The 56,764-nt window shown below is 60.3% G+C and carries 52 protein-coding genes and 1 tRNA gene (2 of these 53 cut by a window edge); 27 read left to right on the plus strand and 26 right to left on the minus strand.

Annotated features, from left to right (window positions below):
- From U5L73_RS04875 to U5L73_RS04940, 14 genes are all read left to right on the plus strand, one after another.
- Positions 1-1,465, plus strand: the 3' portion of a protein-coding gene (locus tag U5L73_RS04875; RefSeq protein WP_322561287.1) for a UDP-N-acetylmuramoyl-L-alanyl-D-glutamate--2,6-diaminopimelate ligase. It extends 35 nt beyond the left edge of the window; only the last 1,465 of its 1,500 coding nucleotides appear in the window; its start codon lies beyond the left edge, outside the window; the stop codon is at positions 1,463-1,465.
- Entirely contained in the window at positions 1,462-2,877 is a 1,416-nt protein-coding gene (locus U5L73_RS04880; RefSeq protein ID WP_322561288.1) for a UDP-N-acetylmuramoyl-tripeptide--D-alanyl-D-alanine ligase, read from the plus strand. The genes U5L73_RS04875 and U5L73_RS04880 overlap by 4 nt, the downstream gene beginning before the upstream one ends.
- Before the next feature lie 18 nt (positions 2,878-2,895).
- Positions 2,896-4,074, plus strand: a complete 1,179-nt coding sequence (gene mraY / locus U5L73_RS04885) for a phospho-N-acetylmuramoyl-pentapeptide-transferase (protein ID WP_322561289.1) — start codon at positions 2,896-2,898, stop codon at positions 4,072-4,074.
- On the plus strand, positions 4,071-5,951 hold the full coding sequence (gene murD / locus U5L73_RS04890) for a UDP-N-acetylmuramoyl-L-alanine--D-glutamate ligase (protein WP_416221260.1): 1,881 nt from the start codon (positions 4,071-4,073) through the stop codon (positions 5,949-5,951). Before mraY ends, murD begins: the two co-directional genes overlap by 4 nt.
- A gap of 5 nt (positions 5,952-5,956) precedes the next feature.
- Positions 5,957-7,198 (plus strand): putative lipid II flippase FtsW, encoded by a 1,242-nt coding sequence (gene ftsW, locus U5L73_RS04895; protein WP_322561929.1) that lies wholly within the window; start codon positions 5,957-5,959, stop codon positions 7,196-7,198.
- Entirely contained in the window at positions 7,195-8,259 is a 1,065-nt protein-coding gene (gene murG, locus U5L73_RS04900) for an undecaprenyldiphospho-muramoylpentapeptide beta-N-acetylglucosaminyltransferase (protein WP_322561290.1), read from the plus strand. Before ftsW ends, murG begins: the two co-directional genes overlap by 4 nt.
- On the plus strand, positions 8,256-9,707 hold the full coding sequence (murC, locus tag U5L73_RS04905) for a UDP-N-acetylmuramate--L-alanine ligase (protein ID WP_322561291.1): 1,452 nt from the start codon (positions 8,256-8,258) through the stop codon (positions 9,705-9,707). The genes murG and murC overlap by 4 nt, the downstream gene beginning before the upstream one ends.
- On the plus strand, positions 9,704-10,657 hold the full coding sequence (locus U5L73_RS04910) for a D-alanine--D-alanine ligase (RefSeq protein ID WP_322561292.1): 954 nt from the start codon (positions 9,704-9,706) through the stop codon (positions 10,655-10,657). The genes murC and U5L73_RS04910 overlap by 4 nt, the downstream gene beginning before the upstream one ends.
- A complete protein-coding gene (locus tag U5L73_RS04915) occupies positions 10,654-11,442 on the plus strand; it encodes a cell division protein FtsQ/DivIB (protein ID WP_322561293.1) in 789 nt (262 codons plus the stop codon). The genes U5L73_RS04910 and U5L73_RS04915 overlap by 4 nt, the downstream gene beginning before the upstream one ends.
- A gap of 23 nt (positions 11,443-11,465) precedes the next feature.
- Positions 11,466-12,695 carry a cell division protein FtsA gene (gene ftsA / locus U5L73_RS04920; RefSeq protein WP_313881704.1) on the plus strand — a complete coding sequence of 410 codons (1,230 nt, stop codon included), beginning with the start codon at positions 11,466-11,468 and terminating at the stop codon, positions 12,693-12,695.
- Positions 12,696-12,876: 181 nt separating this feature from the next.
- On the plus strand, positions 12,877-13,200 hold the full coding sequence (locus U5L73_RS04925; RefSeq protein WP_322561294.1) for a flagellar transcriptional regulator FlhD: 324 nt from the start codon (positions 12,877-12,879) through the stop codon (positions 13,198-13,200).
- A 57-nt stretch (positions 13,201-13,257) separates the two neighbouring features.
- Positions 13,258-14,499 (plus strand): cell division protein FtsZ, encoded by a 1,242-nt coding sequence (ftsZ, locus tag U5L73_RS04930; protein WP_322561295.1) that lies wholly within the window; start codon positions 13,258-13,260, stop codon positions 14,497-14,499.
- Between the two features lie 152 nt (positions 14,500-14,651).
- The gene (gene lpxC, locus U5L73_RS04935) at positions 14,652-15,575 is read left to right on the plus strand and encodes a UDP-3-O-acyl-N-acetylglucosamine deacetylase (RefSeq protein ID WP_322561296.1); all 924 of its coding nucleotides are present in this window, start codon (positions 14,652-14,654) and stop codon (positions 15,573-15,575) included.
- A 95-nt stretch (positions 15,576-15,670) separates the two neighbouring features.
- Positions 15,671-15,970 carry a flagellar basal body protein gene (locus U5L73_RS04940; RefSeq protein WP_322561297.1) on the plus strand — a complete coding sequence of 100 codons (300 nt, stop codon included), beginning with the start codon at positions 15,671-15,673 and terminating at the stop codon, positions 15,968-15,970.
- 18 nt (positions 15,971-15,988) lie between these two features.
- Here the strand turns inward: U5L73_RS04940 and U5L73_RS04945 are convergent, their stop codons facing one another.
- The 8 genes from U5L73_RS04945 to U5L73_RS04980 all read right to left on the minus strand — a co-directional run bounded on the left by U5L73_RS04945 (position 15,989) and on the right by U5L73_RS04980 (position 23,654).
- Positions 15,989-16,726, minus strand: a complete 738-nt coding sequence (locus U5L73_RS04945; protein ID WP_322561298.1) for a substrate-binding periplasmic protein — start codon at positions 16,724-16,726, stop codon at positions 15,989-15,991.
- Positions 16,727-16,739: 13 nt separating this feature from the next.
- Positions 16,740-17,288: a crossover junction endodeoxyribonuclease RuvC gene (ruvC, locus tag U5L73_RS04950; RefSeq protein WP_322561299.1), complete on the minus strand. Its 549-nt coding sequence runs from the start codon at positions 17,286-17,288 to the stop codon at positions 16,740-16,742.
- Positions 17,289-17,328: 40 nt separating this feature from the next.
- Positions 17,329-18,318, minus strand: a complete 990-nt coding sequence (locus tag U5L73_RS04955) for a phosphatidate cytidylyltransferase (RefSeq protein ID WP_322561300.1) — start codon at positions 18,316-18,318, stop codon at positions 17,329-17,331.
- Between the two features lie 9 nt (positions 18,319-18,327).
- Positions 18,328-18,939 (minus strand): lysophospholipid acyltransferase family protein, encoded by a 612-nt coding sequence (locus U5L73_RS04960; protein WP_322561301.1) that lies wholly within the window; start codon positions 18,937-18,939, stop codon positions 18,328-18,330.
- A 356-nt stretch (positions 18,940-19,295) separates the two neighbouring features.
- Complete coding sequence (mtgA, locus tag U5L73_RS04965; protein WP_322561302.1) at positions 19,296-20,027, minus strand: monofunctional biosynthetic peptidoglycan transglycosylase; 732 nt, start codon at positions 20,025-20,027, stop codon at positions 19,296-19,298.
- Positions 20,024-20,890 (minus strand): TonB family protein, encoded by an 867-nt coding sequence (locus tag U5L73_RS04970; RefSeq protein ID WP_322561303.1) that lies wholly within the window; start codon positions 20,888-20,890, stop codon positions 20,024-20,026. Before U5L73_RS04970 ends, mtgA begins: the two co-directional genes overlap by 4 nt.
- On the minus strand, positions 20,887-22,938 hold the full coding sequence (locus tag U5L73_RS04975; RefSeq protein WP_322561304.1) for a ribonuclease catalytic domain-containing protein: 2,052 nt from the start codon (positions 22,936-22,938) through the stop codon (positions 20,887-20,889). Before U5L73_RS04975 ends, U5L73_RS04970 begins: the two co-directional genes overlap by 4 nt.
- 71 nt (positions 22,939-23,009) lie before the next feature.
- The gene (locus tag U5L73_RS04980) at positions 23,010-23,654 is read right to left on the minus strand and encodes a YqiA/YcfP family alpha/beta fold hydrolase (RefSeq protein ID WP_322561305.1); all 645 of its coding nucleotides are present in this window, start codon (positions 23,652-23,654) and stop codon (positions 23,010-23,012) included.
- Positions 23,655-23,658: 4 nt separating this feature from the next.
- On the opposite strand from U5L73_RS04980, the gene rodA reads away from it, so the two are divergent.
- The 4 genes from rodA (at position 23,659) to U5L73_RS05000 (ending at position 28,583) form a co-directional block, all read left to right on the plus strand.
- Positions 23,659-24,813 carry a rod shape-determining protein RodA gene (gene rodA, locus U5L73_RS04985; RefSeq protein ID WP_322561306.1) on the plus strand — a complete coding sequence of 385 codons (1,155 nt, stop codon included), beginning with the start codon at positions 23,659-23,661 and terminating at the stop codon, positions 24,811-24,813.
- 1 nt (position 24,814) lies between these two features.
- Positions 24,815-25,687, plus strand: coding sequence for an NAD(P)-dependent oxidoreductase (locus U5L73_RS04990; RefSeq protein WP_322561307.1), 873 nt, complete (start codon positions 24,815-24,817; stop codon positions 25,685-25,687).
- Positions 25,688-25,766: 79 nt separating this feature from the next.
- Positions 25,767-27,227 (plus strand): metalloprotease TldD, encoded by a 1,461-nt coding sequence (gene tldD / locus U5L73_RS04995; RefSeq protein WP_322561308.1) that lies wholly within the window; start codon positions 25,767-25,769, stop codon positions 27,225-27,227.
- A gap of 228 nt (positions 27,228-27,455) precedes the next feature.
- Complete coding sequence (locus U5L73_RS05000) at positions 27,456-28,583, plus strand: 3-deoxy-7-phosphoheptulonate synthase (RefSeq protein WP_322561309.1); 1,128 nt, start codon at positions 27,456-27,458, stop codon at positions 28,581-28,583.
- 87 nt (positions 28,584-28,670) lie between these two features.
- Here U5L73_RS05000 and U5L73_RS05005 read toward each other — a convergent pair whose 3' ends face one another.
- Together U5L73_RS05005 and mpl are read right to left on the minus strand one after the other, a co-directional pair.
- Positions 28,671-28,946: a hypothetical protein gene (locus tag U5L73_RS05005; RefSeq protein WP_322561310.1), complete on the minus strand. Its 276-nt coding sequence runs from the start codon at positions 28,944-28,946 to the stop codon at positions 28,671-28,673.
- Positions 28,947-28,997: 51 nt separating this feature from the next.
- Positions 28,998-30,491, minus strand: coding sequence for a UDP-N-acetylmuramate:L-alanyl-gamma-D-glutamyl-meso-diaminopimelate ligase (mpl, locus tag U5L73_RS05010; RefSeq protein WP_322561311.1), 1,494 nt, complete (start codon positions 30,489-30,491; stop codon positions 28,998-29,000).
- Positions 30,492-30,635: 144 nt separating this feature from the next.
- Between mpl and U5L73_RS05015 the strand changes: the two genes are divergently transcribed.
- The 6 genes from U5L73_RS05015 (at position 30,636) to U5L73_RS05040 (ending at position 35,716) form a co-directional block, all read left to right on the plus strand.
- A complete protein-coding gene (locus tag U5L73_RS05015) occupies positions 30,636-31,235 on the plus strand; it encodes a hypothetical protein (protein ID WP_322561312.1) in 600 nt (199 codons plus the stop codon).
- Positions 31,222-31,779: a TlpA disulfide reductase family protein gene (locus U5L73_RS05020; protein WP_322561313.1), complete on the plus strand. Its 558-nt coding sequence runs from the start codon at positions 31,222-31,224 to the stop codon at positions 31,777-31,779. Before U5L73_RS05015 ends, U5L73_RS05020 begins: the two co-directional genes overlap by 14 nt.
- A 170-nt stretch (positions 31,780-31,949) precedes the next feature.
- The gene (accB, locus tag U5L73_RS05025; RefSeq protein ID WP_322561314.1) at positions 31,950-32,408 is read left to right on the plus strand and encodes an acetyl-CoA carboxylase biotin carboxyl carrier protein; all 459 of its coding nucleotides are present in this window, start codon (positions 31,950-31,952) and stop codon (positions 32,406-32,408) included.
- A 12-nt stretch (positions 32,409-32,420) separates the two neighbouring features.
- A complete protein-coding gene (accC, locus tag U5L73_RS05030) occupies positions 32,421-33,770 on the plus strand; it encodes an acetyl-CoA carboxylase biotin carboxylase subunit (protein WP_322561315.1) in 1,350 nt (449 codons plus the stop codon).
- An 8-nt stretch (positions 33,771-33,778) separates the two neighbouring features.
- Positions 33,779-34,657, plus strand: coding sequence for a 50S ribosomal protein L11 methyltransferase (gene prmA / locus U5L73_RS05035; RefSeq protein ID WP_322561316.1), 879 nt, complete (start codon positions 33,779-33,781; stop codon positions 34,655-34,657).
- Positions 34,658-34,690: 33 nt separating this feature from the next.
- A complete protein-coding gene (locus U5L73_RS05040) occupies positions 34,691-35,716 on the plus strand; it encodes a zinc-ribbon and DUF3426 domain-containing protein (protein WP_322561317.1) in 1,026 nt (341 codons plus the stop codon).
- Between the two features lie 67 nt (positions 35,717-35,783).
- Here U5L73_RS05040 and U5L73_RS05045 read toward each other — a convergent pair whose 3' ends face one another.
- From U5L73_RS05045 to U5L73_RS05080, 8 genes are all read right to left on the minus strand, one after another.
- Entirely contained in the window at positions 35,784-36,377 is a 594-nt protein-coding gene (locus U5L73_RS05045) for a histone (RefSeq protein WP_322561318.1), read from the minus strand.
- A gap of 171 nt (positions 36,378-36,548) precedes the next feature.
- Positions 36,549-37,736 (minus strand): ribonucleotide-diphosphate reductase subunit beta, encoded by a 1,188-nt coding sequence (locus tag U5L73_RS05050; RefSeq protein ID WP_322561319.1) that lies wholly within the window; start codon positions 37,734-37,736, stop codon positions 36,549-36,551.
- Between the two features lie 119 nt (positions 37,737-37,855).
- Positions 37,856-40,774 carry a ribonucleoside-diphosphate reductase subunit alpha gene (locus U5L73_RS05055; protein ID WP_322561320.1) on the minus strand — a complete coding sequence of 973 codons (2,919 nt, stop codon included), beginning with the start codon at positions 40,772-40,774 and terminating at the stop codon, positions 37,856-37,858.
- 369 nt (positions 40,775-41,143) lie between these two features.
- Entirely contained in the window at positions 41,144-41,761 is a 618-nt protein-coding gene (gene ampD, locus U5L73_RS05060) for a 1,6-anhydro-N-acetylmuramyl-L-alanine amidase AmpD (protein ID WP_416221279.1), read from the minus strand.
- Entirely contained in the window at positions 41,745-43,211 is a 1,467-nt protein-coding gene (locus U5L73_RS05065; protein ID WP_322561322.1) for a sigma-54 dependent transcriptional regulator, read from the minus strand. The genes ampD and U5L73_RS05065 overlap by 17 nt, the downstream gene beginning before the upstream one ends.
- Positions 43,190-44,929 (minus strand): sensor histidine kinase, encoded by a 1,740-nt coding sequence (locus U5L73_RS05070; RefSeq protein WP_322561323.1) that lies wholly within the window; start codon positions 44,927-44,929, stop codon positions 43,190-43,192. The genes U5L73_RS05065 and U5L73_RS05070 overlap by 22 nt, the downstream gene beginning before the upstream one ends.
- A complete protein-coding gene (locus U5L73_RS05075; RefSeq protein ID WP_322561324.1) occupies positions 44,926-45,159 on the minus strand; it encodes a PP0621 family protein in 234 nt (77 codons plus the stop codon). Before U5L73_RS05075 ends, U5L73_RS05070 begins: the two co-directional genes overlap by 4 nt.
- Entirely contained in the window at positions 45,156-45,959 is an 804-nt protein-coding gene (locus tag U5L73_RS05080) for a cytochrome C assembly family protein (protein WP_322561325.1), read from the minus strand. The genes U5L73_RS05075 and U5L73_RS05080 overlap by 4 nt, the downstream gene beginning before the upstream one ends.
- A gap of 78 nt (positions 45,960-46,037) precedes the next feature.
- On the opposite strand from U5L73_RS05080, the gene ffh reads away from it, so the two are divergent.
- The 3 genes from ffh to U5L73_RS05095 all read left to right on the plus strand — a co-directional run bounded on the left by ffh (position 46,038) and on the right by U5L73_RS05095 (position 49,065).
- Complete coding sequence (ffh, locus tag U5L73_RS05085) at positions 46,038-47,402, plus strand: signal recognition particle protein (RefSeq protein WP_322561326.1); 1,365 nt, start codon at positions 46,038-46,040, stop codon at positions 47,400-47,402.
- Complete coding sequence (locus tag U5L73_RS05090; protein WP_322561327.1) at positions 47,402-48,301, plus strand: DMT family transporter; 900 nt, start codon at positions 47,402-47,404, stop codon at positions 48,299-48,301. The genes ffh and U5L73_RS05090 overlap by 1 nt, the downstream gene beginning before the upstream one ends.
- Positions 48,302-48,564: 263 nt before the next feature.
- Positions 48,565-49,065: a hypothetical protein gene (locus U5L73_RS05095; RefSeq protein WP_322561328.1), complete on the plus strand. Its 501-nt coding sequence runs from the start codon at positions 48,565-48,567 to the stop codon at positions 49,063-49,065.
- Between the two features lie 276 nt (positions 49,066-49,341).
- Here U5L73_RS05095 and U5L73_RS05100 read toward each other — a convergent pair whose 3' ends face one another.
- The 8 genes from U5L73_RS05100 to U5L73_RS05135 form a co-directional block, all read right to left on the minus strand.
- Positions 49,342-50,856 carry an acetyl-CoA hydrolase/transferase family protein gene (locus U5L73_RS05100; RefSeq protein ID WP_322561329.1) on the minus strand — a complete coding sequence of 505 codons (1,515 nt, stop codon included), beginning with the start codon at positions 50,854-50,856 and terminating at the stop codon, positions 49,342-49,344.
- Positions 50,857-51,019: 163 nt separating this feature from the next.
- Positions 51,020-52,357, minus strand: coding sequence for a tRNA (N6-isopentenyl adenosine(37)-C2)-methylthiotransferase MiaB (gene miaB, locus U5L73_RS05105; RefSeq protein ID WP_322561330.1), 1,338 nt, complete (start codon positions 52,355-52,357; stop codon positions 51,020-51,022).
- Positions 52,358-52,452: 95 nt separating this feature from the next.
- A complete protein-coding gene (locus U5L73_RS05110) occupies positions 52,453-52,842 on the minus strand; it encodes a hypothetical protein (protein WP_322561331.1) in 390 nt (129 codons plus the stop codon).
- A gap of 57 nt (positions 52,843-52,899) precedes the next feature.
- Positions 52,900-53,838: a hypothetical protein gene (locus U5L73_RS05115; protein ID WP_322561332.1), complete on the minus strand. Its 939-nt coding sequence runs from the start codon at positions 53,836-53,838 to the stop codon at positions 52,900-52,902.
- Positions 53,839-53,841: 3 nt separating this feature from the next.
- The gene (locus U5L73_RS05120) at positions 53,842-54,108 is read right to left on the minus strand and encodes a hypothetical protein (protein WP_322561333.1); all 267 of its coding nucleotides are present in this window, start codon (positions 54,106-54,108) and stop codon (positions 53,842-53,844) included.
- 161 nt (positions 54,109-54,269) lie between these two features.
- A tRNA-Met gene (locus U5L73_RS05125) sits at positions 54,270-54,346 on the minus strand.
- Between the two features lie 23 nt (positions 54,347-54,369).
- Entirely contained in the window at positions 54,370-55,149 is a 780-nt protein-coding gene (locus U5L73_RS05130; protein ID WP_322561334.1) for an enoyl-CoA hydratase, read from the minus strand.
- A gap of 88 nt (positions 55,150-55,237) precedes the next feature.
- On the minus strand, positions 55,238-56,764 hold the 3' portion of the coding sequence (locus U5L73_RS05135; RefSeq protein ID WP_322561335.1) for a peptidase M61. It continues 333 nt past the right edge of the window; 1,527 of the gene's 1,860 nt are visible here — the last part of the coding sequence; its start codon lies off the right edge, out of view; the stop codon is at positions 55,238-55,240.

Here is a 56,764-nt window from a genome sequence, read left to right on the forward strand (position 1 = left end):
TTGGTTGCGCGCACGTGGCGTGCAAGGGCTGACGACTGACAACCGCACCCTCAACGCTACAGATGCCTTCATTGCCTGGCCCGGCGTGGCGACTGATCCTCGCCGCTTCGTGTCAGCGGCGCTTAAGCAGGGCGCATTGGCCTGCGTGGTCGACCAAGACGGGGCCGATGCTTTTGGTTTTGATGCTGAAAAAGTAGCGCCATACGCCAACCTGAAGGCCGACTCCGGCCTGATCGCCGCCGAGTTCTATGGTGCGCCATCCCGCGAGCTGGCGCTGTTAGCGGTGACGGGTACCAATGGTAAAACCAGCACGGCTTGGTGGCTTGCGCAAGCATTAGGTCAAGTCGAGGGCGCACATGCCAAGGCCTGCGGTGTGATTGGCACCTTAGGAGTTGGCCGCCCGCCCTCGCTGACGGCGACCGGTTTCACCACGCCGGATCCAGTGCTGTTGCAAAAGACACTGCGCAGCTTTGTGGATCAAGGGCTTACGGCCTCTGCAATCGAGGCCTCGTCCATCGGCATTGAAGAAATGCGGATGACAGGCACCGTGATTCATACCGCCATCTTCACCAACTTCACCCAAGACCACTTGGACTACCACGGCAGCATGGCCGCCTACTGGGCAGCAAAGCGTTCGCTGTTTGCTTGGGAGGGCTTGCGGGCCGCGGTAATTAATGTGGATGACGACAAGGGCCTAGAGCTGGCCGCTGAGCTGGCGAGCTCCGGCTTGGATTTGTGGACCGTCGGCGTGAACCGGCCAGCTCGATTGCAGGCGCGTTATGTGTCCCATACCGCTAAAGGCCTCGCGTTCGATGTGGTGGAAGGCGCGCAAATCATTCGTATGCAGTCGCACGTCATCGGCAGCTACAACGTTTCCAACTTGCTGGGCGTGCTGGCTACTTTGCGTGCGCAGGGTATTGCATTGGCGGAGGCGGTAGCAGCGTGCTCCACTTTGCTGCCTGTTCCGGGGCGCATGGAGTGCGTGGGGGGTGATGCTGCGCCATTGGTGGCCGTGGACTACGCCCACACCCCGGACGCTCTGGACCAGGCGCTGCGCGCCTTGCAGCCTGTGGCGCGCAGCCGCGGCGGGCGCTTGTGGTGCGTGTTTGGCTGCGGCGGGGACCGCGATGCCACCAAGCGCCCCTTGATGGGCGCAGTGGCCGCTGCGCAGTCGGACCGCGTCGTGGTGACGAGCGACAACCCCCGCAGCGAAAGGCCTGAGTCCATCGTAGCGCAAATTCTTTTGGGCATGGTGGAGTGCCCGCACGTGGACGTGCAAGTGGACCGCGGCGCAGCCATCGCCCAAGTGATTGCCCAGGCGGCAGCACAAGATGTGGTCTTGCTCGCCGGCAAAGGCCACGAAGAGACCCAAGAAGTGGCCGGCACCAAGACGCCTTTTTCTGACATGGCGTATGCCAAAGCGGCGCTGTCACAGCGGCAGCCCACCCCTGGAGTTGTTGCATGAGCCTGTTCATGACGGTGGCGGATGCCGCGCGCCTATTGCCCGGTGCCCGCTTGGTAGGCGACAGCACAGTGGGTATTGCCCGGGTCCATACCGATACCCGCACCATTGAGCCGGGCGATCTGTTCGTCGCGCTCAAGGGCGAGCGTTTTGACGCTAACGCCATGTTGCACGAAGCGCAGACCAAAGGCGCTGCCGCCGTGTTGTGCCATGCCGGCTTGCTTGCGTTGGCCTACCCCGTAGGGCTTCCGCGACTCGAAGTGTCTGACACCAAGCAGGCATTGGGCGCACTCGCTGCTGCATGGCGCGCGCAGTTTCAGATTCCCCTGATCGCAGTCACCGGCAGTAACGGGAAAACCACTGTGACCCAGATGGTCGCGAGCATCTTGCATGCCTATGCGCCGGACGGCGCCGCATTGGCCACGGTGGGCAATTTCAATAATGACATCGGAGTCCCTCTGACCCTGATGCGCTTGCGCGCCACCCACCGCATTGCCGTGGTCGAGTTGGGCATGAACCATCCCGGTGAAATTGCAGGGCTTGCAGCAATGGCTTGCCCAACGGTGGCGCTGGTCAACAACGCGCAGCGGGAGCACCTGGAGTTCATGCACACCATCGAAGCCGTTGCGCGCGAGAACGGCAGTGTGCTGTCCGCCTTGCCGGCCGACGGCGTTGCCGTGTTTCCTGCAGATGACGAATTTGCTCCCCTGTGGCGTGGGCTGGCCGCAGGCCGCTCCGTTACCGATTTTTCCGCCGCGTCCACCGGCGCGGAGGTGATGCTGCAACATGCCAGCTGGCAACACGGTGCATGGCAAGTACAGGCCTTGAGTCCGCAGGGAGCGCTGCAGTTCCGCTTGGCGATAGCCGGTCGTCATAACGTAAAGAACTCGCTGGCTGCCGCAGCCTGTGCGTTGTCCGCAGGCGTGCCGGTCGCGTCGGTTCAACAAGGCTTGGAGGCCTTCTTGCCGGTCAAGGGTCGCTGCCGCGCACTGCAGGTCCGGCATGGTGCCAGCGATTTCACCTTGGTAGACGACACCTACAACGCCAACCCCGATTCCATGCGGGCCGCCATTGATGTGCTGGCCGATTTGCCCGGTCCCCGTTTGCTGGTGATCGGCGATATGGGCGAGGTCGGTGAACAAGGCCCGGCTTTTCATGCCGAGGCAGGCCGCTACGCGCGGGCTGCAGGCATAGAGCATGTACTGGCTTTGGGCGAGGCCAGTGCCTTTGCGGTGCAAGAGCTGCCCTCGGCGCGCCATTTCGCGACGGTGGAAGGATTACTCCAAGCCGCGCACGCATTGGCGCCGGGCGTGGCCAGCGTATTGGTTAAAGGCTCGCGCTTTATGCGCATGGAGCGTGTGGTGGAGGCTTTGTCGGCCCCATCTGCGCCGGAGGTGGTATCCGATGCCGCTTGATTTGTTTGGAGAATTTACATGTTGCTGAGCCTGGCCCAATGGCTGCAAGGTTTGTCCCCGGAGCTCGGGTTCTTCCGGGTGTTTCAGTACCTGACGTTCCGGGCCGTCATGGCTGCGCTCACCGCATTGCTCATCGGCCTGGTGGCCGGGCCTGTGGTGATCCGCCGTTTGCGCGCTCTGAAAATCGGCCAGCCAATTCGTGGCTATGGAATGGAAACCCACCTCGCCAAAAGCGGAACGCCCACCATGGGCGGGGTGTTGATCTTGCTATGCATCGCGATTGCGACCTTGCTGTGGGCGGATCTCTCCAACCGTTTTGTGTGGATTGTGCTGGTCGTGGCGCTGGGTTTTGGTGCGATTGGCTGGGTCGATGACTGGCGCAAAGTGGTGCACAAAGATCCGGAAGGCATGCATTCCCGGGAAAAGTACTTCTGGCAGAGCCTGATCGGCTTGTTGGCCGCGCTCTACCTGGTCTTCAGCATCTCTGAAAGCTCTAACCTCCGGGTCTTGGAGCTGTTTTTCAATTGGGTGGCTTCGGGCTTCGACGTCAACCTTCCGCCCAAAGCGGGCTTGTTTTTGCCCTTCTTCAAGGAGGTGAGCTACCCCTTGGGCGTGCTCGGCTTTGTGGTCATGACCTACCTGGTCATCGTCGGCTCCAGCAATGCGGTCAACCTGACGGATGGCCTCGACGGACTGGCCATCATGCCTGTGGTCATGGTGGGTTCGGCTTTGGGAGTCTTCGCCTATGTGACCGGGAGCTCGGTGTTTTCCAAGTACCTGCTTTTCCCGTACATCCCCGGTTCGGGTGAGCTTTTGATCTTCTGCTCGGCATTGGCAGGTGCCGGGTTGGCGTTTTTGTGGTTCAACACCCACCCCGCGCAAGTCTTCATGGGCGATGTCGGAGCGCTGGCCCTGGGCGGTGCCTTGGGCACGATTGCTGTGATTGTTCGCCAGGAAATTGTGCTGGCCATCATGGGCGGCATCTTTGTGGCTGAAGCAGTGTCAGTGATGCTGCAAGTCACCTACTTCAAATACACCAAGCGCCGTTTCGGCGAGGGCCGCCGCCTGCTCAAGATGGCGCCGCTCCACCACCACTTTGAAAAGTCCGGCTGGAAAGAGACCCAGGTCGTGGTCCGCTTCTGGATCATCACCATGTTGCTTTGCCTGGTCGGCCTCTCCACCCTGAAACTGCGATGAACACCCCCGAGCAGCCACATCCCGCAGACAGCCCCGTCACGCCGGTCGACACGACAGGCGGGCTCGCGCACGACCCTGCCCTGAGCGCTGCGACCGTGGATTTGCCGGCTGACGAACCGCTGGCAGACGCAATGACGCCCGCCGATGTGCCTGTAGTTTCAGCGCCAGCTCCGGCTCCCATCGCTTTGCCCGTGACACTGACTGCTGCCAAAGATGCCGCCGAGTTTGTGGCCCGCATTTTTGCGGATACCCAGGCGGACAGCGCCGACGCCAAAGAGTCTGAGGTCGCAGCACTTGCTTCCGAGGCGGTTGCGCAAGAGACGGTGTCCACCGATGCGCCCGCTGAGCCCATGGTGTTTGCACCCCTCGCGGGCCAGCAAGTGCTGATCCTTGGTTTGGGCGCTTCTGGTCTTGCAATGGCGCGCTGGTGTGTGCGCGCTGGCGCGACCAGCGTGACAGTGGCCGACACCCGTGACACTCCGCCTCAACTGGCGGTGTTGCAACACGAACTGCCTCAGGTCCGCTTTGTTGCGGGTCCTTTTGATGCCAGCCTGGTCGAAGGACAAGGCTTGCAGGCGGTATACCGCTCGCCGGGTCTGAGTCCAGCAGACATTGCTCCTGTTTTAGGAGCTGCTTGCGCAAGCTCTATCTGGGTTGGCGGCGAGTTAAGCCTGTATTCGCAGGGGCTGGATACCTTGCGGGTCCAGCGCGCTTACGCCCCCGCTGTTCTGGCGATCACCGGCACCAATGGCAAAACGACGGTCACCTCACTGACCGGTCAACTGATCGCCCATGCGGGCAAAACGGTGGCGGTTGCCGGCAACATTGGCCCGACCTTGTTGGACACCTTGACCCAGCACCTCGTGGCGGACACGCTGCCCGAAGTTTGGGTGCTGGAACTCTCCAGCTTCCAGTTGGATGCCGCAGGCAGTTTCGAGCCGACCGCCGCGGTTGTGCTCAACATCAGCCAGGATCACCTCGACTGGCACGGCAGCATGCAAGCCTATGCCGGTGCCAAGGCCCGTATCTTTGGCCAGCACGGCATGCTGGTGCTGAACCGCGAAGACGCGGTCGTCATGGCCATGCGACCTGAGCCGGTGCGGGTACGCCTGCAGCGGCCGCAAGAGCGGGCGTACATCACCTTCGGCACCACCATGCCGCAACGCCCCGGCGACTTCGGCATCGAGGAAGTAAACGGCATGGTCTGGCTGGTGCGCGCCCTCGAGGCCGACGAGACCCGCAAACGCCGCAAGGATGAAGAGCAAGAGATCCATATCCAACGCATGATGCCAGCGGACGCCTTGCGCATCCGCGGCCGCCACAACGCGAGCAATGCGCTGGCCGCTTTGGCTTTGTGCGCTTCCGCCGGCTGCTCATTGGCAGCGGTGCTGTACGGCCTGCGGGAGTACCGTGGTGAGCCGCACCGTGTCGAGCCGATTGGCGTGCTCAACGACGTGGAGTTCTTTGACGACAGCAAAGGCACGAATGTAGGCGCGACTGTGGCTGCCTTGCAAGGGCTGGGCGCGGACCGCCGGATCGTCGTGATCCTCGGGGGCGATGGCAAGGGGCAGGACTTTGCCCCGCTCGCAGGTCCGGTCGAACGCTATGCACGCGCGGCGGTGCTGATCGGGCGAGATGCCCCTCTGATCCGTGCCGCCCTCGAGCACACCGGTGTGCCGGTGTTGGATGCGGAGTCCATGGCCGCTGCCGTCACACTGGCCAATGCCAAGGCCCATGCAGGCGATGCGGTGCTGATGTCGCCCGCCTGCGCGAGTTTCGATATGTTCAAGAACTATGAGCACCGTGCCCAGGTGTTTTGCGAGGCCGTGAAGGAACTGGCCTTGGCCAATGGCACTGAATTGGAGCAGCTCCTATGAAGCTGATGCCCCGCGCGCTGGCTGGCTGGTTTGCACCCAAGGAGGCCGAGGCCACCGGTGCACTGCCAGTGCGCTTGGGCGGGCGTGGGTCTTTCTCTGCCAGTACCACGCCAGCGCAAGTCAAGGGCTTTGACCAACCCTTGGTCTGGGTCACGGTGGCGCTGCTGCTGTGGGGCTTGGTGATGGTGTATTCCGCATCCATCGCTATGCCGGACAACCCCAAATTCACCTTCTACAGCCATACCCACTTTGCAGTGCGCCACGCCATGTCGCTGATGGTGGCCTTCGTCGCAGCGCTAATTGCTTTTCAGATCCCGCTGCAGACGTGGGAGCGCCTGGCCCCGTGGTTGTTTGTGGTGTCGTTGATTTTGCTGATTCTGGTGCTCGGTGTGGGCCGTGGCGTGAATGGCGCCAAGCGATGGATCTCGCTGGGCGTCATGAATTTTCAGCCCTCCGAGCTTGCCAAATTCGCGGTGCTTTTGTACGCGTCGGACTACATGGTCCGCAAAATGGAAGTCAAAGAGCATTTCTTCCGCGCGGTTGCACCGATGGCGGTGGCGGTAGCGGTGATCGGCCTGCTACTCTTGGCCGAGCCTGACATGGGTGCCTTCATGGTGATTGCCGTGATTGCGATGGGCATTTTGTTCCTGGGCGGCGTCAATGCCCGCATGTTCTTTCTGATTGCTGCGGTGATGGTGCTGTTGTTTGCACTCATGATCGCCACTTCCGAGTGGCGGCGCGAACGCATTTTTGCGTACCTCGACCCGTGGAACGAAAAGCATGCCTTGGGCAAGGGCTATCAGCTCTCGCACTCCTTGATCGCGATCGGTCGGGGTGAGATTTTTGGTGTCGGCTTGGGCGGCAGTGTGGAAAAGCTGCACTGGCTGCCAGAGGCCCACACCGACTTTTTGTTGGCGGTAATCGGGGAAGAGTTTGGTCTGGTCGGCGTGGTCCTGGTGATTGGCCTGTTCTTGTGGCTGACTCGCCGCATCATGCACATCGGCCGACAGGCGATTGCCTTGGACCGCGTGTTCTCGGGGCTGGTGGCCCAAGGCGTGGGCGTGTGGATGGGCTTTCAGGCTTTCATCAACATGGGGGTGAACCTGGGTGCCTTGCCCACCAAGGGTCTGACCCTGCCGCTGCTGAGTTACGGCGGCTCTGCGATTCTGATCAATCTCGTGGCCATTGCGGTGGTTCTGAGGGTGGACTACGAGAACCGCCAGTTGATGCATGGGGGGCGGGTATGAAGCAGAAAGTCGCTCTCATCATGGCTGGCGGTACAGGCGGCCACATATTCCCGGGCTTGGCGGTGGCGCAGGCGCTGATCGACAAAGGGTGGCGTGTCCACTGGCTCGGAGCCCCCGGCAGCATGGAAAGCCGTATCGTGCCCAGCCGCGGCATTCCACTGGAGTTGGTGAACTTCGGCGGTGTACGTGGCAAGGGCTTGAAGACCCTGGCTTTTTTGCCATTCAAACTGTTGCGCGCTTTCTGGGAAAGCCTGCAAGTGGTGCGGCGCGTGCGCCCTGATGTGGTGGTGGGCCTCGGCGGCTACATCACCTTCCCGGGCGGCATGATGGGCGTGCTGTGTGGCAAGCCTTTGGTATTGCACGAGCAGAACTCGGTGGCCGGCTTGGCAAACAAGGTGCTCGCCGGTGTGGCGGATCGGGTGTTTTCAGCGTTCCCGGGCGTGATGCCCAAGGCCGAGTGGATCGGCAACCCCTTGCGTGCCGAGTTCTTGAATCTGCCCACTCCTGAGCAGCGCTTTGCCGGCCGCTGTGGCCCCCTCAAGGTGCTGGTGGTGGGTGGCAGTTTGGGCGCTCGTGCCCTCAACACGGTGGTGCCGCAAGCACTTGCCCTGATTCCTGAGGGGCAGCGCCCCATCGTGACCCATCAGGCGGGCGAGAAACAAATTGACGAACTGCGCGCCAACTACGCCGCCGCAGGGGTGCAAGCCCTTTTGACTCCGTTTATCGACAACACCGCCTTGGCATTTGCCGATGCGGACCTGGTGATCTGCCGCGCTGGAGCCAGCACCGTGACCGAATTGGCCGCCGTGGGTGCGCCAGCGGCTTTCGTGCCTTTCCCGTCCGCGGTGGACGATCACCAGACGTTCAACGCCCGATTCCTGGTCGAGCAAGGGGGCGGCTGGCTGATGCCGCAAGCCACGCTGACGCCCGAATCCTTGGCAGCAATGCTACAAAAAACAGAGCGACCTGCGCTGATGCAGCAGGCGCTGGGAGCTAAAAAGATGCAAAAACTACATGCCACCGATGCGGTGGTCGCCGCCTGCGAGGAGCTGGCTACATGAAACACGCTGTCAAGCACATTCACTTTGTGGGTATTGGTGGTTCCGGCATGTCCGGCATTGCTGAAGTGCTCAGCAATCTCGGCTACGAAATTTCGGGCTCCGACCTCGCCGACAACGCTACTACCCGTCGCTTGGCCGCACTGGGTATCAAGACCTATGTGGGCCATGCGGCCGGTCACGTGAGTGGTGCCGATGCCGTGGTCACCTCCACGGCGGTGCAGTCCGACAACCCCGAAGTCATCCGCGCCCGCGAAATGAAAATCCCCATCGTGCCCCGCGCGCTGATGCTGGCCGAGCTCATGCGCCTGAAGCAAGGCATTGCGATTGCCGGTACCCACGGCAAAACCACCACCACCAGCCTGGTGGCCAGCGTGTTGGCGGAAGCGGGCTTGGACCCAACCTTTGTGATCGGCGGCCGCCTGAACAGCGCCGGCGCCAATGCGCGCTTGGGCAGTGGTGACCACATCGTGGTCGAGGCCGATGAATCGGACGCGTCTTTCTTGAACCTGCTGCCCGTGATGGCGGTGGTGACTAACATCGACGCCGACCACATGGAGACCTATGGGCACGACTTCGGCAAGCTCAAGAAAGCGTTTGTCGACTTCCTGCATCGCATGCCTTTTTATGGCACTGCCATTCTCTGCACCGACGACGCTGCGGTGCGCGACATCTGCGAGCAGGTGACCTGTCCGATCACCAGCTACGGCTTCAACGAAGACGCTGAAGTCCGCGCCGTGAATGTGCGCGCCATGAGCGGCCAGATGCACTTCACCGTGCAACGCCGCAACGGTGTGGTGCTGCCCGACATGGAAGTGGTGTTGAACCTGCCCGGTCTGCACAACGTGCTCAACGCCCTGTCGGCGATTGCAGTGGCAGTGGAGCTGAACATTCCGGATGCAGCCGTCATCAAGGCGCTGGCCGAGTTCAAGGGCGTGGGCCGCCGCTTCCAGCGCTATGGCGACCTCGCTCTGCCCGCCAAAGAGGGCGAATCCGGTGGAGTCGTCACGGTGATTGACGACTACGGCCATCACCCCGTCGAAATGGCGGCCACCCTGGCTGCTGCGCGGGGGGCATTCCCCGGTCGTCGTCTGGTGTTGGCTTTCCAGCCGCACCGTTACACCCGCACGCGGGATTGCTTTGAAGACTTTGTGAAGGTCATTGGTGCCGGTGCCGATGCGGTGCTGCTGGCTGAGGTGTATGCCGCCGGTGAGGCGCCGATTGTGGCCGCTGATGGCCGCTCTCTAGCCCGCGCGCTGCGGGTGGGCGGCAAGGTGGAGCCTCTGTTTGTGGACGACATCGCCGCCATGCCGCAGGCCGCCATCGACAACGCACGCGACGGCGATGTGTTGATCTGCATGGGTGCCGGCTCTATTGGAGCCGTACCCGGAAAAATTGTTGATTTGCTACAAAATAAGGAGCTGCTCGCGCAGCAGGGACGAGCGCTATGAGCCAAAATAATCTAAATCTCGGCAAGGTGGCCGTGCTGATGGGCGGCGCCTCGGCGGAGCGCGAGGTGTCGCTGATGTCGGGCACCGGCGTGCTCAAGGCGCTGCGTTCGCAAGGCGTGGACGCCCACGCCTTCGACCCCTCAGAACGAGCGCTGGATGAACTCAAGCGCGAGGGTTTTGATCGCTGCTTTATCGCGCTGCACGGCCGCTTCGGTGAAGACGGCACGGTACAAGGCGCACTCGAATTGCTGGGCATCCCCTACACCGGTTCCGGCGTGATGGCCTCCAGCATCTCCATGGACAAGGTCATGACCAAGCGCATCTGGCGCTTTGAAGGCTTGTCGACACCCGCATGGCAACAGGTCAAGAGCGCCGCTGAAACCCACGCTGCGTTTGCAGCGCTCGGTGCGCCCATGATCGTCAAGCCCGCACGCGAGGGCTCGTCCATCGGTTTCACCAAGGTGATGACAGCCGACCAGTGCGATGCTGCTTACGCGCTGGCTTCCCAGCACGACAGCCATGTGCTGTGTGAGCAGTTCGTTGCCGGCGACGAAGTCACCTGCCCGATCTGGGGCCCGACTTCCGGGCCTGAAGCGCTGCCTGTTATTCGCATCGTCGCGCCTGAGGGCAACTACGATTACCAGAACAAGTATTTCACTGACACCACCCAATACCTGGTCCCCGCTGGCTTGCCTGCTGGCGAAGAGGAAGCCATCCAGGCGCTGGTGTGCAAGGCCTACCAGGTGCTGGGTTGCCGCGGCTGGGCCCGGGCAGATGTGATGATTGACGCCAAGACCCGCGCGCCTTACCTGCTGGAGATCAACACCTCGCCGGGCATGACTGGTCACTCGTTGGTGCCCATGTCTGCCCGAGCCGCAGGCATCAGCTACGAAGACTTGTGTGTGCGCCTGCTGCAAAGCACCGCCACCGACGGGAAGGCCGACGCGTGAGTTCTGCTGCCGACACACCGCTGGACGTCAAGCTAATGAACGGGACCGCTGCGCTCCTGTTCGTGGGCTTTGTGGTCCTTGCGGTCGTTGCCGGTGGCAAATGGTTAGGTCGGTTGCAGGTGTTTGCCATTCAGGGCATCACCGTGGCGGGGGATATGAGTCACAACAGCCCTCTAACGCTGCGCGCCAATGTAGCGCCCGGCTTGAGTGGAACCTTTTTCTCGGTAGATCTGGCCCGTGTGCGTGCTGCCTTCGAGGCGGTGCCATGGGTACGGCATGCGGTCGTGCGGCGCGAGTTTCCGAACCGTTTGCGGGTTGAATTGCAAGAGCATGTCGCCGTTGCCTACTGGGGCGATGGGCCTGAACTCCGCTTGCTCAATAGCTTTGGCGAAGTTTTTGAGGCCAACGTAGGTGAGGTTGAGCAAGAAGAGCTGCCCCAGTTGAGCGGCCCCGATGGCGAAAGCGACGAGGTATTGCAGATGTACCGCACGCTCGCGCCTTACTTTGCAGGTATGGAACTGCAGGTCGAGCAACTCGCGCTGTCTAACCGCGGTAGTTGGCAGGTACGGCTGGACGGCGGCGCCGTGATTGAACTCGGCCGCGGTGGGCCGGAGGTCGTGGCGGAGCGACTCCAACAATTTTTGAAAACGTTGACGCAAGTGACTTCACTCTACGGGCGCGGCCCCGGATCGCTGGAGTCTGCAGACCTGCGTCACGTCAACGGATATGCCGTCAAGTTACGTGGCGTCACCACGCTGGCAGCGGCTGATAGCGGCAAGAAATAGCGCAAACGGAGCAGGGCAACACAATGGCAAAAGAATACAAAGATCTCGTCGTCGGCCTCGACATCGGCACGGCCAAAGTCATGGCGGTGGTGGCCGAGGTCATGCCTGGAGGTGAGCTCAAACTCGCCGGTTTCGGTGTGGCACCTACCAATGGACTCAAGCGCGGTGTGGTGGTCAATATCGATGCGACGGTGGCCAGCATTCAGCAGGCGCTCAAAGAAGCCGAGCTGATGGCCGACTGCAAGATTACCCGTGTGTACACCGGCATCACCGGCAGCCATATCCGTGGCATCAACAGCAGCGGCATGGTGGCGGTGAAAGACCGCGAAGTCACCCAGGCCGACGTGGCCCGTGTGGTCGAAACCGCCAAGGCCATCAATATCTCGACCGACCAGCGCTTGCTGCTGGTGGAGCCGCAAGAGTTCATCATCGATGGCCAGGATGTGCGTGAGCCCATCGGCATGAGCGGCATCCGCTTGGAGGCCAAAGTGCACATCGTGACCGGTGCGCAGAGCGCGGCAGAAAACATCATCAAGTGCGTGCGCCGTTGTGGCCTGGAAGTAGAGCAGCTGATGCTGAACCCGCTGGCCAGCAGCCTGTCGGTGCTCACCGAAGACGAGCGCGAACTCGGCGTGGCGCTGGTGGACATTGGCGCCGGTACCACCGATGTCGCCATCTTCACCAACGGCGCTATCCGCCACACGGCCGTCATCCCGATTGCTGGTGACCTGATCACCAGCGACATCGCCATGGCCCTGCGCACGCCCACCAAAGATGCGGAAGACATCAAGGTTGAGTCGGGCCACGCCAAGCAGTTGTTGGTGGATCCTGAAACCCAGGTTGAGGTGCCGGGTCTGGGCGATCGCGGCCCCCGCATGCTGAGCCGTCAGGCACTGGCGGGCGTGATCGAGCCTCGGGTCGAGGAAATTTTTACCCTGGTAAATCAGGTGATGCGCGAGTCCGGCTATGAAGAGGTGCTCTCCAGTGGCATCGTGCTCACCGGCGGCAGTTGCATCATGCCGGGCATGGTAGAGCTGGGTGAAGACATCTTCCTCAAGCCGGTGCGCAGAGGCATCCCCAAATACAACAGTGCCTTGGCCGACATGGTGGCGCAGCCCCGTGCGGCCACGGTGATGGGCCTGCTCGAAGAGGCCCGCATTGCCCGCTTGCGTGGTTACAAGGTCGCCCAGAAATCCGGCACGATGAAATCAGCCTTCAGTTCTGTGAAGGACTGGTTTGTGGGGAACTTTTAACCATGTCTACACCGCTCACCAACGTGTTCGTGGTTCACCTATTTCCCCGCCATTGCTGGGGACTGGTTCGTGTGCTGGTCCATCGAGGGCAGGACCCGCCTTCGTAAAGCGCCACCGTGTTTGCACTCAGTCGTTGGAAAAAAAATCGTCGAAAAATATTGAATCCCAGGAGATGACAAATATGAAAGCCCAAATCAAGGCCGAAATTCGCGATGCAAATATGGCTTATTTGAATATGGCCCAGAGTTTTATCCAGAAGGACCTCCAGTCCGCTGTGAAAATACTGGGTATGTCGCAAGACGCTGCAGAAATTATCAAAACGTTGTCAGAAAGTCAGAAAACCAGCATTGCCGATAGCGACATTTTGTTGTGCCGCTTCGGTGTCAGCGATGACGTGGTGTGGACGCTCCTCACCAGCCATCCCGCTCCCAAGCCGGAGGCCGAGCATGCCAAGCGCTTGCTCGCCGACATCTTGTTGGCAGGCCGTTTGGTCGTCCCTGCTTGAGTTCTGCCTGACAACCGGTTTCAACCCATTCAATATTGCAATTCAAGGAGTAACAACATGAGCATCGAAATGATCGAAGAAGAAGCTTTTAACCAAGGTACACAAATCAAAGTCATTGGCGTAGGCGGCGGCGGTGGTAATGCGGTGGAGCACATGATCTCGACATCGGTGGGGGGCGTGGAATTCATTTGCGCCAATACCGATGCTCAGGCGCTGAGCCGCAGTTCGGCCCACAAGACCATCCAGCTCGGCGGTACTGGCTTGGGTGCCGGAAGCAAGCCTGACAAAGGCCGCGAAGCGGCTGAGCAGGCAGAGGCCGACATCCGCCAAGCCATCGAAGGCGCGCACATGTTGTTCATCACCGCCGGCATGGGCGGAGGCACCGGTACCGGCGCTGCACCCGTGATTGCCAAGGTCGCCAAAGAAATGGGCATTCTGACCGTGGGTGTGGTCACCAAGCCTTTCGATTTCGAAGGCGGCCGCCGCATGAGCAATGCCGACACCGGCTTGGCCGAGCTTGAAGCCAATGTGGACTCCCTGATCGTGGTGCTCAACGAGAAGTTGCTTGAAGTACTCGATGAAGATGTGTCACAGGACGAAGCCTTTGCACACGCCAACGACGTCCTGAAGAACGCGGTTGGCGGTATCGCGGAGATCATCAATGTGAAGGGCGAGATCAACGCCGACTTCGAAGACGTGCGCACCGTGATGGGCGAGCCCGGCAAAGCCATGATGGGAACGGCCACTGCCAGCGGTCCCGATCGCGCCCGGATTGCCGCAGAACAAGCCGTGGCCTGCCCGCTCCTGGAAGGTGTTGACCTGTCGGGCGCCAAGGGCGTGCTTGTGCTGATTTCCGCCTGCAAGGGTTCTTTGAAGCTCAAAGAATCCAAGATGGCGATGGAAACTATCCGCGCTTGCGCTTCCGCCGATGCCCACGTGATCTACGGCACCGCCAACGACGAAAAACTGGGCGATGAAATCCGCGTGACTGTGATCGCCACAGGCTTGAGCCGTCAAGGCGCGCGCCGCACCGCCCCTCCGCTGCAAGTGCTGCGCACCGGTACCGATAACGTGCCTTTCCATTTGCCCACGCTGAACACAGTGGCAAGCACAGGAAGCGCAAGCCCCGCAATGGGCAGCGTGGGATCGTCGGTGAGCCAGCCTGACTACGGCAGCATGTCCACACCCAGCGTGTGGCGTACAAACCGCACCCAGGCAGCGGCCAAGGTTGACGCACTGTCGAGCGGCGGCATGGACGACTACGAAATCCCCGCATTCCTGCGTAAGCAGGCGGACTAGCCTTTTACCTACCCCCCGGCTTGCGCACTGCGTGTGGCCGCTTTCCCCCTTGCAGGGGGCAACACCAGTGGTCCGGCTGAGCCGGATCCACCGTGTTTCAGGGCAAAGGCATCCGCTCCGGAGGCGTATTACGCTACTTTTACAATAGATCTGTGCTGAAACAACGAACTCTCAAATCCCTGACCCGCGCCGTTGGCGTGGGCCTGCATAGCGGCCAGCGTGTCGAGATCACGTTGCGCCCGGCGGCGCCGGATACAGGGATCGTGTTCCGGCGGGTCGACTTGGCCAATGCTCCGGACATCGTGGTGTCGGCCGAGTCGGTGACAGACACCCGCTTGGCCTCCACGTTGTCCTGCGGAAATGCCAAGGTCCACACCGTGGAACACTTGATGTCCGCTTGCGCCGGTTTGGGCGTGGACAACTTGTTTGTGGACATCACGGCCGAAGAGGTGCCGATTCTGGATGGTTCCGCCGCCTCGTTCGTGTTTCTGTTGCAAAGCGCAGGCATTGAGTTGCAAAACGCGCCGCGTCGATTTATCCGCCTGATCAAGCCGGTGGAAGTGCGGGAAGGCGAAGGCGCCAACGAAAAGTGGGCCCGTCTCGACCCGTACCACGGCTACAAACTCAGCTTCGAGATTGATTTCAACCATCCTGCGGTGGACTCCACCGGTCAAAAAGTCGAATTCGATCTGAGTACCGGCAGCTATTCCCGCGACATTGCGCGTGCCCGTACTTTCGGTTTCACCAAAGACGTCGAGATGATGCGTGCCAATGGCTTGGCCTTGGGTGGGGGGCTGGACAACGCCATCGTGATGGATGACTACAAGGTCCTGAATGCCGATGGCTTGCGCTATGACGACGAGTTCGTGAAGCACAAGATTCTGGATGCCATCGGCGACTTGTATATCGTCGGTAAACCTCTGTTGGCCGCCTACAGTGCCCGCCGGTCAGGTCACGCCATGAACAACAAACTGTTGCGAGAGCTTCAAGCCCATCCCGAGGCTTGGGAAGTGGTGACCTTTGAAGACGTCAAGCAGGCACCACAGGGCTTTGCCCAGCCAGTTCGGGCCTGGTAACGGCCGCTTATCCAGCGGGTGCTTGTCATGGTGCTGCCGCTGTTGATAATGGAACGGTCTGCGATGTGCAGACGGTACCGTAAGGCTCACCTTCCATGAACTCCATTTCCTCGATTGCTCTTTCCGGAATGAACGCGGCGCAAACCCGCCTGGGAGCCAGCGCCAACAACGTGGCCAATCTGGCGACTGAAGGGTACAAGCGCCAGGACACGGTGCAAACCGCCCAAGCGGGAGGCGGGGTCAGCACATCGGTGCGCGAATCCTCGCAGGTGGGGACTGCTTTGGAGCAGGACGTGGTGAGCCAGTTGCAGGCGAAAAACAGCTTCATCGCCAATTTGTCGGTTTTCAAAACCGCCGACAAAATGGCCGGCGCCTTGTTAGACACCCGGGCTTGAGCGGGCTCAGATCTTGATTCAGGATTGGGTGTAACGACGCACCAAGGCGTCCACCCGACCTTGGCGCTTCAATTTGTCGATGGCAGCCTGCAAACGGCCCACGACTTCGGGATTCGATTTGAGATTGAACGCGTAGAAATACGCTCCTTCGTCTGCAAGCTTGCTGTGCTTAATCACTGTGCTTGCGTCGAGGCTGCTGCTGCGCAGTGCCCAAGCCATCGCGACCTCGGTATCCACCATAGCATCGACCACGCCAGACAACAGCAGCCGCAAGATGCTGGCGTTGGAGCTGTCTTCGACCATCGAGGTCGGCACAACCCCGGCGTTTAGCAGGTCCTGGTAAGCCGCCTCACCTCGCACAACCCCGAAGCGCAGTTTGTTGAACTCTCGTGTGCCGGCTGCATCTGCAGGATGGGGTCGAGCAAACACCCAGGTGCTGCGCGACTGAATTGGCCCCACCCACAAGAAGTGGTCTTCGCGCTCGGGCTTGCGGGCGGTGGTGAACAGCACCGTATCCGGTGTATTGCGGACAATTTTGTAGCCCCGCGCCCACGGCACCATTTCCACTCGGCAGTTCAAGCGCGCGTCTTTGCAAGCCTCCCGCAGCAAGTCGGTGGCGATGCCTTTGACATCCCGGCCGTCTTGAAAGTTATAGGGTGCCCACTCTTCGGTATATGCGGTGAGTGTTTGCGCTCGGGGCATCGCTGCCGCACACAAAGCCAAAAGGATTCCAACGTAAATTTTGATGGCCTGCATGTCAAAACCGCATTCATTGGCTACGTCCGTCACGATAGCGGATTTTCCCGTTACCGCCCACGCCATTGCTCCCGGCGAGCATGGCCATGGACTTGCCAGCATGGGCATGGGTGATCGCGAGGCCCAAGGCGTCGGCCGCATCGGGGCCGGGCAAGCCGGGCAGGCGCAGCAGGCGCTTCACCATCTCTTGCACTTGGTCTTTGTGAGCGCGGCCATGGCCTGCTACTGCCTGTTTCATTTGAAGCGCGGTGTACTCCGCCACCGGCAGGTTGGCGCACACCAGTGCTGTGACCAGCGCTCCGCGGGCCTGACCCAGTAGCAGGGTGGACTGCGGGTTCACGTTCACAAACACAATTTCTACCGAGGCGCAGGTGGGCTGATAGCGCGCTACGACCTCTCCAATCCCGTCGAACAAGACCTTGAGCCGCGCCGGCAGGGCCCGGGTGTCAAGGTGCTCGGTGCGGATCGTGCCACTGGCCACATAGCGCACATCCGCGCCCACGACATCTACCAAGCCGAAGCCGGTAGTACGCAAGCCGGGGTCAATGCCAAGAATTCGCATGCTATAAATTTAGGAGCTGCTTGCGCAATATCTACGGGAGCTACAGGTCAAAATACCACCGAGCAGAGTGAAAAAACACCGGGGCCGCAAAGCACAGGGCGTCCACCCGGTCCAGCAAGCCGCCGGCACCGGTGACTGCGCGCATATTGCCCCCCCAGCTCGGGATGCCCCGGTCGCGCTTGAGCGCTTTCATGACAAAGTGGCCCATCGTGCCTGCAACGCAGGCGATAAAAGAAAACGCAAACGCGGTACCCGGCACCCAGGGGGTGATACCGGCGAGCAAGGCGCCGAACAGGCTGGCCGAAAACACGCCGATCCACCAGCTCGGCCAATTGAAGCTCATGCTGATGGCAGGGGCTGCCGGTGGCAGTTTGAGCTTGCGGGACACTAGGTGCTGCACCGCCATGCAGAACTGCACTACCAGCACCAGGAAGAACACCATGAACGCGTTCCGGTGGTCGTAGCCCGGAAACTTCAGCATCAAGAGCGCGGGTACGTGGCTCATGCCGTAGATGCACACCATGATGCCCCACTGCAGCTTCGCATTGCGCTCCAAAAAGCGCTGCGGGTCATTCGCCAGCGCGCTCGCTACCGGCAAGGCCAAGAACACATACACCGGGATGAACACCGCAAACATGTCGAAGTGCTCGGTGGCGACCAGCCAGTACTGCAAGGGCAGCACCACGAAAAATGCCAGCACTAGGCTGCGGTGGTCGCCCAGCCGGGTGGGCGACAGGGTCATGAATTCACGCAGCGCAAAAAATGACAGGCCGCCGAACAAGCTCAGGGCGACCAAGGGGCCGCTCAACCACCCCACCCAAAACACAAACACCATCAGCCAACTGGTGCGGATGATGCCGTCCAAGTTCTTCAGCTCTGCGCGCTTGCGGTCGCCGGTTTCATCGTCGCCGTGCTCCCGCAAAGACATGAGAAACGCCACAATGCTGGAGAGCAGCAAGAGGCCAAACACGATGATGAACAGCACACCCACTTGTTGGGTCGGGCCTAGATCTTTCAGGTAGTGGTACATCGGATTGCCTTACACGTCCCGCAGGGCCACGACCGCATTGCGCGCTCGGTCGAGGAACGTCCGGCGCTCCTCGCCCTCAGCCACTTGCATGGGGGCGCCGAAGGTCACAGAACACAGCACCGGGACGGGCACCACTTCGCCCTTGGGGAGTACGTGCTGGACATTGTTGATCCAAGCGGGCACCAGCACCACGTTGGGAAAGCGGGTGGCCAGGTTGTAGAGGCCGGCCTTGAAAGCCTGTGGCTCACCGGTGTGTCCGCGTGTGCCTTCGGGAAACAGAATGATCGAGTCCCCGTTGGCCAGCGCTTCGATCAGCGGTTCCAGCGGATCTTCTTCGGAAGTGCGGTCACGCGAGACGTAGATTACATGGAACACCTCTGTCGTGAGCCATTGTTTGAAGGGAGACTTAGTCCAATAGTCTTTGGCGGCAATGGCGCGGGTGATGTGGCGCAGCTCCTTGGGCAAGGCTGCCCAGATCATCACCAGATCGGCGTGGCTCTGGTGGTTGGCAAAGTAGATCCGCTGTTCTGCTTTGGGCGGGCAGCCGTGCCAGCGCGCTTGCGCACCGGTGAGAAAGCGGATCAGGCCCAACAGAAAGTAACTCATCAACTTGGCAAGCATGGCGGGGATGATACAGAGCGGATGTGTCTGCTCTGGGGCTTTGTGTCGCTCTAGCGGCGCCAGCCTTTTTATGGGCGCTGGAAGCGGTGTCCGGGGTGCTCTGCACCGTTCGTGTCCCCCGCCCGCTGTGCGGGCTCCTCCTTGACCTCACTATGCAGAACACCCCGACCACCGCTTCCAGTGGTGCTGTTACGCGAAGTCAAAAATGCGGGAAAGCAGCTTATTCCAGCAGTGAAGCAGGCGTGAGTCCCAAAGCGAGGTCAAGGAGGAGGCCGAAGGCCGGGGGACACGAGCGGCGGGACTCATGCCTGCTCCGCTGCAGGCAACAGCCAAAGCAGCCCGAAGCCAAAATGAACTCAGGGCAGCTGCGCGTCCGCCATCCGCGCCACGATGGTGCCAGCGCGGCTGTTCAGGTAGCCCGAGTTAGGCGTTTTCTCAAAAAACTTGGGCCGCGGCAACATCACGGCCAAACGGGCCGCCTCGTAGGCGCTGAGCTTGCTGGCGGGTTTGCGGAAATAGTGTTGAGCCGCGGCCTCCGCGCCGAACACACCTTCGCCCCATTCCACGCTATTGAGGTAAATCTCCAGAATGCGTTGCTTGCTCAGCAACTGCTCCAGCAGCAAGGTCAGCACAAACTCTTGGCCCTTGCGCAGCAAGGTGCGCTCGCCCGACAAAAACAGGTTCTTGGCCAATTGCTGCGTAATGGTGGAGCCGCCCACGATCTTCGGGGGCTTGGTGCTGGCCTTGCCTTGGCTGAGGCGCTGCTCGGCGCGCTGCTCTGCTTTGGCGTTTTTGGCCCATGTCTTCTCCAGGGCTTCCCAGTCCACCCCGTCGTGTTGGCGGAAGCTATCGTCTTCCGAGGCAATCACGGCGCGTTTCAGGTTGTCTGAAATCCGCTCGTAAGGCACCCACTCCTGGCGCCAGCGGAAGATGTCGCGCTCCCGGGCGACTCGCCATGCCTCGGAGCGTTCAAAGGCGGTGGACTGCGGGTCGACTACCGCCATGGCAGCAATCCGGCCCACAAAATACAGCTGCAGCGAGACAAACGCTACGCCACACAGCAGCACCCAACGCAACAGCGATCTCATCGGGCCGTGGAAGACGAGACCTTGGCTTCCAATGTCTCGTCACGGGTGAACTTGAAGCGGGACACCACCAGAATCTGGTCTGCCTGGCGCCGCATGGCGGCATTGAAGTTGCCGAATGGGCCTGCCGAGCGGGCAATCGCTTGGGCGCGCTTGTCGAGCACCGGGTTGCCCGAGCTCTGCACCACCTCCGCGTCGATGACCCGGCCATCAAAGTTGATGGTGACGATCATGGTCAGCTCGCCATACAGCTTCTTGCCGCCGCTTTGGGGGAAGTTGTCGGTGCCTTTTTCCTCGATACGCTGGCGCAGCTGGTCGTAATAGACCGCATACACCTCTTCACGCACAGAGGGGCTCACATAGCGCTTTTTCGGGCGCGCGTTCTCCATGTTGATGCGCCGCTCGATTTCGGCCAGCAACTTCATCAGCTGCCGGCGCTTTTCCTCGCGCTCGGCCCGGTCTGACTTGTCTGCCAGTTTATTGGGGTCGGGCGGGGGTAGGGCGGCCAGTTGGCTCTTGACTTGCGCGAGCAACAGGTTTTGCTGCTCCTGCAGGCTTTGCAGTTTGCGTGCGCTCTCTTCTTCGAGGGTGTCGCCGATGTCGGTAAACGCCGAGGGCGGCAAGGGGCTGGTGGCCCGGCCTTTTTCCACATCGCCGCCACCGGCCAAATTGGTTTGGGCAATCGCCTGGGCCTTCTCCGGTTTTTCTTTGCTCTTGGCGTTCACCAGAATGACTTCCAGTGGCTGGTCCTCGAACACCCGGTTAAAGGCCTCAGGGTCGACAAAACGCACGGTCAACAGCGCCGCGTGTACCGCGATGGATACACCCAGAGCCCATTGGAGCGTGGTCAGTTTGGGGAGCGTCACGGGGTGGGATTATCACCGCCGGCATCCGGCGCTTCGTTCACGTCCACTGCAATCGCGATCGGGCCTGCCACATCGTCTTCGCTGTCGTCCTCGTCTTCGGTGGCCTCTGTCTCGACTGGTGCGTCCAGGCGTTCCAGCACCGTGCCATGTACATCCAGGGTGATGAGGTCCATCTCCCCCAGCTTGACGCGCACCTTGGCGTGGCGGGGCAGGCCTTGGGCACCCAGGACCGGAAGCACCAGCGGAATGTCGTCGGCGCGCACCATGCCGTCTTTGAACAGGCTGGCGGTGAGCTCGGTGATGCCGTGCTGCTGGGCGTAACGCATGGTCCAGAAGCGCTCCATGGCGCCCTGGTAACCGTTGTAAGCGCTGTAAGCCGCGTCAAACGAGGAGATGATGGCGAACAGCTCCGCATCCTTGGGCTTGAAGGGCGCGACGAGCGCCGCCGTCTTGCCGTGGCGGGCACAGGCAATGATCTGCCACTGGTTCACCAGGTCGGTGTAGCGGCGCAGCGGCGAGGTCGCCCACGAATACGCTTTGACGCCGATACCCGCATGCGGCAGGGCCTTGGTACCCATGCGCACTTTGACGCCGGGCGCCAGCGATGCCTGGCTGCGGTAGATGCCGGGCACACCCATCTCTGCGAGCCAGCTGCCCCAGGTGCTGTTGGCCAGAATCATGGCCTCGGCCACGATCAGGTCCAGCGGGGCACCGCGCTGGCGGATGCTGATGAGCACTGTCTCGTCGCCCTGAGGCTCCGCGCCGTCGTTGCCTTGCAGGCGGAAGTTGTAGTCCGGGCGGTTGAAGGTCTCGGGCTTGCCGCGCACGATCTCGCGCTTGGCCTTCAGATCGCGGGCTAGTCGGTGCAAAAATGATAGCTGCTCGCGCAGACCTGCTGCGGGCTGGGTGTCATTTTCATGGTTAAACGAGGCATCAGTTAGCCACTGCTCGGTGACCACGCTGTCGAGCTGGTCGTGGCGCAGGTTGTGGGCAATCGGCACCCGCTCTAGCTTGGTCTCGCTGCTCTGGATTTCCAGCGTCTCTTCATTGACGGTGACATAGAGCGAAACGGACGGGCAATCGCGCCCCTCCATCAGCGTGTAGGTCTGCACCACCTCGTCGGGCAGCATCGTGACCTTGTGGCCGGGCATGTACACCGTGGACAGGCGGGCGCGGCCCAGCACGTCCACCGGGCTGCCGGGCTGCACGGCCAGGCCGGGCGCGGCGATGTGGATACCCACCGTCACGGTGCCTGACCCTAGGCCCTGCACGCTCAGGGCGTCGTCGATTTCGGTGGTTTGCGAATCGTCAATCGAAAAGGCCTGCACCGCCGCCACCGGCAACTCGTCTGCAATGGCCGGTGCGGCAATCGCGGGAAAGCCGGTGCCCTTGGGAAAGTTCTCCAGCAAAAAACGCTTCCAGTGGAACAGGTAGGGCGAGGCAATCGCACCGGCCTTTTGCAGCAGCTCCAGCGGCGCAATATGGGTGGCGCGGCTGGCCTCGACCACGGCTTTGTACTCGGGGGCGTTTTTGTCCGGCTTGAACAGGATTTTGTACAGCTGGTCCTTGATAGCCTGCGGGCAGGTGCCATCCGCCAGCTCTTGAGCCCACTGATTGATCTGCTCGGCAATCAGGCGCTTTTTCTCAATGGCGGCCAACGCCTGCGCAATGATGTCGGCGGGCGCCTTCTTGAAGCGGCCCTTGCCGGCGCGGCGGAAATAGTGCGGCGTGTCAAACAACTTGAACAGCATGCCGGCTTGCTCGGCCTGGCTGGCCTGCGCCGAGAAATAGTCTTTGGCGAGATCGGCAAAGCCGAACTCTTCGTCGGGGGCAAATTCGTAGGCCATGTCCAGCTCAATGCCTGCGGCCTGCGCCTGGGCTGCGGCTACAAAATCAGCAGGGGCGGGCTTTTCGAACTTGATCAGCACGTGGGCCGACTTGACCTTGACGCGCTTGCCGGAATCCAACTCCACCTGTGCAGAGGCTTCTGCCTCGGACAGGACGCGACCGGCCATGAACTTTCCGGCTTCTTCAAACAGTACAAACATAGGGGGTGGATTGTCCCCGCAAAACGGGTCGTCCCGAACCCGCCGGTTCAGGCCTCTGGAACCGAAGGGTTTTAGGCACTAGTGCCGGTGTCGCCCATCAGGCCCATGAAGGCGGCCAAGTCAGGCAAAAAGGCCTCGAAACCCGTGAGCGCATGGTCGCCCCCTTCCAGCAAGGTGAGCCGGGTGTAGGCGTAGCGGGCGTGCATTTCGCGCCAATCGAGCACCTCGTCGCCCTTGGCCAGGATGGTGCGGTAGCGCGCGGGGTGTTGCAAGGCGCCCACCTCCAGGCTGCGCAGTTCATCTACGTACTCGGGCAAAAAGTAGAAACTTTCCTCGGGCGCGTGCCATTGGCGGTTTTCGCCGATGTACTTGCCCAGATCGCGCGCCGGATCGACCGCGGGGTTGATCAGCAAGGCGAGGCAGCCCGTCGCTTCGGCGATGTGGGTCGCGTAAAAGCCGCCGAGCGACGAGCCCACTACCGCCATGTGCGCTGTGGGCCAGTCGGCTATGCCCCGCATCATCAGGGCCATGGCAGCGCGAGGGGAGGGCGGCAGTTGGGGGCACCACCACTGAACTTGCGGAAAGTGGCTGCCCGTATAAGCCGCCATGGCTTGCGCCTTGTGAGAATGCGGGGAAGAGCGAAAACCGTGAAGGTAAAGCAAGTGGGTGATGGCCATGTCAGGATGGTAATCGGCGGTGGCTTGGGGATAATCCATGGCTATGTCGTACCAATTCGGAAAAGTCTCCCTGCGTCAGCGCATTGCACCCTGGTTTTCGGGGTTTGACGGGCCCTTGGCCTTTGCGGTGTTCATGCTGGCGTGCGCCGGCTTGCTCATCATGTATTCATCGGGTTTCGACCACGGCACCCGGTTTGAGGACCATGGCCGCAACATGCTGATTGCGGCCACCATCATGTTTGTGGTGGCCCAAGTCCCCCCGCAGCGTTTGATGCTGGTGGCCGTGCCGCTCTACACCGTGGGGGTGGCGCTATTGATCGCGGTGGCGATTTTCGGTATCACTAAGAAAGGGGCCAAGCGCTGGGTCAATATTGGGGTGGTGATCCAACCCAGTGAGATCATGAAGATCGCCATGCCGCTGATGCTGGCTTGGTGGTTCCAGAAGCGCGAGGGGCAGTTGCGCCCCCTCGACTTCGTGGTGGCCGGTGGTTTACTGGCCGTCCCGGTCGGCTTGATCATGAAGCAACCCGATCTCGGCACCTCGCTATTGGTCATGGCCGCCGGTTTGGCCGTGATTTTTTTCGCGGGGATGAGTTGGAAACTGGTGATTCCGCCTGTCGTAGTCGCGGTGGTCGGCATTGTGTTGCTGGTCGCGTTTGAGCCGCAGCTCTGTGCGGAAGGTGTGCGCTGGTCGGTACTGCACGACTACCAGCAGCAGCGAATTTGTACCCTGCTGGATCCGACCAAAGACCCGTTGGGTAAAGGTTTTCACATCATCCAAGGAATGATTGCGATTGGTTCCGGTGGCATTACCGGCATGGGCTTCATGCAGGGGACCCAAACGCACCTCGAGTTCATTCCTGAGCGCACCACTGATTTTATTTTTGCAGCCTACTCTGAGGAGTTCGGGTTGATCGGCAATGTGTTTTTGCTCTGTGCATTTGTCTTCTTGATCCTGCGCGGACTGGCAATTGCGCTGGAGGCGCCGACGCTTTTCTCCCGCCTCTTGGCCGGCGCTGCCACGATGATCTTTTTTACCTACGCCTTTGTGAACATGGGCATGGTCAGCGGTATCTTGCCGGTGGTGGGGGTGCCCTTGCCGTTTATCAGCTACGGCGGGACTGCTATGGTGACCCTGGGGCTGGCGCTTGGCATTTTGATGTCGATTGCCAACTCCAAACGCCTGGTGCAAAGCTAAGGTGGCAGGGTTCGCTGTCACGCTAATCGGGGTGGGCAACATGGGCGGCGCCATGGCGCAGCGCCTGGCCCAGCCGGGGTGGGCCCCAGCCATCCATGATCTGGATCGGGGCAAAGTAGAGGCTTTGTTGCCTTTTGGTGCTCTAGCGCCCGAAGATATTGCGCACAATGCTTCTAAAAGCATAGCAACTATTCTGTGTGTGGTCGATGCGGCCCAAGTCCGTGATGTGCTTTTTGGCACCGGGGGATTGGCCCGGCACCTGCCCGCAGGCCATGTGGTCATGCTGTGCCCGACCATTGCCCCGCACGATGTGGAGTCGATTGCCACGCAGCTACTCGCTCAAGGGGTCTGGACCCTGGATGCCCCCATGTCCGGCGGCCCCGCGCGTGCGCTGGACGGCAGCATGAGCTTTATGGTGGCTGGGCCTGGTGCCGCGCGGTCGATATGTCGCCCTTTGCTGGAAGCCTTGTCTAGCAAGGTGTTTGATATCAGCGATCGGCCCGGCGACGGCGCACGCACCAAGCTGGTCAATAACCTGCTGGCGGGTATCAATTTGGTGGGAGCCGCAGAGGCGATGGCGCTGGCCGACCGCTTGGGGCTGGATGCCAGCCGCACGCTGGACGTAATTGCCCAGAGCAGTGGCCAGAGCTGGATCGGGTCTGACCGTATGCGCCGTGCCGTGGCCGGAGATTTCGCGCCACGCGCTCACATGACCTTGCTGGCCAAAGACACCCGTTTGGCTCTGGATGCGGCACAGGCTGCCGGTTTTGCCGGGCCCTTGGGTGAAGCGGTCAGCACGGTGTTCGCACAGGCGGTGCGGGCTGGCCTGGCCGGAATGGACGACGCGGCATTGCTGGAATTTTTGAAGCGCTGAGCAGCCATACCCCTGTGGCAGGCCCCGACTCTGGCGACACAGCCACTGCGCCGGCCGTGCAGAGGCCTAAAATGGCCGCATGATCTCCCGCGAACCCACCATCGAACGCTTGGCCACGGCCAAATCCCTGTTGCTGACGCCCTTCGGGCTGGATGAGAGCCATCTCACCCGCGCGCTGAACGAAATCAAGGCGCACCAGGTGGACGAGGCGGACCTGTACTTCCAATACACCCGCTCTGAGGGCTGGAGCCTCGAAGAAGGCATCGTCAAAACCGGTTCCTTCAGCATCGACCAAGGCGTGGGCGTTCGCGCGGTGAGCGGCGAGAAAACTGCCTTCGCGTATTCCGACGACATTTCTGAAGCTTCGCTGCTGGATGCAGCTCGCACCGTGCGCACCATTTCGGCTGCAGCCCAGAACAAACGTGCGAAGACTGCTACCCAAAAGATAGCGGGTGGCCGCAAGCTCTACGCCGGGCTGGATCCGATTGCCACGCTGGACAGCACCGCCAAGGTGGAGTTGCTAGGCAAGGTGGAGAAACTGGCGCGCGCCAAAGACCCGCGCATCATTCAGGTGATGGCCGGCTTGGCCGCCGAATACGACGTGGTGATGGTCGCCCGTGCTGACGGTACGCTGGCCGCCGACGTGCGTCCGCTGGTGCGCCTGAGCGTGACCGTGATTGCCGAGCAAAAAGGCCGCCGCGAGGTAGGCTCCAGCGGCGGCGGTGGCCGCTTCGGGCTGGCGTACTTCACCGATGCGCAAATTGAGGACTACGTGGACCAAGCGGTGCACGCCGCGCTGACCAACCTGGATGCCCGCCCAGCGCCTGCCGGTGAGATGACCGTGGTGCTGGGCGCCGGTTGGCCCGGCATCCTGTTGCACGAAGCTATCGGCCACGGGCTAGAAGGCGACTTCAACCGCAAGGGCAGCAGCGCCTTCAGTGGTCGCATCGGCCAGCGCGTGGCGGCAAAGGGCGTGACCGTGCTGGACGACGGCACCATTGCCGACCGCCGTGGCTCGCTCAACGTGGATGACGAAGGCAACCCCAGCCAGCGCAACGTGTTGATTGAAGACGGCATCTTGAAGGGCTATATCCAGGACAGCATGAACGCACGCCTGATGGGCGTAAAGCCCACCGGCAACGGCCGCCGCGAGAGCTACGCCCACCTGCCCATGCCTCGCATGACCAACACCTACATGCTGGGTGGCGACAAGGCGCCGGAAGAAATCATCGCCAGCATCAAGAAAGGCCTATATGCCCCCAACTTCGGTGGCGGCCAGGTCGACATCACCAGCGGCAAATTTGTGTTCTCTGCCAGCGAAGCTTATTGGGTGGAAAACGGCAAGATCCAATACCCCGTCAAGGGCGCGACGCTGGTGGGTAGCGGCCCCGAGTGCCTGAAGCGCGTCTCCATGATCGGTAACGACATGAAGCTGGACCCTGGTGTAGGCACCTGCGGCAAAGAGGGCCAAAGCGTGCCGGTGGGTGTGGGCCAGCCCACGCTGCGCATCGACGGTTTGACCGTAGGTGGAACTGCCTAACCAGTGGCGTAAGCCGCTGTCAGAAACCTGTGCTACATTGAGCTTTATGCATTTCGCACGTTTCTTTTTTAGCTACTTTTGGTTCTCACGCGCATCCGGCGGTCGAGAGATCTGAACGTACCCAAAAGAAACGTCCTGAATCTTCCCAAAAACCGCCGGCACCCCCGGCGGTTTTTTTATGCCTTTTTCAACCTGTTCTATTTGTAACTTGGACTCTGGAGACCTGACATGAACGCTAAAGCCTCTGCAACCGGTGAGTGGTACGGACAAGCCCAGCCCGCCGACCGCACCAGTAAAACCGACGACGAACGCATCAAGGACATCACCGTGTTGCCCCCTCCAGAGCACCTCATCCGCTTTTTCCCGATTCGCGGCAGCGCGACCGAAACCCTGATTTCGGACACCCGTGCCACGATCCAGAACATCATGGCCGGCAAAGATGACCGTCTGCTGGTCATCATTGGCCCCTGCTCCATCCACGACCCCGCCGCAGCGCTGGACTACGCCCGTCGCCTGAAAGTGGAGCGCGAGAAGTACAAAGACACGCTGGAAATCGTGATGCGCGTCTACTTCGAGAAGCCCCGCACCACCGTGGGCTGGAAGGGCCTGATCAACGACCCCTACCTCGACGAGAGCTACCGCATCGACGAAGGCCTGCGCATCGCGCGCCAGCTGCTGATCGAGATCAACCGCTTGGGCATGCCCGCGGGCAGCGAGTTCCTGGACGTGATTTCGCCCCAGTACCTCGGTGACTTGATCTCCTGGGGCGCCATTGGCGCACGCACGACCGAAAGCCAAGTGCACCGCGAGTTGGCCTCCGGCATCTCGGCGCCCATCGGCTTCAAGAACGGCACCGATGGCAACATCAAGATCGCGACTGACGCTATTCAAGCTGCCGCGGGTGGCCACCACTTCTTGTCGGTGCACAAAAACGGCCAGGTCGCGATTGTGCAAACCAACGGCAACCCGGACTGCCACGTGATTCTGCGCGGCGGCAAGGCGCCCAACTACGACGCAGCCAACGTGGCCGCGGCTTGTGCGGACCTTGCCAAGGCCAAGCTGCCTCAGACCCTGATGGTGGACTGCAGCCACGCCAACAGCAGCAAGCAGCACGAGAAGCAGCTCGATGTGGCCAAAGACATTGCCGGTCAGATCAGTGGTGGCTCGCGCAGCGTGTTCGGCGTGATGGTGGAAAGCCACCTGAACGCCGGCGCCCAGAAGTTCACCCCCGGCAAGGACGATGCAACTGCCTTGGAATACGGCAAGAGCATTACCGATGCCTGCCTGGGCTGGGACGATTCGGTGGAGTCGCTGGAAGTGCTGTCTGCCGCCGTCAAGGCACGTCGCGCAGCCTGATGGCGCCATAAAAAGCCGGAGTGAATGCTCCGGCTTGCACAATCAAGCGGGCTTCATCGCACGATGGGCCCGCTTTCTTTTTGTGCCTTACTGCAGCGGAGCAGGAGCCCGCAGGGACTCCATCACGGCGTCCGGCGTGCCACCCGCAGCCAAATGGGTTTTGTACCAGACGCTCAGGATCGTGCTGATCACCGGGCCGGGGTTCTCGCGCACTTTGGCCACATTCCATTGGTTGAGTTGGCAGATGCGCTCGATGAGGTCCATGTCCATATCAATCGCTTCAGTGTCGCAACGGCGCAGTTTCAGGTCGGTGAATTGGGCGCCTTCCGGGAGGCGAAGTTGAAAGTTCGGATCGGTTTGCATGGGGTTTAGGGTCAAATATGGCGCTAGCGCTCGCAGATATTGCGCGAGTAGCTATGAAGTTTGTAGCAAGTTGGCAAGTTTGGCGTGGATGCCGCCGAAGCCGCCGTTGCTCATGCACAGCACGTGATCGCCCGGCTGCAGGGCGGCGGCCACTTGGGCGAGCACAGCGTCAATGGTGTCTCCCACTTGCGCCCGCGCGCCCACGGGGGCCAGTGCTTCGGCTGCGTCCCAGCCCAAACCGCCGCTGTGGCAGAAGGCGAGGTCGGCTTCTTCCAAGCTCCAGGGGAGCTGGCTTTTCATGGCGCCTAGTTTCATGGTGTTGGAGCGGGGCTCGAACACGGCCAGAATGCGCCCCTTGCCGACCTGGCGGCGCAGGCCGTTGACCGTGGTGCGGATGGCGGTGGGGTGGTGCGCAAAGTCATCGTAAATGGTGACGGGTGCGCTGCCGGGCTGGCCTGCCAACGGAGCGGTGGCACGCACTTCCATGCGGCGCTTAACGTTCACGAATTGGCCTAGGGCTTCGGCGGCGACGGCAGGAGGCACGCCCACATGGTCGGCGGCGGCGATGGCGGCCAGCGCATTGAGCTGGTTGTGCACGCCGCCCAAGGCCCACTGCACCCGGGCTACCTCGTGGCCGTGGTGGTGAACCGCAAAGTCGTGGGGCTCGCCAACGGCAGAGAAGTCGTTCACGGCGGCGCCAAAGCTGCGTTGTTCGCTCCAGCAGCCTTGGTGCAGTACGCGGGTGAGGCTGTCTTCCAGCCCGTTGACGACCACGCGCCCGGTACCGGGCACGGTGCGCACCAGGTGGTGGAACTGCCGTTCGATAGCGGCGAGGTCGTCAAAGATGTCGGCGTGGTCGAATTCCAGGTTGTTCAGGATGGCGGTGCGCGGGCGGTAGTGCACGAACTTGCTGCGCTTGTCGAAGAAGGCGGTGTCGTATTCGTCGGCCTCGATCACGAAGAGTTTCTCTCTGGATGCGGGGTGTGGGGCCGTCTGCGCCCCCTCCTTCGTGCCCCCCGCCCGCTTTGCGGGCTCCTCCTTGACCTGCGCAGTGGGCACAGACGGCCCTCCACCCAGTCTTGCCGATACTCCGAAATTCAACGGGACGCCGCCCACAAGGAATCCGGGTTGCAGTCCGGCGTACTCCAGCACCCAGGCCAACATGCTGGTGGTGGTGGTTTTGCCATGGGTGCCGGCTACTGCCAGCACGTGCCGGCCTTGGAGCACGTGTTCCGCCAGCCACTGCGGGCCGCTGGTGTAGGGGGCGCCTGCATCCAGAATGGCCTCCATGAGCGGGAATTTAGGCGTGCCATCGGCGAGCCGGGTGCGGCTGACGACGTTGCCGATCACGAACATGTCAGGCTGCAATGCCATTTGCTCAGCGCCGAAACCCTCGATCAGTTCGATGCCCAGAGCCCGGAGCTGGTCGCTCATCGGGGGGTAAACGCCGGCATCGCAGCCGGTCACTTTGTGGCCGGCTTCACGCGCCAGCGCGGCCAGGCCACCCATGAAGGTGCCGCAAATGCCCAAGATATGAATATGCATGACCCGTATTCTACGGGGCGGTCCCCGACTCTTGACTCAGCATGATTTATGCATCTGGCGCCCGTGGAGTGTGCGCAGGTAGCTATCAAATACGTAGCAAATAGGCGCTTGGCAGGGCTTTCATCGGGCAGGCACAATCAGGCCATGGATGATTTAAAAGAAGAAATCGCGGCGACCGCTGCGCGTTTGGTAGTGGAAGAGGGGCTGGAATACGGTCCGGCCAAGCGCCGCGCGGTCAAACAAATGGGGGTTCCGCCCCGGTCCAGCTTGCCCGACAACGATCAAGTAGAGGCCGCGGTCGAGGAGTACATCTCCATCTTCTGTGCGGATACCCAGCCCAAGGAGTTGCGCGCTCTGCGCCAACTGGCGGTGCAGTGGATGGAGCGGCTGGAGTCGTTTCGGCCTCACCTTGGTGGCGCAGTGTGGCGTGGCACTGCCACGCGCAACAGTGATATTTATCTGCAGTTGTTTTGTGATGATCCCAAATCGGCGGAGATCATGTTGATTGACAAGGGTGTGCGCTTTGAGGTGCGTTCGGTGCCGGGGTTGCAAGGGGAGATGGTCGATGCCCTGAGCATCCATGCCATGTGCCTGCCCTTGGGCGAGCACGTGGGGGTGCATCTCTTGGTCAATGATCTGGATGATGTGCGCGGTGCACTTCAGCCGGATGGCCGTGGTCGTGCCCGCCGTGGCAATATGGCGGCAGTTCAGCGCTTGTTGGAGTCGGATGATGCAAATTCCTGAAAAATCGGACGCGGTAGCGCTTTCGGCCCGGCGCCGGAGGGTTTTGTGGGGCGCAGTCGCCGGAGTGGCGGCTGTGGCAGGAGCTGGTTTGTCGTGGCGCCAACAAGCAGCGTCGTCCGTGATGGAGCCGGTGCCCGGTTTTTGGGCGCAGCAATGGCAGACGCCCCAAGACACGAGCCTGGCGATGCAGCAGTTTCAAGGGCGCCCCGTGTTGATCAATTTCTGGGCGACCTGGTGCCCTCCATGTGTGGATGAGCTGCCTTTGTTGGACCGTTTCCATACCGAACAAGGCCCCAAAGGCGTGCAGGTTTTGGGGTTGGCGATTGACCGCAAAGAGGCGGTGGTGCCGTTTTTGCAGCGGGTTCCACTCCAGTTTCCCGTGGCATTGGCGGGCTTGTCAGGGACGGAACTCGGCCGCGCGCTGGGTAATGTGACCGGGGGGCTGCCGTTCTCTGTGTTGGTGGCCTCGGATGGCGCGGTTGCGCAGCGCAAGATGGGTCGAGTCCACGCGGAAGACTTGGTCGCTTGGGCTGCGGTAAAATAGAGTCTCTTACCTAGTGTTTCCGACCCGGAAGCACTGTCTCAAGCCCTTTCGGGGCGATTTTATTTAGACATTTTTCCAGTCTTTTCCCTTGATTTGGGTGGAGATATGGTTTTTTGGCGGTGTTTTGCTGTAAATTCGCCGTTTTACAAATGTCGGTTGTTGGAGATTCCATGGATTTACGCAAACTCAAAACCTTGATCGATCTGGTGTCTGATTCGAATGTGTCGGAGCTGGAAATTACCGAGGCCGAAGGCAAGGTCCGTATCGTCAAGGGTGGTGGTGCTGTGGTTCAGGGCTACGCGCCCACACCTGTGTATGCAGCGCCAGTGGCTGCTGCGGCTCCTGCCGGCGCACCTGCTGCAGCGCCAGTGGCTGCCGAACCGGTAGCGGATGCCGGTCATACCGTGAAGTCGCCGATGGTGGGTACTTTCTACCGTTCGTCCGCTCCGGGTGCCAAGCCATTCGTCGAAGTGGGTGATTCGATCAAGGTCGGCGAGACCATCTGCATCATCGAAGCGATGAAGATCCTCAATGAAATCGAGGCAGACAAGTCCGGTACCGTGACCAAGATCTTGAGCGACAACGGCCAGGCAGTGGAATACGGCCAGCCCTTGTTCATCATCGAATAAAACGCAGCACCCATGTTCAAGAAAATTCTGGTCGCCAACCGGGGCGAGATTGCGCTGCGTATCCAGCGCGCCTGCCGCGAGTTGGGTATCAAGGCCGTCATGGTCTATTCCGAGGCGGACCGCGAAGCCAAGTATGTCAAGCTTGCTGAAGAAGCGGTTTGCATCGGGCCGGCCCCCTCGGGCCTGAGCTACCTCAATATGCCGGCCATCATTTCGGCGGCTGAGGTGACAGATGCGGAAGCGATCCACCCCGGCTATGGTTTTCTGAGTGAAAACGCAGACTTTGCCGAGCGTGTCGAGAAGAGCGGCTTCCAATTCATCGGGCCTACTCCTGAATCCATTCGCATCATGGGCGACAAGGTGTCTGCCAAGCAAGCCATGATCCGGGCGGGCGTGCCCTGCGTTCCCGGCTCTGAGGGCGAGTTGCCGGATGATCCTGTCGCCATGAAGCGGATCGCCAAGTCCGTGGGCTACCCGGTCATCATCAAAGCGGCTGGTGGCGGAGGCGGACGCGGTATGCGCGTGGTCCACACGGAAGCCGCGTTGGTCAATGCGGTTGCCATGACCAAGGCGGAGGCGGGAGCTGCGTTCAACAACCCGGCGGTGTACATGGAGAAGTTTCTCCAGAACCCTCGGCACATTGAAATCCAAATCCTCGCGGACAAGCACAAGAACGCGGTGTATCTCGGCGAGCGCGATTGCTCGATGCAGCGCCGTCACCAGAAAGTGTTGGAAGAGTCCCCTGCGCCGGGCATCAACCGCAAGCTGATTGAACGCATCGGGGAACGTTGCGTTAATGCCTGCAAGAAGATCGGCTATCGCGGAGCGGGAACCTTTGAATTCCTCTACGAAGACGGCGAGTTCTACTTTATTGAAATGAACACCCGTGTTCAGGTGGAGCATCCGGTCACCGAAATGGTGACGGGTATCGATATCGTGAAGACGCAGATCATGGTCGCTGCCGGCGAGAAGTTGCCATTTACCCAGCGCCAGATTGAGGTGCGTGGCCACGCCATTGAGTGCCGCGTGAATGCGGAGGATCCTTACAAGTTCACGCCGTCTCCAGGACGTGTCACCATGTGGCACGCACCGGGCGGCCCGGGTGTGCGTGTGGACTCGCATGTGTACACCAACTACTTTGTGCCTCCGAACTACGACTCGATGGTTGGCAAGATCATTGTGCACGGCGACACTCGCGAGCAGGCGATGGCCCGCATGCGTACCGCGCTGGCGGAGACGGTCGTGGAAGGAATCAATACCAACATTCCTTTGCATCGTGAGTTGATGGTGGATGCCAAGTTCATGGACGGTGGAACCAATATCCACTACCTAGAGCACTGGCTGGAACAACACAAGCGATAAGGCGTTGCATGTTTGAATTGCGTTTAATGTGTCCCGAAGACCGGGTCGAAAACCTGAGTGATGCGCTGGACGCATTGGACGCCTTGAGCGTCAGTGTCGAAGACGCTGATGCCCAGACGGATGCCGAACAGGCATTGTTTGGTGAGCCCGGTATGCCTCCGCCGAAAGACGGATGGCAGAGCTCACGGGTGATTGCCTTGTTTGCAGAGCGCACGCAAGCCGATGAGGCTTGTGCGCTGTTGCAGGCCCAGGATTTCTTTGAAGGTTGCCAGGTTCTGGGGATCGATGCCTTGGAAGACCAGGATTGGGTGCGCTTGACCCAGTCGCAGTTTGCGCCGGTGGAGATTACCCCCGAGTTCTGGATCGTTCCCACATGGCACGAGCCTCCCGCGCAGGCGAGAGAGGTCATTCGCTTGGACCCCGGACTGGCTTTTGGTACGGGCACGCATCCGACGACGCGCATGTGCTTGCGCTGGATCGCAGGCCACGGCGCTGCGGGCCGGGTGCTGGATTACGGGTGTGGCTCCGGCATTCTTGCGATTGGAGCAGCGAAACTCGGTGCGACGGAAGTTATCGCGGTCGACATTGATCAGGCTGCGGTCGAATCGACGGTACTGAATGCGCAAGCTAACCAGGTGGAGCTGTCTGCCGGTTTGCCCGAAGCCGCTCAGGGAGAGTTCGATGTGGTGTTGGCCAATATATTGGCGACCCCATTAAAAGTGCTCGCGCCCTTGTTGCGTGCGCATGTCAAGGCGGGCGGGCACCTCGTGCTGGCCGGAATACTGGAGCGCCAAGCGGACGAGCTGAAAGCGGCCTATGCGCCTTATTGCACCCTTTCAGTGGCAGACACCGAAGACGGGTGGATCTTGATGACAGCTGCCGTTTAACTGCGGTGTTTGCGACCACTACAATGTGACGCAATGAGTCTGATTACCCAGTGCCCGGCATGCTCCACGATGTTCAAAGTCGTGCCGGACCAGTTGCGTATTTCAGATGGCTGGGTGCGGTGCGGGCAATGTGATGAGGTATTTGATGCCAATGCCCACTTGCACACCGCCGCAGACGCACAACCGGCTCCAGAGCCTGAGCCCCGTGAAGCTGCTGCACCTACCAGTCCCGATCCGGACTGGGCTGCATCTTTGAGATTCGAGTCTGACGATGCTGCGCCACCCGAAAAGGTAGCTGTTGAGCCGCTGGACGCAGAGACTCCGCCTCCTGAACCGTGGTCTTCGGCCCCCGCACAACTGGTTGATCATGATCCTGCGCTGGATGATTTCCTTGCCCAGAGCCCTGGCGCTCTCGCCGGTGGGGCAGAGCCGGATACGCCACCTCTAGAGTCTTATAACAAGAGCGATCTAGACGCCCTTGGTTCGCCCGCGCCCCGCTATACGCAAGCAACTCCGTCTCCAGCAACTGGCGAGCCAAAGCTTTCATTTATGCCCAAGGGCGATGGGCTGGTGTTTTGGGACCGGACCTTGGTCAAGTCGGGTCTTGCCGGGATTGCTGGCTTACTGGTGCTAGCCCTGGGGTTGCAATACGCGTATGTAGAGCGGGACCGTATTGCCGCCTATCAGCCTGAGGCCGTTCCCGCGCTGGAGGTACTGTGTGAGTGGGCCGGCTGCCAGCTCGCTCCCTTGCAGTCGATTGAAGCGGTCGTGATCGACAGTTCTTCGTTTACCAAACTCCGTTCGGACGTATACCGTTTGAATGTGGCCATCAAGAATACCGGTTCGGTACCAGTGTTGCCTCCCTCATTGGAGCTCACGCTCACCGACATGCAAGACCAAAGCATGATTCGCAAGGTGTTGGCGCCACGAGATATCGGCTGGATGGCGTCCACATTGGAGCCCGGCGCCGAGTTCACGGCGTCATTGCCGCTTGCTGTGAAAGCAGCTTCGCCTACAGAACGGGTTTCTGGATACCGTTTGCTGGCTTTTTACCCTTAACAGGCGAGTCGCAACGAAAAAAAGCCCGGACCGTTAAGGTTCCGGGCTTTTTTGTAAGTGCAGGCTATTAAGGCTTGCTGGAAGTGGGAAACGGCCACGCAGCTTGAGGGTTCAGTGTGGTTTGCGCTGCCGGAGCGGCTGCCTTGGCAGCCTTTTTTGCAGGGGCTGCAGGCTTTTTGGCAGGAGCGGCCTTCTTGGCTACCACGGCTTTTTTCGCGGGAGCTGCTGCTTTTTTGGCAGGAGCGGCCTTCTTGGCTACCACGGCTTTTTTCGCGGGAGCTGTTGCTTTTTTGGCAGGAGCGGCCTTCTTGGCTACCACGGCTTTTTTCGCGGGAGCTGCTGCTTTTTTGGCAGGAGCGGCCTTCTTGGCTACTACGGCTTTTTTCGCGGGAGCTGTTGCTTTTTTGGCAGGAGCGGCCTTTTTGGCTACTACGGCTTTTTTCGCGGGAGCTGCTGCTTTTTTAGCAGGAGCGGCCTTTTTGGCTACTACAGCTTTTTTCGCGGGAGCTGCTGCTTTTTTAGCAGGAGCGGCCTTCTTGGCCACTACGGCTTTTTTCGCAGGAGCTGCTGCTTTTTTAGCGGGAGCGGCTGCCTTCTTCACTGGGGTTGCTTTTTTCGCTGGAGCGGCTTTTTTTGCCGCTGGTTTTTTTGCAGTTGCCATCATGATCTCCTTGTTCAAGGTGCAAAGAGCACTTCCTGCTACGTATTTGGCAGAAAGCGATTCATGCCACTGGACGCAGTTCCAGTGGCATGAACTTGGTGACGCCAACCCTTCGTTGTGATCACGCGATCAATGAGGGGCGGCGAAAACTTTAACGGCATAGCGAGCAAGTTAATCCCAGGACAGCGCGCCGCCGGACTGGTACTCGATAACACGCGTTTCAAAAAAGTTACGTTCTTTCTTGAGGTCAATCATTTCGCTCATCCATGGGAACGGATTTTCTTCGTTCGGGAACAAGGCCTCGAGACCGATCTGTGTCGCACGGCGATTGGCGATATACCGCAGATAGCCCTTGAACATCGAGGCGTTCATGCCCAGCACGCCACGGGGCATGGTGTCTTCGGCGTAGCGATATTCCAGCTCAACCGCTTTTTCAAACAGTGTTTTGATCTCTGCCTTGAATTCTGGTGTCCACAAGTGCGGGTTTTCGAGCTTGAGCTGGTTGATCAAGTCAATGCCGAAGTTGCAGTGCATGGACTCGTCCCGGAGGATGTACTGGTACTGCTCTGCTGCACCCGTCATTTTGTTCTGGCGGCCGAGCGCCAGAATCTGGGTAAAGCCCACGTAGAAGAACAAGCCTTCCATTAAGCAAGCGAACACGATCAGCGACTTCAACAACGTTTGATCGGTGGCGGGCGTGCCGGTATGGAAGTTGGGATCCATGATCGCTTCGATGAAGGGGATCAGGAACTCATCTTTGTCGCGAATCGACTGGACTTCGTTATACGCATTGAAAATCTCGCTCTCGTCCAGGCCGAGAGATTCCACGATGTACTGGTATGCGTGCGTATGGATAGCTTCTTCAAACGCCTGGCGCAACAAAAACTGACGGCACTCCGGTGCAGTGATGTGGCGGTAGGTGCCCAACACAATGTTGTTGGCGGCCAATGAGTCAGCCGTCACAAAGAAGCCGAGGTTGCGCTTCACGATGCGGCGTTCATCTTCTGTCAGGCCATTCGGGTCTTTCCACAGCGCGATGTCTCGCGTCATGTTGACCTCTTGTGGCATCCAGTGATTGGCACAAGTGGCGAGGTATTTTTCCCAAGCCCACTTGTACTTGAATGGCACTAATTGGTTAACGTCGGTCTGTCCGTTGATGATGCGCTTGTCTGATGCATTGACGCGCTTGCCACTGGCGCTGGCCTTGGCCACTTGCACTGCTTGGGACATGGTGGCGCTGTACACCGAAGTGCCTGTCGCAGACGACACCGACGCCTGCGCGCCCTGACTGTTTTCAGACGGATTGCGCGCGTAATTCGACGGCGATGCGGGCTTGACTTCTTCGTCCCAGGACAACATAGTTTTTTCCAATCTTTGGATTATGTGAGTAGTGAATTGAATTGAAAAGCGTTCATTCAATTCACTGAAAATTTGTGTTGCTCATGAGCATCGCAAGTGGCCTCGCGATGCTCATGAAATTATTGGCAGGACTCGCAGGTCGGGTCGTCCACGCCACAGAATTTGATGTCCGTGGCAGCACTGCTCGAAAGCTGCATCTGCTCTTGCGCAGCCGCCGCGGCAGCTTCAAGTGCGCTCGACATCTTGGGCGTGCCCTGGCCCTCATTGCCGGAGGAGACGGCGTTCAGACGACCCGCGCTCACCGTGGATTTCTCCACGTGCGTAGCAGACATGGTGCGGAGGTAGTAAGTAGTCTTGAGACCACGCAACCAAGCCAGCTTGTAGGTCTCATCCAGCTTCTTGCCGGAGGCGCCCGCCATGTAAATGTTCAGCGACTGTGCCTGGTCGATCCACTTCTGGCGACGTGCGGCAGCTTCCACCAGCCAGCGTGTTTCCACTTCAAATGCGGTGGCGTAAAGCTGCTTGATTTCTTGTGGCACGCGGTCGATCGGATGGAGGGATCCGTCAAAGTGCTTGAGGTCCATCACCATGACGTCGTCCCACAGGCCCAGTTGCTTCAAGTCGCGTACCAGGTAGCTGTTGATGACCGTGAACTCACCGGACAGGTTGGACTTGACGGACAGGTTGCCGAAGCATGGCTCGATGGACGCATCTACACCAATGATGTTGGAAATCGTCGCTGTAGGAGCAATCGCCACGCAGTTGGAGTTGCGCATGCCGTCTGCTGCAATCTTGTTGCGCAGAGCATCCCAATCCAGCGTAGATGAGCGATCTACCTCTACGTAGCCGCCGCGTGCGGAGGCCAGCATGTCGATGGTGTCCAGTGGCAGGATGCCCTTGTCCCACAGGCTGCCCTTGAAGCTGTGGTACTTGCCGCGTTCACGTGCCAAGTCTGTCGATGCCCAGTAGGCGTAGTAGCTGATCGCTTCCATGGACTTGTCGGCAAATTCAACGGCAGCGTCGCTGGCGTAGGGAATGCGCAATTCGTAGAGGCTGTCCTGGAACGCCATCAGGCCCAGGCCGACGGGGCGGTGACGCATGTTGGAGTCACGTGCCTTTTTCACGGCGTAGTAGTTGATGTCGATCACGTTGTCCAGCATGCGCATGGCGGTCGAAATCGTGCGCTTGAGCTTGTCGTGGTCGAGGGCGCCATCTTTCAAGTGCTGCAGCAAGTTCACAGAACCCAAGTTGCAGACGGCGGTTTCGGTGTCGGAGGTGTTCAGTGTGATTTCTGTACACAGGTTCGACGAATGCACCACACCTGCGTGTTGCTGGGGCGAGCGGACGTTACAAGCATCTTTGAACGTGATCCAAGGATGGCCGGTTTCAAACAGCATGGTCAGCATCTTGCGCCAGAGGTCGCTGGCCTGTAGGGTGCGTGATGGCTTGATTTCGCCACGAGCAGCCTTTTCTTCGTAAGCCACGTAGGCCTTCTCGAAGTCAGCGCCGAACAGATCGTGCAAGTCGGGCACGGTAGATGGAGAGAACAGTGTCCATGTGCCTTTTTCCATGACCCGGCGCATGAACAAGTCAGGAATCCAGTTCGCGGTGTTCATGTCGTGGGTACGGCGGCGGTCATCGCCGGTGTTTTTGCGCAGCTCCAGGAACTCCTCGATGTCCAAGTGCCATGTTTCCAGGTAGGTGCAAACTGCTCCTTTGCGCTTGCCGCCCTGGTTCACCGCCACAGCCGTGTCGTTGACCACTTTCAGGAACGGGACCACGCCCTGTGATTCGCCGTTGGTTCCCTTGATGTGGGAGCCCAGAGCGCGCACGCGGGTCCAGTCGTTGCCCAAACCGCCGGCGAACTTCGACAACAGCGCGTTTTCTTTGATGGATTCGTAGATGCCGTCCAGATCGTCTGGCACGGTGGTCAAGTAGCAGCTCGACAATTGCGAACGCAAGGTGCCGCTATTGAACAGGGTAGGCGTGCTCGACATGAAGTCGAAGCTGGAGAGCACTTCATAGAACTCAATGGCACGTGCTTCACGGTCAATTTCATTCAGCGATAGGCCCATGGCGACGCGCATGAAAAATGCCTGTGGCAGTTCGATGCGGGTCTTGCCTTCATGCAGAAAGTAGCGGTCGTACAGGGTTTGCAGACCTAGGTAGTCAAATTGCAGGTCTCGGCTGGCCTTGAGGGCTTGACCCAGGCGCTTCAAGTCGAATTGCTGCAGTTTTTCGTCCAACAGTTCGGCTTCCACGCCGCGCTTGATGAAGCCGGGGAAGTAATCTGCATAGGCTTCTTGCATGTCGGCTTGCGCCACATCACGACCCAGCACTTCGCGGGAAATGGTGTGGAACAGTAAACGTGCAGTGGCGTAGGTGTAGTCGGGGTCTTTTTCGATCAGGGTCCGCGCAGCCAGGATGGCTGCCTTGTACACCTCGTCCAAGGGGACGCCGTCATACAGGTTGCGCATGGTTTCTGCCAGGATGGGGGCGGCCTTGACGTCGGCACCCAAACCGCTGCACGCTGTCTCGATGCGGGATTGCAGTTGGGCCAAGTCCAGCGGTACGCGCTGGCCATTGTCGATAACGTGGATCACCGGAGCGGCAGGAGCCTCGGTAGCGACTTGCTTGGCGCGCTCTTGGGTGCGGCGCTCGCGGTACAGCACATACGCACGGGCGATTTCATGGTGACCACCGCGCATCAGGCCCAGCTCTACTTGATCCTGCACGTCCTCAATATGGAATGTGCCGCCGCCCGGACGGGAACGCACCAGCGCGCGAATCACTTGCTGCGTCAGGCCATCGACCGTCTCGCGCACACTGGCGGATGCTGCGCCTTGGGTGCCGTGCACCGCAAGAAACGCTTTCATCATGGCAACCGCAATCTTGTTCGGCTCAAATGGCACCACTGCACCGTTGCGGCGGATGATCTGGTAGTGCGAATAAGCTTGCTTCGCCGGTGTTTCGTGGCCGGGAACGGGGGACAGCAGCGGGGCGGGTGCCGTGGGTACGGCCGTGGAAATAGATTGCATAGTTTCCTCGTCTAAATCGGGTGTATTTTTGTGTGATCTGTGTGCCGCGTGGCTTGCTGCGACTAAGGGGCTTTGCACCCGCGCATCAACCAAGGCACACTATATCTGGGGTCTGGGGTGCTTGCAACCCACTACCGGTAGTGTATCTGCTCAGCACCCTTGTGTTTTGATCAGGGCCTTTGCCCCTCGCATTCCACTTGCCGGAAAGGGTGCGTCAAAGCCTTGATTGGCGTAAATTTTTCAAGCCGAATGAGGTTTTATGCGGCTTGCAGCAGCATTTTGCGTGGAATGGCACGATTGATGCGGGTGTCGTGCTTTCAGGGGCGTCTGATGGACCCCCAAAATATTTTCAGAAGCTTGGCGATTTGTTCAGGACTTGTGGCTTTCTTGCCATGGCGCGGGTAACTCCCAGTCCGAAATTGCGGCCCAGCGCTTCAGTCGGTCCCACTCGAATCCGGGACCCGGGTCGGTCTTCCTGCCGGGCGCAATATGCTCATGGCCCGCGACGTACCGGATTTCATAGTTCTGCGCGATTGCCGCACACAAGCGCTCCAAGCTCTCGTATTGATGGGCGGTAAACAAGTCGTTGTCCATGCCCTCCAACTCAATGCCAATCGAGTGGTCGTTGCAATTGGGCTTTCCGCGATAGGTGGATGCACCCGCGTGCCATGCACGTGCATCGCAACTGACAAACTGACACACAGTGCCCGTGCGCCTCACAAAGAAATGGCTGGAGACTTCCATCCCCCTGATCGTTTGGTAATACGAGTGCGCGTCCCAGTTCAGGGTGTTGGTGAATAGTTGGCGCACACCGTCGCCTCCATATTCGCCGGGGGGCAGCGAGATAGAGTGCAGTACTACCAAGTCGGTGTCTGCATCTGCAGGCCGTGGGCCGAAATTGGGCGAGGTTTCGTGGAGCGCTTCGCTCCACCAGCCTTCCGACCAGCTGCCGGTCGCACCTCGGGGGGGGTTATTCCGATTTTCCATCGTCATGTTCGGGCACATCGATGGACAAGCGCTCCATCCGGTAACGGATTTGCCGCAGACTGATGCCCAAGCGCTGGGCTGCAGCGGTGCGGTTGAAACGGGTCTCACGCAAGACATGGATCAGGATTTCACGCTCCTGAGCGTCCAAATGGCTTTGCAAATCGGCGGGAATGCTGAAAGAACCGGGCTCAGACGCCGGTGCCACGGGGGCGGGTAGATCTGTCTCGCCCAAACCGGCGGGCTCGGATTCGTGGCCATGGGTGTCGAGTTCCAAAACATCGCCTTCAGACAACGCCAACGCGCGATGCAGCAGGTTTTCCAACTCCCTGACGTTGCCCGGGAGCGGCAGCGCTTTCAGTTGCGCCAGCAGGCTTGCTGATAGTGAGGGAGCTGGCACACCCGTCTCTTCACAAATTCTGGCGACCAGTGCCCGGCAGAGGGCCTCCAAGTCGTCTCTCCGTTCCCGCAGCGGTGGCAGCTGGAGGTCTATCACATTCAAGCGGTAATACAGGTCTTGGCGGAAGTGCTGTGCGGCAACCTCCGCCACCAGATCTTTGTGGGTGGCGCTGACCAGGCGGACATCCACACTTTCCTCCTGGTTGCTGCCGAGAGGGCGGATTTTTCGCTCTTGAATCGCCCGCAGCAGCTTGGCTTGCATCGCCAGAGGTAAGTCGCCGATTTCATCCAAAAACAAGGTGCCGCCGTGGGCCGCCTGGAAAAACCCTGGCCTGTCTTGTGTCGCGCCGGTATAGGCACCCTTGCGGGCGCCGAAAAACTCTGCTTCCAGCAAAGACTCCGGAATGGCACTGCAATTGACCGCCACCCATGGCCCGGAAGCCCGGTGACTGTTGGCATGCAGGGCTCGCGCAGCCAGCTCTTTGCCGGTGCCCGACTCGCCCCGGATCAGCACCGGCGCCATGCTGCGCGCCACCTTGGCGATGCGCTCCTTCAGGGCCACCATGGCCTGTGACCGGCCCACCAGTTGCTCCAGCGCTTTGGCGCCTTCAGTGCCACTGTCGGCAGGGCCCTTAACAGATCGCTCGGTGATCGGGGCAGCGCCAGTGCTGGCGCCACCCAAGGCAGCCATCACCGCGCTGCGGAACTGCTTCAAGTCCACAGGCTTGGTCAGGTAATCAAATGCGCCAGCCTTTAGCGACTCGACCGCATTCTCGGCCGAGCCATACGCCGTAATCACAATGCAGCGCTCTTTTCCTATGTGTTCGCGCAGAGCGTGCAGGATGTCGATACCCATGCCGTCGGGCAGGCGCATGTCGGTGATCACCAAGTCATATTTGTGAGCAGCTACTGCATCCAGGGCCTCGTGTACCGAGGCAGCGGTGTCCACCTGATGGCCTTCGCGCAGCAGCGTGAGCTCATACAAGGTCCGCAGGTCCGGCTCATCATCGACCACCAGGATACGGGCGTTGTTCAGTACAGGGATGCTTGCCATAGAGAGTTGCCGTCGGTGTCCTGGGTCATGGGGCCCTTAATAAGGCTCAGTGTCAGCGTGAAGTCATTGCCTTCGTGGAGTTGCCCGCTCCGGATGCGGGCGCTGCGTTGGTACCGCAGGGTGGCGCCGTGGCGTTCGCAGAGTTCGCGTGAAATGTACAGCCCTAAGCCGCTGGAGCGGCTCTCGGACGAGAAAAACGGCTCAAACAAATGCCGCTCCACCGTTTGGTCCATACGGGCTCCGTCGCTCCACACCGAGACGCAAGCCGCAGTGTCGGTGTAGGTCACTGTGATTTGCACGGCTTCCAGCTGTTTGCTCGCGTAGCGCAGCGCGTTGTCGAGCAGATTAATCAGAACTTGGCGCAGGTGCTCCGGGTCAAAGCGCACTGCGTGTGGACGGGGGTCAATGTCGATACCTATCAGCCCGCCGATGCTCTTGTGTTGTGCCCAGTCTTGCGCCATCCGATGAACCGTCTCGCTCAAGCCATACAAGGCGTCGTGTTCACCTGCAGATGTGGTGCGGGCACGGGCCACATTCAAAATGTCGTCCACAATTTTGCCCAGCCGCTTGGCATTCTGGCTCACCATGGTGGTCAGGCGCAGCTGCCTAGGATCCTGCAGCTCTTCAGACAACAGCGCATTCGCTTGTGCAATCGCGGCCAAGGGGTTACGTATTTCGTGGGCCACGGCGGTCGACATGCGCCCCATACTGGCCATCTTTTCGGTGCGGATGCGGGCCTCTGCATGGCGCTGGTCCTGCAAAAACAGCACACACAGACTGTCTGCGCCGATACCTTGGGGTGCAGCAAGCCGGGTCCGGGCCAGTACCTTGAGCGCACTGCCGTGGTCGTGCACGAGTTCTACCTCGGCTTCCTGGCTTTGGCCACTCCCAAGGCACAGCCGCGTGAGTAGCAGTAGCGGGCGCCATGCCGGGTCTGCCTTTAGGTCAAAGAGTGCGGAGCGCAGCCGGTCTTCGTCGCCCAGCAGGGTACGAGCCGCCGGGTTCGCGGCCCGGACGATCCCGCGCTGATCCACAATGACTACCCCCTCGGGCATTGCCTCAATGACCAACTCGTTCACCTCCCGTTGGATGGAGGCCGCCAATTGGTTTTGCCGGGCTCTGCGTCCCTCGTTGGCCAAGCGGGTAGCCAGTTGGTTGGCTAAAAAGGCCACCGCAAAGTAGCCAATGCCGCTGAGCCCCGCCTGGGCAAACGCAGCCGGGTTGTCGATGTCGTTGACCAGCTGTGTCCAGCTGGCGCCGCCCAATAGCAGCATGGTCACGCCAGCCGCAGTTCCCAGTGCCAGCCGCAGCGAGCCCAGCACCGAGGCCAGCAACACCGGCAAGGCGAACAGGGGTGTGTAGTTCAGGTTGTTGCCGTTGAGCCACTGCAGCGCTGAAAAAACCAGAACATCAATTCCGATCAGAACGCCCCAGGTCTTGCTAAACGCACCGCCCAAAGGCCGAGGTTTCAACAGCAAGCGCGCTCCCAGCGTCGTCACAAAATAGCCGGCAGTGATGGCAAGTAGGGTCTTGCTGTGTGTGGTGCTGGTGACAAACAACGTGGTTTGCAGGCCCACCAAAGCGGCTCCCAGCACCCAGCGCGCGGTCATAAAGGCCTGCCATAGGCGCTTGAAGTCACTGGTGTCCGGCGTTTGCTCTGGGGGCGCCTCCAGCGATGACGCGCCAAACCATGAGTTTTCGCCCGGGTCGTTCGTCATCCGTTTTCTGCCAAGCGCAGGTGTTCCGCGCTGCAATAGGCGCCATGCTGGCCTTGCACCAATTCGCTATCGGGAACATGGAGCTTGCAATAGGCGCAAGCACTCATGGCGACGCTGCCTGCCTTGGGCGGTGCCTCTGGCGGCGGTGCAGTGGGCGGGAGCTTGGCTTTGTGGCTACGCCAGTACCAGATCACCCCGAGGATGACTAGCAGTATCACCAGGTTCTTCATGCCGACCGGCCTAACAAGACTTCGAGCACAAACCGGGATCCCACATACCCCAGCAACAACAGCACACTGCCGGTGTAGAGCACCGCTACGGCGCGTTTGCCCCGCCAGCCGAAGCGTGCGCGGCCCAGCAACAAAACGGCAAACGTGATCCACGACAGTACCGAGAACACCGTTTTGTGATCCCAGTGCCAAGCGTGGCCTTTGCCATAGACCACATCGCCAAACAGATAGCCCATGCCCAGTGTGGCAGTCAGTAGTACGAACCCGGCCGCGACAAACCGGTAAGTCAGGCGCTCCAGGGTCAACAGGGGTAAGCCACTGTGCGGGTCTGCGGCTTGGCGGATGCGTGACTCTGCGCGACTCATCAACCAAGCGTGCACCACGGCAGTACCAAACAGCCCGTAGCTGGCTACGCCAAAGGCCAGGTGCGTCGGCAACCAAATGGTGGCCGTGCTGGGCAAGGGGGCGCCCGGAAAAATGCACGCCAACAGCACCGCCGCTGCACCCACGGCAGACAGAGCCCACCGGGTTTGGAGTTGCGGGTAAATTTGGCTTTCAATCGCGTACACCGCAGCGACGACCCACGCCGTCATGGAGAGTGCGGTGGCAAAACCAAAGTAGGTGGGCGGCAAAAGCAGGCCCCATGCGAGTGCCGCCCCGTGCAGAAACCAGGCCCACGCCACCCAGGCACGGGCCGCGTTGGAGCTCAGGTGCGCGGCCCTGAGTGCCGGCCATGCATAAGAACAGGCCGCCAAAACCGACAAGGCTAAGCTGGTAGGGGACGCACTGGCTAAAATCATGTGCACAGTTTAGCGTTTTGCTCCCTGCCGGCACTGTCCGGCTCACACCGCAGGTTGCGCCTGCCGGAATACTTCAATATGGCCTCCGCTCTTACCGACAAACTTTCCCGCCTCGTTAAAGACCTGCGAGGCCAGGGGCGTATCACCGAGTCCAACGTCACCGACATGCTGCGCGAAGTGCGCATGGCGCTCTTAGAGGCCGACGTCGCCCTGCCGGTGGTGCGCGACTTCATTGCCCGGGTGAAAGAAAAAGCACTGGGCCAAGAGGTGCTGGGTTCCTTGCAGCCCGGCCAAGTGCTGGTGAGTATCGTCAACCGCGAACTCTCCGCCACCATGGGCGAAGGCGTAAGCGACATCAACCTCGCTGCCCAGCCGCCCGCGGTGATCTTGATGGCCGGTTTGCAAGGTGCCGGTAAAACCACCACGACCGCCAAGCTCGCCAAGCACCTGATCGAAAAACGCAAGAAAAAGGTGCTAACAGTCTCTGGCGACGTGTACCGCCCCGCGGCGATTGAGCAGCTCAAGACGGTGACGGCGCAGGCTGGCGCGGAGTGGTTCCCCTCCACGCCGGACCAGAACCCGGTCGACATCGGCCGCGCCGCGTTGGACTACGCCAAAAAACACTTCTTCGATGTGCTACTGGTTGATACCGCAGGCCGCTTGGCGATTGACGAAGCTTTGATGCTGGAAATCAAAAACCTGCATGCAGCACTCAACCCCGTTGAAACCCTGTTCGTCGTGGACGCCATGCAAGGTCAGGATGCGGTCAACACCGCCAAGGCCTTTAAGGAAGCGCTGCCGCTGACCGGCATCATCCTCACGAAAACCGATGGTGACTCGCGTGGCGGTGCTGCTCTGTCTGTGCGCCAGATTACCGGTGCACCCATCAAGTTTGCCGGCACCAGCGAAAAGCTCGATGGTCTAGAGGTGTTCGACGCCGAGCGCCACGCTGGCCGCATTCTGGGCATGGGCGACATCGTGGCGCTGGTGGAGCAGGTTACCGCGGGTGTGGACATCGAAGCGGCCAAGAAGCTGGCGGACAAGGTCAAGAGTGGTGCCGGTTTCGACCTGAACGACTTTTTGGCCCAGATCCAGCAAATGAAGCAAATGGGCGGCCTTTCCAGCCTGATGGATAAGCTGCCTGCCGCCATGGCCGCCAAGGCCGGCCAGGTGGATATGGACAAGGCCGAGAAAGACATCAAGCGCAAGGAAGGCATCATCCACAGCATGACGCCCCTGGAGCGCCGCAAGCCCGAGCTCATTAAGGCCACGCGCAAGCGCCGCATTGCCGCCGGTGCGGGTGTGCACGTGCAGGAGGTCAACCGCATGCTCAAGGAATTTGAGCAGATGCAGGAGATGATGAAAAAGATGAAGGGCGGCGGCATGATGAAGATGATGAAGCGGCTCGGGGGCATGAAAGGCATGCCCAAGATGCCCTTCTGATGGCCGAACACGCGCCGCAACAAGTCTTGAGAGGCATCGGCCTGGCTATCTTGGCCATGGCCTGCTTTGCCACCTTGGATACCACCACCAAATGGGTGTCGCTGAGTGCCCCGCTGATGGTGGCCATGTTTTTCCGCTATGCGTTTCAGGCCCTCGCCACCACGGCGATTGAGCTGCCCCGGCAGGGGCGCGCCTTGCTGCAAACTGAGCATTTGGGCTTGCACATCGCGCGTGGCGGTTTGTTGCTGGCGACCAGCATTTTTGCGTTTCTGAGCCTCAAGCACATGCCGGTGGGCGAGTTCACCGCCATCGTGCTGCTGACCCCGCTCATCGTGACGCTGCTGGCAGCGCGCATGTTGCACGAAAAAGTGTCGCACCTGCGTTTGGTGCTCGTTGCCGGCGGATTTGCCGGCACCTTGGCCATCGTGCGGCCCAAAGGAGCCGACTTCAATTGGGCGCTGCTGTTTCCAGTGTGCGTGGTGCTGGCCAATGCAGGCTTTCAGCTGCTGACCAGCCGCATGGCCCGCACCGAAGACCCGATGACCATGCAGTTTTACACGGGCTGGACGGGCGCCCTTGTGGCGGCACTGGCCTTGCCGTTTGCCTGGGAGCCCATCGCGTCGCATGCCGTGTGGGGCGGCCTGTTGTTAATGGGCTTTCTGGGGAGCTTGGGCCACTTCATCTTCATTCAGGCTTTCAGGCGAGCGCCTGCTGCGGTGCTCATGCCGTATATGTATGCCCAGATTGCCTTTGCCATGCTGGGCGGCTGGCTGATCTTTTCGCACGTACCCGACGCCTGGACCATCGCCGGCATGGCCTTGATTGCGGTGTGCGGTGCCGCGGGTGCGTGGCTCACGGCGCATGAGAGCCGGGCATCAGCAGAGGCGCCGGAGCACTGAGTCTCTAGTGGTTTACGGCGAAATTAGCCTATGCGCCCGATGTTATTGCGCGAGCAGCTATTGATTTGATAGCGGTTGAATTTGGGTGATGTGGGCGACAGAGAGGGGGCGGACTCCCCGCTCTGCGAGAGAGATGGTTGGTGCGCTGCGTTGAATCGTATAACGTTGGGGGCGGAAATGTGGCGATTGCTGTCATTCATCAGCATGGTCAAATTTAGCGACGTGTCTTTTAATTGTGTAAGCTTTGTGGTGAACATCCCAAAATGCCTGAAAAAAGTCGATTGCCAATCTTTGTGTTTTGGCTTCTGCTCATATCCGCTGGGCTTAGTTCGTTCTTGGCGCTCATACCAGCAACTGCGATTCCACATAATCAGGCGATCACCCAGAAAAAGTTTGATTGCGAGTTCGTTTCTTTTCAGCGCGACGAGTTCGGCAAAAAGGGTTTTCATTGCCTAGATAAAGACTCCCTGAAAAGCGCACTTATGTTTTCATCTGGCGTGGGAGTCGCCACACTTTTAGCCTTGGCGTGCATCGTTTTTGGCTCAAAACTGGGGATGTTATGGCGACACGACCGCGGCACTTATTTTGTCCTTGTGGGGATTTGGGCTTGGTTTACAGCTTTGTACATAGCGTCAATCCGGTTGTCGCACTTTGCATTTGGCAGGGTGAGCATAGATTATTTTTGGGTAACGCTTGTTTGGATTGCCATAGTCGTTGTACTGCCGCTTATGGCATGGCTGGAATCCAGATCCTATGAAAGATGATCATCTTTGTGCATACAGGTAAGCCAAAGTCCATATCCTGCATGTCAATTCGATGTGATTGAATGAATATCCACTTGTCGCATCCAGTGATCGGCTTTACGCTTGCAGCCTGATTCTTGAGGTCAGGTTTTCTGCGCGGATTCAACCTGTCGGCGCAACACACTAAAATCCGCCCTGCTCGCCGCCACCCACCCGCAGGCGAGCAAACATTCTTAAGCCAAATCACCCGCTAGCGCATATAGAACATGCGCGAGCAGCTCCTAAATAAATAGCGAGTTACAACATCCGCCCGGTCTTCACAAACCGGTCATGCCACGACAGCGCCTCGCTCAGGATGTGCGGGGTGTGGCGGCCGGGGGCTGTCTGCAGGGAACGGTCGAAGTAGTCGCGCAGGGCGGGGCGGAAGTCGGGGTGGGCGCAATGCTCGATGACGAGTTGTGCGCGCTGGGTGGGTGACTTGCCGCGCAGGTCGGCCAGGCCCTGCTCGGTGACGATGATTTCCACGTCGTGCTCGGTGTGGTCGGTGTGCGAGACCATGGGCACGATGCAGGAGATGGCGCCGTCTTTGGCGGTGGACGGCGTCATAAAAAAGGACAGGTAGGCATTGCGCGCAAAGTCGCCCGAGCCGCCAATGCCGTTCATGATGCTGCTGCCCATGATGTGGGTGGAGTTCACGTTGCCGTAGATGTCCGCCTCGATCATCGCGTTCATGGCAATCAGGCCCAGGCGGCGGATCACCTCGGGGTGGTTGCTCATTTCCTGCGGGCGCAGCACGATGCGTTTGCGGTAGAAATCGATGTTGGCGTTGAATTCTTCCAGCGCGGCGGGGCTGAAGGATAGTGCGGTGGCCGAGGCCATGGTCAGCTTGCCGGACTTGATCATCTCCAGCATGCCGTCTTGCAGTACTTCGGTGTAAGCGGTGAGTCCGTCAAACGGGCCATGGTTCAGCCCCATAAGCACCGCATTGGCTATATTGCCCACCCCACTTTGCAGCGGCAGCAGGTTGGCGGGCAAGCGGCCGGCGGAGACCTCTTGTTGCAAAAATTTAATGATGTGCCCGGCAATCCGTTCCGAGGTTTCATCCGGCGCTGCGAAGGGCGAGTTGCGGTCGTGCTCGCTCGTCTCTACCACCGCAATCACCTTGGCTGGGTCGCAGTGCAGGTAGCAGTCGCCAATGCGGTCGCCAGGCGCCACCAACGGTATCGGCTGGCGGTGCGGTGGAATGCGAGTGCCGTAGTAAATGTCATGCATGCCCTCTAGCCCGGCGTGCTGATGGCTGTTGACCTCCAAAATGATGTGGTCTGCCAGATCCAGCCAGGTCTTGTTGTTGCCCACTGAGGACGATGGAATCAGCCGCCCATCGGGCAGGATGCCCGCCACTTCCACCACCGCCACCTTGAGCGGCCCCAGAAAGCCAAACCACGCTAGTTGCGCCACATGCGAGAGGTGGATGTCGGTGTACTGCATCTGCCCCGCGTTGATTTGCTTGCGCACGATGGGGTCTGACTGGTAGGGCAGGCGCATGGAGATGCCGTGGGCTTTGGCCAATGCGCCATCTAGTTCGGGCGCGGTGGAGGCACCGGTCCACAGGCCGATCTGAAACTCTTCGCCCGCTGCATGCAGTTGCTCTATGCGTTTGGCTAGCGCCTGCGGCACCGCCTTGGCGTGGCCCGAGCCGGTAAAGCCGCTCATGCCCACATTGGCTCCGGCGGGGATGAGTGCGGCAGCCGCCTCGGCAGACATGATCTTGGCTTGAAAGGCGGGGTGTTGGATGCGATGGGCAGATGGCATGTCAAAAAACTCCGGGAAACTGGGGGCGGCGGGCGCTAGGCGCTCCGCATGCCCGCCATCTTACGATCGACTTACGGGTTTACCCTTGGTGTTTTCTTGGCTTGGGGCAAGCCACAAGCAAAAAGGGCTCCCACAAGAGCCCTCGGTACAAGGTGCTAAATGGTCAGGCTGCGTGTTCCACCGTCAGCACTTCACCGCGCAATGTGTAGCTGCGGGTTTCGGTGATCGTCACATCCACCAGCTGCCCGACCAAGCGAGGGTTACCGGCAAAGTTGACGACGCGGTTGCACTCGGTGCGGCCCATCAGTTCGCCGTTGTCGCGCTTGCTGCTGCCTTCCACCAGAATGCGTTGTACCGTGCCCAGGCGCTGGTTGCTGATGGTGGCAATGTTGGCGTTGATAGCGGCTTGCAGCTCTTGCAAGCGGGCCAGCTTTACTTCGTGCGGGGTGTCGTCGTGCAGGTTGGCCGCCGGCGTGCCGGGGCGGGGACTGAAGATGAAGCTGAAAGAGTTGTCAAAGCCCACGTCGTGGATCAGCTTCATCATCTTGGCGTGGTCTTCGTCCGTCTCACCAGGAAAGCCGACAATAAAGTCAGAGCTAATGCTCATGTCGGGCCGGATGGCGCGCAGCTTGCGGATTGTGCTCTTGTATTCCATGGCGGTGTAGCCGCGCTTCATGGCCATCAAAATCTTGTCGCTGCCGTGTTGCACCGGCAGGTGCAGGTGGCTCACCAGTTTGGGCAGCTTCTCGTAGGCCGCAATCAGGCTGGGCGTGAACTCATTGGGGTGGCTGGTGGTGTAGCGGATGCGCTCAATGCCCGGAATGTCGCTCACGTATTCCAGCAGGGTGGCAAAGTCGGCCATTTCGCCCGAGTCGCCCATGGCGTTGCGCCAGGCGTTCACGTTCTGGCCGAGCAGGTTCACCTCTTTCACGCCCTGGTCGGCGAGGCCGGCAATCTCCACCAGCACATCTTCAAACGGGCGGTTGATTTCGGTGCCGCGGGTGTAGGGCACCACGCAGTAGCTGCAGTACTTGTTGCAGCCTTCCATGATGCTCACAAAGGCGCTGGCGCCGTCTACCTTGGCCGGGGGGAGGTGGTCAAACTTCTCAATCTCGGGGAAGCTGATGTCGACTTGCGGCTTGTCCAGCGCCTTGCGGGCGTTGAGCAGCTCGGGCAAGCGGTGCAGGGTTTGCGGGCCGAACACCACGTCCACATAAGGTGCCCGCTTGATGATCTCGGCGCCTTCCTGGCTGGCCACGCAGCCACCCACGCCAATCTGCACGCCCTTGGCCTTGAGGTGCTTGATGCGGCCCAGGTCGCTGAACACTTTTTCCTGCGCTTTCTCGCGCACTGAGCAGGTGTTGAACAAAATCAGGTCAGCCTGCTCCACATCATCAGTGGGCTCGTAGCCTTGGGCGGCGCCGAGCACGTCAGCCATCTTGTCCGAGTCGTACTCGTTCATCTGGCAGCCGAAGGTTTTGATAAAGACTTTTTTGGACATGACGTATCCCGTGAAAATGCTATGAATAAAGGAGCGGCTGGCGCAGGTGGCGAGAGCGCTACCAGCCGAAAATGCGAATGAACCGCTTAGGCGGCTTAGCGGGAGTACGACGGCTTGGTGGGGTACATCGCGACTTCAATCTCGTTCAATACCCATACGTCGTGCAGCATGGATTGGCTGTCCAAGACGGCCATCACCTGCAGGGTCTGTCCGACGGCGCTGGCAGACATCAGCAGCATGCCGTTGGCTCCGCGGATACGGGCGCCGGGGGAGAGGCGTGCCACCACGTTGTTGAACAACACTTCAGGTGGTTGCACTACTTGCAGGGTTCCACGCACGGCGGTGGAGGGGAAGGTCCGCACCGTCACGTAGTTGCCGTTGCTGTCCGTAACGACCTGTGTGGTGGGGTTGGTCTGCGCCATGCCCCCGAAGGGCAAGGCGACCAACAAAGAGATAGCGCCGATGGCGCGAAGGCAGCGATTCATGGTGTGTATCCAGAGGCTGTGAATGAACGAAAGGCCCGATTTTACCGGGCCCGTCGTTCAGCGGGGCTTTTGCAGGCGCTGCAGCATCAGTTCTTGCGCGATCCGCATGCGCTCCACGGCAGCGGACAGGTTCTTGAACTCCAGCACCTTGATGCTGGCTACCGGCTTGGTGGACTCGCCGCGGCTCAGGGCGTCGACCAGGGTCGTCAGGTTGCGAATGGGCTCGGTCACACTCTTGGGCAGGCTGATCAACAAGTACACACCAATGCCGATGCCAATCAATACGCTTGCCATGACACCGTAGATCATTTTGTTGAAGCCTTGGTTGGTCACCGTGGTCAGGGCCAGCGTGGCTTCACTCTTCTGGGCAAAGGTGGTGGCCACGCCTTTGATCAGGTCGGCAGAAAAACGGTCTTTGCCGGCCTTGATCAGGTCATTGGCTTCATCGGGCAGCAGCATGCGCGTACCTTCCAAAACAGGCGTTGTGTCTTTGGTCTTGGTACCTTTGGTGCTGGCGGCTTGCTCTTCGGCAGCCTGGGCTGTGGCCGCTTCTTCCTGCATCTTGTTGGCGCGGGCGTTCACTTCCGCAAACACCTTGGTCATTTCTGCTGCATAAAACTCACTTGCTGCAGTCCACTGGCCCACACGACTCAAGTCATCAGCGCTCAAGGCGCTGCTGCCGTTGGCGCGCATGCGACCGAGCAGCGCGGTGATCTTCTCCATCGTGCCGGTCCATTCCTTTTGGTACTGGGTGCGCTTCTCGGGGTTGTTCACATAGATGAAGTACTCTTTTTCGTACCGGCGAATCTGCTGCGCCATGGTCGACAAATCGGCCAAGTCCACCTGGGCTACGGTGTTCTTGCGCGCCACCTCCACCACTTCGCGCTCGGTATAGCGGCCCATGGTCAGCACGCCGACGGCTTGCAGGATAAAAAATACGATGATGGCAATCAGCCCCACTGTGAGGTTGCGGTTGATGGATGTGGTTTTTTTCATGGCTTACTTTTGAAGAGGGGTGATGGGGGCTGGGGCTGTGCACCGCTCCAGAATGGTCTGGCGGATACGTTCATTGGGCAGTCCTGCAGGCAACTGCTGGCTGAGGTTGATCAGGAACGAGCGGAGGTGGGCTTCGTGGTTGGCTTGCGGCAAGGCGTGGCTGGAAGCGGTGGCATCCATGGCGTCTTCGACCACAAACCGGGCTGCCACGCCGAGATACTCGACAAGGACTTGGGTGGCGGTTTGAGCCACATGTTCTGGATTCCACACCTGAGGTTCTGCTTTCTTGAAAGTTCAGCCATGCTTGGCTGGCGACGCCGGTGGCATCGTTTTCAAGAATCCTAGGTGTCGGGCAGGGCTTAGCCTGGGGGTGCGAGGCGAGCGCCCATGAAAAAACCCGCAACGTGTGAACAATTGCGGGTTTCTTGGTTTGGTGGTCGTAGGTGGACTTGAACCACCGACATCAGCATTATGAATGCTGCGCTCTAACCAACTGAGCTATACGACCGAGATCGGCATTATATGCCAGATTTATTGGTGTGTAAAGTTCGCGGCGCGTTTGTTCACAAAAGCGTCCATGCCTTCCTTTTGATCGGCGGTCGCAAACAGGGCGTGGAACATGCGGCGCTCGAAGGCAATGCCATCTGCCAAGGTGCCTTCAAAGGCGCGGTTGACCGATTCTTTGGCTGCCATGGTCGCCACCTGGGAGAACGCGCAGATTTGCAAAGCGGCGCCCAAAGCTTCTTCTTGCAACTTATCGAGCGGAACCACGCGGCTCACCAAGCCGGCACGCTCGGCCTCGGTGGCATCCATCATGCGGCCGGTCAGGGCCAGGTCCATGGCCTTGGATTTGCCCACTGCACGGGGCAGACGCTGGGTGCCACCCGCGCCGGGGATGATGCCCAGCTTGATCTCGGGTTGGCCGAACTTGGCGTTGTCAGCGGCGATGATGAAGTCACACATCATGGCCAGCTCGCAACCGCCACCCAGCGCAAAGCCACTCACGGCGGCGATAACCGGTTTGCGGATCGTGCGGATAGTTTCCCAATTGCGGGTGATGAAGTCGCCTTTGTAGGCATCCGCAAAGCTGAACTTGGCCATGGCCGTGATATCGGCGCCGGCCGCAAATGCTTTTTCACTACCGGTGATCACCACGCAGCCGATAGTGGGGTCGGCGTCAAACCCCTTGAGGGCTGCGCCCAGCTCGTCCATCAACTGGTCGTTGAGGGCGTTGAGCTGCTTGGGGCGGTTCAGGGTGATGATGGCAACCTTGTCGTCTTCCACGCGGGTGGTGATGCATTCGTAGCTCATTCAGTGGTCTCCTGTTGTGTGTCGAAATGAGGGGGGCTGGGCGCACTATAGCCAAGCGAATTTGCACCGTGCTGACGCGAGCTGCGGTTTACACGCCGTCCAGCCAGTGGTTGGCGGCTGCCGCATCGCGCACCGACAGGCGCACCGCCTGGGTGGGGGCCGGCAGGGTAAGGGTCAGCTGCATCAGGCGCTTGTCGCGCGAAACCAATGCCGTCACTTTCTTGGCCTTGCCGGCATAGAGCATCAGGTCATCCAAGGCCTGCATGCGCCAGGGCATGCCCTCGGTTTGGACTGCCAGCCACTCGTCGCCCGCAGCAAAGCCGGCTTTTTCGGCGGCTCCTCCCCGCAGCACCTGCTGGATGAACAGCCCGCCGCTTTCTTTGACCCGCAGCCCGAGTTGCTGGGCGGCCTGGTCGGGCTCGCGGTTGACTTGCACACCGTGTTGCTCCAGCAGTTCGTGCACAGGCAGCTCGTTGGTGCTGTGTACCCAGCGCGCCAAGTCTTTGGCGAACGAGCGGCCGCCGAGCTCTTGCAACACGGCCAGCAGGTCCGCCTCGGTCATGGGGCCGCCGGCACAGCGTGTCCACAGGCCGCGCATCACGGCATCGAGGTGGGTTTTGCCTTCGGCGCGCAGGGTCAGGTCGAGGCACAGGCCCACCAGTGAACCCTTGGTGTAGTAGCTCACGGTGGCGTTGGCGGTGTTTTCGTCTTGGCGGTAGTACTTCACCCACGCGTCAAAACTGCTTTGCGCCACGCTTTGCACCAGCCGCCCCGGGGTTTGCTGGACCTGATTGATGGTCTTGCTCAAGAGCTTTAGGTAGGTGGCGTTGTCGATGCGTTTGGCACGGCGCAGCAGCAAGTCGTCGTAGTAGCTGGTGAAGCCTTCGAAGAACCATAGCAGCTCGGTGTAGTTCTCTGCGCGATAGTCGTAAGTGGCCAGCTCTGCGGGGCGCAGGCGCTTGACGTTCCAGGTGTGAAAGTACTCGTGGCTGATCAGCCCCAGCAGCGTGGTGTAGCCCTCGGGCTGCTTGTGGGTGGTGGGGGCCAGCGTAGTGCGGGGCAGGCGCGGCAAGTCTTTGCGGTTGCAAATCAGGGCGGTGGAGTTTTTGTGCTCCAGCCCGCCATAGCCATCGTGCACCGCGGCCAGCATGAAGACATAGTTTGTGAATGGAATCGGGCTTTGGCCCCCGTCTTTATTGCGGGAGCTGCTATCTTTTTGATACTGCTCAAAGTCGCTGCCGTGCCAGAAGCGCATTTCCGCTTCGCAAATGGCGCGGGTGTCGGCCAGTAGCAACTCGCCGTCAAAGCTGGGCGGTGCGCCGGCCACCACAAAGCGGTGGGGAATGCCGAACACCTCAAAACTACCGCTCCAGAACGGCCCCATTTCCACCGGGCAGTCGACCAGGGTGTCGTAGTCGGGGGCGCGGTACAGGCCAAAGCCCGCCTTGTCGACGGCAACTGCCGGCAGTCCGGTGGCCAGCTGCCAGCCCGTGGTGCCGGCAACCGGCGCGATGTCCAGGGTGTGGGCCTCTGCTGCTGCTTCGGGCACCTGCAGGCACAGGCTGGTGCCGTTGAAGAAGCCGCGCTGCGCATCCAGCCAAGCGGTGCGCACCGA

This window comes from Rhodoferax sp. (assembly GCF_034520025.1).
Classification (GTDB): Bacteria; Pseudomonadota; Gammaproteobacteria; order Burkholderiales; family Burkholderiaceae_C; genus Allorhodoferax.

What these genes read in the sequence shown, in the direction of transcription:
- U5L73_RS04880 (WP_322561288.1), top strand. Translation starts at nt 1,462, where the DNA reads ATGAGCCTGTTCATGACGGTGGCGGATGCCGCGCGCCTATTGCCCGGT.
- mraY (WP_322561289.1), top strand. Translation starts at nt 2,896, where the DNA reads ATGTTGCTGAGCCTGGCCCAATGGCTGCAAGGTTTGTCCCCGGAGCTC.
- murD (WP_416221260.1), top strand. Translation starts at nt 4,071, where the DNA reads ATGAACACCCCCGAGCAGCCACATCCCGCAGACAGCCCCGTCACGCCG.
- ftsW (WP_322561929.1), top strand. Translation starts at nt 5,957, where the DNA reads ATGCCCCGCGCGCTGGCTGGCTGGTTTGCACCCAAGGAGGCCGAGGCC.
- murG (WP_322561290.1), top strand. Translation starts at nt 7,195, where the DNA reads ATGAAGCAGAAAGTCGCTCTCATCATGGCTGGCGGTACAGGCGGCCAC.
- murC (WP_322561291.1), top strand. Translation starts at nt 8,256, where the DNA reads ATGAAACACGCTGTCAAGCACATTCACTTTGTGGGTATTGGTGGTTCC.
- U5L73_RS04910 (WP_322561292.1), top strand. Translation starts at nt 9,704, where the DNA reads ATGAGCCAAAATAATCTAAATCTCGGCAAGGTGGCCGTGCTGATGGGC.
- ftsA (WP_313881704.1), top strand. Translation starts at nt 11,466, where the DNA reads ATGGCAAAAGAATACAAAGATCTCGTCGTCGGCCTCGACATCGGCACG.
- U5L73_RS04925 (WP_322561294.1), top strand. Translation starts at nt 12,877, where the DNA reads ATGAAAGCCCAAATCAAGGCCGAAATTCGCGATGCAAATATGGCTTAT.
- ftsZ (WP_322561295.1), top strand. Translation starts at nt 13,258, where the DNA reads ATGAGCATCGAAATGATCGAAGAAGAAGCTTTTAACCAAGGTACACAA.
- U5L73_RS04940 (WP_322561297.1), top strand. Translation starts at nt 15,671, where the DNA reads ATGAACTCCATTTCCTCGATTGCTCTTTCCGGAATGAACGCGGCGCAA.
- U5L73_RS04945 (WP_322561298.1), bottom strand. Translation starts at nt 16,726, where the DNA reads ATGCAGGCCATCAAAATTTACGTTGGAATCCTTTTGGCTTTGTGTGCG.
- ruvC (WP_322561299.1), bottom strand. Translation starts at nt 17,288, where the DNA reads ATGCGAATTCTTGGCATTGACCCCGGCTTGCGTACTACCGGCTTCGGC.
- U5L73_RS04955 (WP_322561300.1), bottom strand. Translation starts at nt 18,318, where the DNA reads ATGTACCACTACCTGAAAGATCTAGGCCCGACCCAACAAGTGGGTGTG.
- U5L73_RS04960 (WP_322561301.1), bottom strand. Translation starts at nt 18,939, where the DNA reads ATGCTTGCCAAGTTGATGAGTTACTTTCTGTTGGGCCTGATCCGCTTT.
- mtgA (WP_322561302.1), bottom strand. Translation starts at nt 20,027, where the DNA reads ATGAGATCGCTGTTGCGTTGGGTGCTGCTGTGTGGCGTAGCGTTTGTC.
- U5L73_RS04975 (WP_322561304.1), bottom strand. Translation starts at nt 22,938, where the DNA reads ATGTTTGTACTGTTTGAAGAAGCCGGAAAGTTCATGGCCGGTCGCGTC.
- U5L73_RS04980 (WP_322561305.1), bottom strand. Translation starts at nt 23,654, where the DNA reads ATGGATTATCCCCAAGCCACCGCCGATTACCATCCTGACATGGCCATC.
- rodA (WP_322561306.1), top strand. Translation starts at nt 23,659, where the DNA reads ATGTCGTACCAATTCGGAAAAGTCTCCCTGCGTCAGCGCATTGCACCC.
- tldD (WP_322561308.1), top strand. Translation starts at nt 25,767, where the DNA reads ATGATCTCCCGCGAACCCACCATCGAACGCTTGGCCACGGCCAAATCC.
- U5L73_RS05000 (WP_322561309.1), top strand. Translation starts at nt 27,456, where the DNA reads ATGAACGCTAAAGCCTCTGCAACCGGTGAGTGGTACGGACAAGCCCAG.
- U5L73_RS05005 (WP_322561310.1), bottom strand. Translation starts at nt 28,946, where the DNA reads ATGCAAACCGATCCGAACTTTCAACTTCGCCTCCCGGAAGGCGCCCAA.
- mpl (WP_322561311.1), bottom strand. Translation starts at nt 30,491, where the DNA reads ATGCATATTCATATCTTGGGCATTTGCGGCACCTTCATGGGTGGCCTG.
- U5L73_RS05015 (WP_322561312.1), top strand. Translation starts at nt 30,636, where the DNA reads ATGGATGATTTAAAAGAAGAAATCGCGGCGACCGCTGCGCGTTTGGTA.
- U5L73_RS05020 (WP_322561313.1), top strand. Translation starts at nt 31,222, where the DNA reads ATGCAAATTCCTGAAAAATCGGACGCGGTAGCGCTTTCGGCCCGGCGC.
- accB (WP_322561314.1), top strand. Translation starts at nt 31,950, where the DNA reads ATGGATTTACGCAAACTCAAAACCTTGATCGATCTGGTGTCTGATTCG.
- accC (WP_322561315.1), top strand. Translation starts at nt 32,421, where the DNA reads ATGTTCAAGAAAATTCTGGTCGCCAACCGGGGCGAGATTGCGCTGCGT.
- prmA (WP_322561316.1), top strand. Translation starts at nt 33,779, where the DNA reads ATGTTTGAATTGCGTTTAATGTGTCCCGAAGACCGGGTCGAAAACCTG.
- U5L73_RS05040 (WP_322561317.1), top strand. Translation starts at nt 34,691, where the DNA reads ATGAGTCTGATTACCCAGTGCCCGGCATGCTCCACGATGTTCAAAGTC.
- U5L73_RS05045 (WP_322561318.1), bottom strand. Translation starts at nt 36,377, where the DNA reads ATGGCAACTGCAAAAAAACCAGCGGCAAAAAAAGCCGCTCCAGCGAAA.
- U5L73_RS05050 (WP_322561319.1), bottom strand. Translation starts at nt 37,736, where the DNA reads ATGTTGTCCTGGGACGAAGAAGTCAAGCCCGCATCGCCGTCGAATTAC.
- U5L73_RS05055 (WP_322561320.1), bottom strand. Translation starts at nt 40,774, where the DNA reads ATGCAATCTATTTCCACGGCCGTACCCACGGCACCCGCCCCGCTGCTG.
- ampD (WP_416221279.1), bottom strand. Translation starts at nt 41,761, where the DNA reads ATGGAAAATCGGAATAACCCCCCCCGAGGTGCGACCGGCAGCTGGTCG.
- U5L73_RS05065 (WP_322561322.1), bottom strand. Translation starts at nt 43,211, where the DNA reads ATGGCAAGCATCCCTGTACTGAACAACGCCCGTATCCTGGTGGTCGAT.
- U5L73_RS05070 (WP_322561323.1), bottom strand. Translation starts at nt 44,929, where the DNA reads ATGACGAACGACCCGGGCGAAAACTCATGGTTTGGCGCGTCATCGCTG.
- U5L73_RS05075 (WP_322561324.1), bottom strand. Translation starts at nt 45,159, where the DNA reads ATGAAGAACCTGGTGATACTGCTAGTCATCCTCGGGGTGATCTGGTAC.
- U5L73_RS05080 (WP_322561325.1), bottom strand. Translation starts at nt 45,959, where the DNA reads ATGATTTTAGCCAGTGCGTCCCCTACCAGCTTAGCCTTGTCGGTTTTG.
- ffh (WP_322561326.1), top strand. Translation starts at nt 46,038, where the DNA reads ATGGCCTCCGCTCTTACCGACAAACTTTCCCGCCTCGTTAAAGACCTG.
- U5L73_RS05090 (WP_322561327.1), top strand. Translation starts at nt 47,402, where the DNA reads ATGGCCGAACACGCGCCGCAACAAGTCTTGAGAGGCATCGGCCTGGCT.
- U5L73_RS05095 (WP_322561328.1), top strand. Translation starts at nt 48,565, where the DNA reads ATGCCTGAAAAAAGTCGATTGCCAATCTTTGTGTTTTGGCTTCTGCTC.
- U5L73_RS05100 (WP_322561329.1), bottom strand. Translation starts at nt 50,856, where the DNA reads ATGCCATCTGCCCATCGCATCCAACACCCCGCCTTTCAAGCCAAGATC.
- miaB (WP_322561330.1), bottom strand. Translation starts at nt 52,357, where the DNA reads ATGTCCAAAAAAGTCTTTATCAAAACCTTCGGCTGCCAGATGAACGAG.
- U5L73_RS05110 (WP_322561331.1), bottom strand. Translation starts at nt 52,842, where the DNA reads ATGAATCGCTGCCTTCGCGCCATCGGCGCTATCTCTTTGTTGGTCGCC.
- U5L73_RS05115 (WP_322561332.1), bottom strand. Translation starts at nt 53,838, where the DNA reads ATGAAAAAAACCACATCCATCAACCGCAACCTCACAGTGGGGCTGATT.
- U5L73_RS05130 (WP_322561334.1), bottom strand. Translation starts at nt 55,149, where the DNA reads ATGAGCTACGAATGCATCACCACCCGCGTGGAAGACGACAAGGTTGCC.